Annotated in this window: 57 protein-coding genes and 1 tRNA gene (2 of these 58 cut by a window edge); 33 read left to right on the forward strand and 25 right to left on the reverse strand. The window is 65.6% G+C overall.

The annotated features are described in order from the left end of the window. The 4 genes from Q0894_RS07855 to Q0894_RS07870 form a co-directional block, all read left to right on the forward strand. Window positions 1-112, forward strand: partial view of a YihY/virulence factor BrkB family protein gene (locus Q0894_RS07855; protein WP_299233370.1) — the 3' portion only. Its footprint begins 899 nt before the window's first position; the window shows 112 of its 1011 coding nt (coding positions 900-1011); its start codon lies beyond the left edge, outside the window; the stop codon is at window positions 110-112. A gap of 125 nt (window positions 113-237) precedes the next feature. Next, the gene (locus Q0894_RS07860; RefSeq protein WP_299233372.1) at window positions 238-1938 is read left to right on the forward strand and encodes a VRR-NUC domain-containing protein; all 1701 of its coding nucleotides are present in this window, start codon (window positions 238-240) and stop codon (window positions 1936-1938) included. After that, complete coding sequence (locus Q0894_RS07865; RefSeq protein ID WP_299233374.1) at window positions 1935-4259, forward strand: ATP-dependent DNA helicase; 2325 nt, start codon at window positions 1935-1937, stop codon at window positions 4257-4259. Before Q0894_RS07860 ends, Q0894_RS07865 begins: the two co-directional genes overlap by 4 nt. A 109-nt stretch (window positions 4260-4368) precedes the next feature. Next, a complete protein-coding gene (locus tag Q0894_RS07870; RefSeq protein WP_132041989.1) occupies window positions 4369-4548 on the forward strand; it encodes a PLDc N-terminal domain-containing protein in 180 nt (59 codons plus the stop codon). A 60-nt stretch (window positions 4549-4608) separates the two neighbouring features. Here the strand turns inward: Q0894_RS07870 and Q0894_RS07875 are convergent, their stop codons facing one another. Continuing rightward, window positions 4609-4824: a DUF3565 domain-containing protein gene (locus tag Q0894_RS07875; RefSeq protein ID WP_299233379.1), complete on the reverse strand. Its 216-nt coding sequence runs from the start codon at window positions 4822-4824 to the stop codon at window positions 4609-4611. A 391-nt stretch (window positions 4825-5215) separates the two neighbouring features. On the opposite strand from Q0894_RS07875, the gene Q0894_RS07880 reads away from it, so the two are divergent. Further along, entirely contained in the window at window positions 5216-5929 is a 714-nt protein-coding gene (locus Q0894_RS07880; protein ID WP_299233382.1) for a winged helix-turn-helix domain-containing protein, read from the forward strand. A gap of 3 nt (window positions 5930-5932) precedes the next feature. Further along, complete coding sequence (locus tag Q0894_RS07885; RefSeq protein WP_299233385.1) at window positions 5933-7546, forward strand: ATP-binding protein; 1614 nt, start codon at window positions 5933-5935, stop codon at window positions 7544-7546. A 2-nt stretch (window positions 7547-7548) separates the two neighbouring features. On the opposite strand, the gene Q0894_RS07890 is transcribed toward Q0894_RS07885, so the two are convergent. Further along, a complete protein-coding gene (locus Q0894_RS07890; RefSeq protein WP_299233388.1) occupies window positions 7549-8463 on the reverse strand; it encodes a LysR family transcriptional regulator in 915 nt (304 codons plus the stop codon). A 180-nt stretch (window positions 8464-8643) separates the two neighbouring features. On the opposite strand from Q0894_RS07890, the gene Q0894_RS07895 reads away from it, so the two are divergent. Further along, window positions 8644-9342, forward strand: a complete 699-nt coding sequence (locus Q0894_RS07895) for a C-type lysozyme, inhibitor (RefSeq protein ID WP_299233391.1) — start codon at window positions 8644-8646, stop codon at window positions 9340-9342. 190 nt (window positions 9343-9532) lie between these two features. Next, window positions 9533-10141, forward strand: a complete 609-nt coding sequence (locus Q0894_RS07900; RefSeq protein ID WP_299233394.1) for an NAD(P)H-dependent oxidoreductase — start codon at window positions 9533-9535, stop codon at window positions 10139-10141. Between the two features lie 113 nt (window positions 10142-10254). Here Q0894_RS07900 and Q0894_RS07905 read toward each other — a convergent pair whose 3' ends face one another. Next, entirely contained in the window at window positions 10255-10791 is a 537-nt protein-coding gene (locus Q0894_RS07905; protein ID WP_299233397.1) for a DNA-3-methyladenine glycosylase I, read from the reverse strand. Between the two features lie 98 nt (window positions 10792-10889). Between Q0894_RS07905 and Q0894_RS07910 the strand changes: the two genes are divergently transcribed. Beyond that, on the forward strand, window positions 10890-11330 hold the full coding sequence (locus tag Q0894_RS07910; RefSeq protein ID WP_299233400.1) for a VOC family protein: 441 nt from the start codon (window positions 10890-10892) through the stop codon (window positions 11328-11330). After that, the gene (locus tag Q0894_RS07915) at window positions 11324-11815 is read left to right on the forward strand and encodes an META domain-containing protein (RefSeq protein WP_299233403.1); all 492 of its coding nucleotides are present in this window, start codon (window positions 11324-11326) and stop codon (window positions 11813-11815) included. The genes Q0894_RS07910 and Q0894_RS07915 overlap by 7 nt, the downstream gene beginning before the upstream one ends. A gap of 128 nt (window positions 11816-11943) precedes the next feature. Here Q0894_RS07915 and secF read toward each other — a convergent pair whose 3' ends face one another. The 5 genes from secF to queA form a co-directional block, all read right to left on the reverse strand. After that, window positions 11944-12867 (reverse strand): protein translocase subunit SecF, encoded by a 924-nt coding sequence (gene secF / locus Q0894_RS07920; RefSeq protein WP_299233406.1) that lies wholly within the window; start codon window positions 12865-12867, stop codon window positions 11944-11946. A 9-nt stretch (window positions 12868-12876) separates the two neighbouring features. After that, window positions 12877-14727 (reverse strand): protein translocase subunit SecD, encoded by a 1851-nt coding sequence (gene secD / locus Q0894_RS07925; protein ID WP_299233409.1) that lies wholly within the window; start codon window positions 14725-14727, stop codon window positions 12877-12879. 131 nt (window positions 14728-14858) lie between these two features. Further along, on the reverse strand, window positions 14859-15191 hold the full coding sequence (yajC, locus tag Q0894_RS07930) for a preprotein translocase subunit YajC (RefSeq protein WP_132042000.1): 333 nt from the start codon (window positions 15189-15191) through the stop codon (window positions 14859-14861). A 99-nt stretch (window positions 15192-15290) separates the two neighbouring features. Further along, on the reverse strand, window positions 15291-16409 hold the full coding sequence (gene tgt / locus Q0894_RS07935) for a tRNA guanosine(34) transglycosylase Tgt (RefSeq protein WP_299233760.1): 1119 nt from the start codon (window positions 16407-16409) through the stop codon (window positions 15291-15293). A gap of 145 nt (window positions 16410-16554) precedes the next feature. After that, a complete protein-coding gene (gene queA, locus Q0894_RS07940) occupies window positions 16555-17595 on the reverse strand; it encodes a tRNA preQ1(34) S-adenosylmethionine ribosyltransferase-isomerase QueA (protein ID WP_299233413.1) in 1041 nt (346 codons plus the stop codon). Window positions 17596-17708: 113 nt separating this feature from the next. Here queA and Q0894_RS07945 point away from each other — a divergent pair. Beyond that, window positions 17709-17795 (forward strand) — tRNA-Leu (locus Q0894_RS07945). A gap of 221 nt (window positions 17796-18016) precedes the next feature. On the opposite strand, the gene Q0894_RS07950 is transcribed toward Q0894_RS07945, so the two are convergent. Genes Q0894_RS07950 through Q0894_RS07960 form a run of 3 tightly spaced genes read right to left on the reverse strand, consistent with a single transcriptional unit; the run spans window position 18017 to window position 19599 of the window. Then, entirely contained in the window at window positions 18017-18841 is an 825-nt protein-coding gene (locus Q0894_RS07950; RefSeq protein WP_299233416.1) for a DUF1206 domain-containing protein, read from the reverse strand. Between the two features lie 25 nt (window positions 18842-18866). Then, window positions 18867-19460, reverse strand: coding sequence for an exopolysaccharide biosynthesis protein (locus Q0894_RS07955; protein WP_299233419.1), 594 nt, complete (start codon window positions 19458-19460; stop codon window positions 18867-18869). Next, window positions 19450-19599, reverse strand: a complete 150-nt coding sequence (locus Q0894_RS07960; RefSeq protein WP_299233422.1) for a hypothetical protein — start codon at window positions 19597-19599, stop codon at window positions 19450-19452. The genes Q0894_RS07955 and Q0894_RS07960 overlap by 11 nt, the downstream gene beginning before the upstream one ends. Before the next feature lie 236 nt (window positions 19600-19835). Here Q0894_RS07960 and rnk point away from each other — a divergent pair, with 236 nt between their 5' ends. Continuing rightward, complete coding sequence (rnk, locus tag Q0894_RS07965; protein ID WP_299233425.1) at window positions 19836-20249, forward strand: nucleoside diphosphate kinase regulator; 414 nt, start codon at window positions 19836-19838, stop codon at window positions 20247-20249. Window positions 20250-20259: 10 nt separating this feature from the next. Continuing rightward, window positions 20260-20880: a LysE family translocator gene (locus Q0894_RS07970; protein ID WP_299233428.1), complete on the forward strand. Its 621-nt coding sequence runs from the start codon at window positions 20260-20262 to the stop codon at window positions 20878-20880. Window positions 20881-20901: 21 nt separating this feature from the next. Here Q0894_RS07970 and Q0894_RS07975 read toward each other — a convergent pair whose 3' ends face one another. Next, window positions 20902-22578, reverse strand: coding sequence for an acyl-CoA dehydrogenase family protein (locus tag Q0894_RS07975; RefSeq protein WP_299233431.1), 1677 nt, complete (start codon window positions 22576-22578; stop codon window positions 20902-20904). 114 nt (window positions 22579-22692) lie between these two features. Between Q0894_RS07975 and Q0894_RS07980 the strand changes: the two genes are divergently transcribed. From Q0894_RS07980 to Q0894_RS08000, 5 genes are read left to right on the forward strand one after another with little or no spacing between them, the layout of a single operon-like run. Beyond that, entirely contained in the window at window positions 22693-23229 is a 537-nt protein-coding gene (locus Q0894_RS07980) for an NUDIX domain-containing protein (protein WP_299233434.1), read from the forward strand. Then, window positions 23226-24152, forward strand: coding sequence for a MoxR family ATPase (locus tag Q0894_RS07985; RefSeq protein WP_299233462.1), 927 nt, complete (start codon window positions 23226-23228; stop codon window positions 24150-24152). Before Q0894_RS07980 ends, Q0894_RS07985 begins: the two co-directional genes overlap by 4 nt. A 41-nt stretch (window positions 24153-24193) precedes the next feature. Continuing rightward, window positions 24194-25126, forward strand: coding sequence for a DUF58 domain-containing protein (locus Q0894_RS07990; RefSeq protein ID WP_299233464.1), 933 nt, complete (start codon window positions 24194-24196; stop codon window positions 25124-25126). Beyond that, a complete protein-coding gene (locus Q0894_RS07995; RefSeq protein ID WP_299233467.1) occupies window positions 25123-27228 on the forward strand; it encodes a DUF3488 and transglutaminase-like domain-containing protein in 2106 nt (701 codons plus the stop codon). The genes Q0894_RS07990 and Q0894_RS07995 overlap by 4 nt, the downstream gene beginning before the upstream one ends. 54 nt (window positions 27229-27282) lie before the next feature. Beyond that, entirely contained in the window at window positions 27283-27768 is a 486-nt protein-coding gene (locus Q0894_RS08000) for a glutathione peroxidase (protein WP_299233470.1), read from the forward strand. 51 nt (window positions 27769-27819) lie between these two features. On the opposite strand, the gene Q0894_RS08005 is transcribed toward Q0894_RS08000, so the two are convergent. Further along, a complete protein-coding gene (locus Q0894_RS08005) occupies window positions 27820-28209 on the reverse strand; it encodes a hypothetical protein (protein ID WP_161423109.1) in 390 nt (129 codons plus the stop codon). Window positions 28210-28382: 173 nt separating this feature from the next. Here Q0894_RS08005 and fabV point away from each other — a divergent pair, with 173 nt between their 5' ends. The 4 genes from fabV (at window position 28383) to Q0894_RS08025 (ending at window position 31828) form a co-directional block, all read left to right on the forward strand. Beyond that, complete coding sequence (gene fabV, locus Q0894_RS08010; RefSeq protein WP_299233477.1) at window positions 28383-29609, forward strand: enoyl-ACP reductase FabV; 1227 nt, start codon at window positions 28383-28385, stop codon at window positions 29607-29609. Window positions 29610-29661: 52 nt separating this feature from the next. Then, window positions 29662-29871 carry a hypothetical protein gene (locus Q0894_RS08015; RefSeq protein WP_299233480.1) on the forward strand — a complete coding sequence of 70 codons (210 nt, stop codon included), beginning with the start codon at window positions 29662-29664 and terminating at the stop codon, window positions 29869-29871. A gap of 74 nt (window positions 29872-29945) precedes the next feature. Further along, window positions 29946-30929 carry a GlxA family transcriptional regulator gene (locus Q0894_RS08020; RefSeq protein WP_299233483.1) on the forward strand — a complete coding sequence of 328 codons (984 nt, stop codon included), beginning with the start codon at window positions 29946-29948 and terminating at the stop codon, window positions 30927-30929. Then, on the forward strand, window positions 30926-31828 hold the full coding sequence (locus Q0894_RS08025; RefSeq protein ID WP_299233484.1) for a DMT family transporter: 903 nt from the start codon (window positions 30926-30928) through the stop codon (window positions 31826-31828). The genes Q0894_RS08020 and Q0894_RS08025 overlap by 4 nt, the downstream gene beginning before the upstream one ends. A gap of 9 nt (window positions 31829-31837) precedes the next feature. On the opposite strand, the gene Q0894_RS08030 is transcribed toward Q0894_RS08025, so the two are convergent. Then, window positions 31838-32455, reverse strand: a complete 618-nt coding sequence (locus tag Q0894_RS08030; protein WP_299233487.1) for a class I SAM-dependent methyltransferase — start codon at window positions 32453-32455, stop codon at window positions 31838-31840. A gap of 167 nt (window positions 32456-32622) precedes the next feature. Between Q0894_RS08030 and Q0894_RS08035 the strand changes: the two genes are divergently transcribed. The 7 genes from Q0894_RS08035 to Q0894_RS08065 all read left to right on the forward strand — a co-directional run bounded on the left by Q0894_RS08035 (window position 32623) and on the right by Q0894_RS08065 (window position 40868). Continuing rightward, a complete protein-coding gene (locus tag Q0894_RS08035) occupies window positions 32623-33837 on the forward strand; it encodes an aspartate aminotransferase family protein (protein WP_299233490.1) in 1215 nt (404 codons plus the stop codon). A 20-nt stretch (window positions 33838-33857) separates the two neighbouring features. After that, window positions 33858-34946: an arginine N-succinyltransferase gene (locus tag Q0894_RS08040; RefSeq protein ID WP_299233493.1), complete on the forward strand. Its 1089-nt coding sequence runs from the start codon at window positions 33858-33860 to the stop codon at window positions 34944-34946. Then, a complete protein-coding gene (gene astA / locus Q0894_RS08045) occupies window positions 34946-35995 on the forward strand; it encodes an arginine N-succinyltransferase (protein ID WP_299233495.1) in 1050 nt (349 codons plus the stop codon). Before Q0894_RS08040 ends, astA begins: the two co-directional genes overlap by 1 nt. Next, on the forward strand, window positions 35992-37461 hold the full coding sequence (gene astD / locus Q0894_RS08050; protein WP_299233498.1) for a succinylglutamate-semialdehyde dehydrogenase: 1470 nt from the start codon (window positions 35992-35994) through the stop codon (window positions 37459-37461). Before astA ends, astD begins: the two co-directional genes overlap by 4 nt. Then, entirely contained in the window at window positions 37458-38846 is a 1389-nt protein-coding gene (astB, locus tag Q0894_RS08055; protein ID WP_299233501.1) for an N-succinylarginine dihydrolase, read from the forward strand. Before astD ends, astB begins: the two co-directional genes overlap by 4 nt. After that, entirely contained in the window at window positions 38843-40042 is a 1200-nt protein-coding gene (zapE, locus tag Q0894_RS08060; RefSeq protein ID WP_299233503.1) for a cell division protein ZapE, read from the forward strand. The genes astB and zapE overlap by 4 nt, the downstream gene beginning before the upstream one ends. A gap of 73 nt (window positions 40043-40115) precedes the next feature. Beyond that, window positions 40116-40868 (forward strand): trimeric intracellular cation channel family protein, encoded by a 753-nt coding sequence (locus Q0894_RS08065; protein ID WP_299233506.1) that lies wholly within the window; start codon window positions 40116-40118, stop codon window positions 40866-40868. 131 nt (window positions 40869-40999) lie between these two features. Here Q0894_RS08065 and Q0894_RS08070 read toward each other — a convergent pair whose 3' ends face one another. The 5 genes from Q0894_RS08070 to nhaD all read right to left on the reverse strand — a co-directional run bounded on the left by Q0894_RS08070 (window position 41000) and on the right by nhaD (window position 48058). Further along, a complete protein-coding gene (locus Q0894_RS08070; protein WP_299233509.1) occupies window positions 41000-41752 on the reverse strand; it encodes a PEP-CTERM/exosortase system-associated acyltransferase in 753 nt (250 codons plus the stop codon). Window positions 41753-41824: 72 nt separating this feature from the next. Next, a complete protein-coding gene (locus Q0894_RS08075) occupies window positions 41825-44641 on the reverse strand; it encodes an EAL domain-containing protein (RefSeq protein WP_366130984.1) in 2817 nt (938 codons plus the stop codon). 98 nt (window positions 44642-44739) lie between these two features. Further along, complete coding sequence (locus Q0894_RS08080) at window positions 44740-45957, reverse strand: hypothetical protein (protein ID WP_299233514.1); 1218 nt, start codon at window positions 45955-45957, stop codon at window positions 44740-44742. Then, on the reverse strand, window positions 45926-46357 hold the full coding sequence (locus Q0894_RS08085) for a hypothetical protein (RefSeq protein WP_299233516.1): 432 nt from the start codon (window positions 46355-46357) through the stop codon (window positions 45926-45928). The genes Q0894_RS08080 and Q0894_RS08085 overlap by 32 nt, the downstream gene beginning before the upstream one ends. 222 nt (window positions 46358-46579) lie before the next feature. Continuing rightward, window positions 46580-48058, reverse strand: coding sequence for a sodium:proton antiporter NhaD (gene nhaD / locus Q0894_RS08090; protein WP_299233518.1), 1479 nt, complete (start codon window positions 48056-48058; stop codon window positions 46580-46582). Window positions 48059-48278: 220 nt separating this feature from the next. On the opposite strand from nhaD, the gene Q0894_RS08095 reads away from it, so the two are divergent. After that, a complete protein-coding gene (locus tag Q0894_RS08095) occupies window positions 48279-48986 on the forward strand; it encodes a DUF3581 family protein (RefSeq protein ID WP_299233521.1) in 708 nt (235 codons plus the stop codon). A 13-nt stretch (window positions 48987-48999) separates the two neighbouring features. On the opposite strand, the gene arfB is transcribed toward Q0894_RS08095, so the two are convergent. Genes arfB through Q0894_RS08110 form a run of 3 tightly spaced genes read right to left on the reverse strand, consistent with a single transcriptional unit; the run spans window position 49000 to window position 50566 of the window. After that, window positions 49000-49413 (reverse strand): alternative ribosome rescue aminoacyl-tRNA hydrolase ArfB, encoded by a 414-nt coding sequence (gene arfB / locus Q0894_RS08100; protein WP_299233524.1) that lies wholly within the window; start codon window positions 49411-49413, stop codon window positions 49000-49002. A gap of 16 nt (window positions 49414-49429) precedes the next feature. Then, a complete protein-coding gene (locus Q0894_RS08105; RefSeq protein ID WP_299233527.1) occupies window positions 49430-49642 on the reverse strand; it encodes a DUF3820 family protein in 213 nt (70 codons plus the stop codon). 36 nt (window positions 49643-49678) lie between these two features. After that, window positions 49679-50566, reverse strand: a complete 888-nt coding sequence (locus Q0894_RS08110; protein WP_299233530.1) for a CbiX/SirB N-terminal domain-containing protein — start codon at window positions 50564-50566, stop codon at window positions 49679-49681. 191 nt (window positions 50567-50757) lie between these two features. Here Q0894_RS08110 and nfsA point away from each other — a divergent pair, with 191 nt between their 5' ends. The 3 genes from nfsA (at window position 50758) to Q0894_RS08125 (ending at window position 52516) form a co-directional block, all read left to right on the forward strand. Beyond that, a complete protein-coding gene (gene nfsA / locus Q0894_RS08115; RefSeq protein ID WP_299233533.1) occupies window positions 50758-51489 on the forward strand; it encodes an oxygen-insensitive NADPH nitroreductase in 732 nt (243 codons plus the stop codon). 5 nt (window positions 51490-51494) lie between these two features. Further along, window positions 51495-52067, forward strand: coding sequence for a nucleoside deaminase (locus tag Q0894_RS08120; RefSeq protein ID WP_132042030.1), 573 nt, complete (start codon window positions 51495-51497; stop codon window positions 52065-52067). 101 nt (window positions 52068-52168) lie between these two features. Beyond that, window positions 52169-52516 carry a hypothetical protein gene (locus Q0894_RS08125; RefSeq protein ID WP_299233536.1) on the forward strand — a complete coding sequence of 116 codons (348 nt, stop codon included), beginning with the start codon at window positions 52169-52171 and terminating at the stop codon, window positions 52514-52516. 73 nt (window positions 52517-52589) lie between these two features. Here the strand turns inward: Q0894_RS08125 and Q0894_RS08130 are convergent, their stop codons facing one another. The 3 genes from Q0894_RS08130 to Q0894_RS08140 all read right to left on the reverse strand — a co-directional run. Further along, the gene (locus Q0894_RS08130; protein WP_299233539.1) at window positions 52590-53291 is read right to left on the reverse strand and encodes a glutathione S-transferase N-terminal domain-containing protein; all 702 of its coding nucleotides are present in this window, start codon (window positions 53289-53291) and stop codon (window positions 52590-52592) included. A gap of 272 nt (window positions 53292-53563) precedes the next feature. Then, window positions 53564-54910, reverse strand: coding sequence for a glycerophosphodiester phosphodiesterase family protein (locus Q0894_RS08135; protein WP_299233541.1), 1347 nt, complete (start codon window positions 54908-54910; stop codon window positions 53564-53566). 210 nt (window positions 54911-55120) lie between these two features. After that, on the reverse strand, window positions 55121-55240 hold the end of the coding sequence (locus Q0894_RS08140; RefSeq protein ID WP_299233544.1) for a hypothetical protein. The gene runs 213 nt beyond the window's last position; the window shows 120 of its 333 coding nt (coding positions 214-333); its start codon lies beyond the right edge, outside the window; its stop codon occupies window positions 55121-55123.

Consider the following 55240-nt stretch of genomic DNA (forward strand, 5'->3'; position numbering starts at 1 on the left):
CCTCGGAGAACGCGACGCCTATGCTGCCGACACCGTGGGCCATGGGGGTCCATGGCGTGGGGTCAGTCCTGGGGAGTGCAAGAAGGCCTCCGACCCGGATGATTCCTTGTGACGCTGCCCCGCCACCGATATTGCTGCCTTGGGCTGTCGCAGGTGACAGTAGCGCTCAAGACTTTTCCGGCGACTGGCCGTCGTTGGAGGGGTGAGTCTGCCCCTTTCGGCTGATATCATGGATATATGAACAGTAATCAAGCCGTAGCCGCCCCCCTCGAAGACCCGCTGTACTACCTGGCAAACTTCGAGCATGTGCTGGCCTGGGTGGCCGAGCGCCACGGCGACCTGCTCAGCGACGTTGAACACACCTTCTTGGCTCTGTTTTCCGGTCTGCCGCTTGGTTCACGGGCGCTGCTGGTACGCATGGTCATGCGCAAGGGCGAGCACTTTCGCCCCTCGCGACTGGCCTATCCCGAGATCGATGCCGAGATCGGCGATACCGAGTCGGCGCTGGCGCCGCTGGTGGCTGCTGGGCTGGTGGAAGAGGCGCCGGTGCTCGATGTGGCGACGCTCTTCACCCAGCTGCGACTCACCGAGCTGCGCCAGGCCCTGGCGGCAGAGATCGCCGAGGCGGGCCTGCCTGCGACCGTGGGCAAGGGAGACCTGCGCGAGGCGCTGCTGGCGCGAGAGCTGATGCCGCGACCGCTGAGCGCCTGGTGGCCGGAGGCCCCCGAGCGGGTGGTGCGGGTGCGCATCATGGCGACCTGTGATCGTCTGCGGTTGATGTTCTTCGGCAACCTGCGCCAGGACTGGTCGGAGTTCGTGCTTGCCGAGCTCGGGCATCAGCGCTTCGAATCGGTGGCATTCGGTGCCGACTCCCGGGCCTTTCACCGGCGTGACGAGGTCGATGCCTATCTGGCACTGCATGATCTGCGGCGGCGGCTGGAGGAGGGCGAGGTGCCTGCGGATCTGGCCGAGGCGCTGCCTGCCAGACCCGATAACCCCTGGCTGGCGTCGCGACATGCGCGGCTGTGCCTCGCGCTGGGGCGTCGGGCGGAGCGTGACGGGATGGCCGAACTGGCATTGACGCTCTACCGCCGAGCCGGCTGGCCGGCACCCGAGGCCAGTGGGGAGGGGCGGATTCGCTACCTGCGCCTGGCCGAGCGTCAGGGGCGCTGGCGTCAGGCGCTGATCCTGGCCGAGCCGCTGGCGCGTGTCACCCGCGACGATGTGGAGGCCCAGGCCCTGGGCCGGCTGCTGACGCGGCTGCGCCGCCGCCTGAGTCTGGTGCCGGAGACGCCTGCCCCCGAACCCGCCCCCGAGCGCTTCACGCTGCGCCTGCCAGGCCCCGGCCGGGTCGAGCAGACGGTAAGGGAGCATCTGCATCGCGAGGCGGCGCCGGTCCATTATGTGGAGAACACCCTGCTGACCGGCCTGTTCGGCCTGCTGTGCTGGGAGGCGCTCTTCACGCCGTTGCCCGGTGCCTTCTTTCACCCCTTCCAGTCCGGCCCCGCGGATCTCTATCGAGACGACTTCGTGACCCGCCGCCGTGACCATTTCAAGGCGTGTCTTGCACGGCTGGAGGATGGTCGATATCGCCGGACGATACTGGCTACCTGGCGCGACAAGCAGGGGCTCGCCAACCCCTTCGTGCACTGGGAAGCGCTCGATGAGGCGCTGCTCATCCAGGCACTGGCCTGTATTCCCCCCGCCCACCTGCGTATCTGCTTCGACCATCTGCTGAGCAACCTGAGAGCCAACCGGGCGGGCCTGCCGGATCTGATTCAGCTGTTTCTCGAGGCCTCGCCGGGTGAGCCTCGCTACCGCCTGATCGAGGTCAAGGGCCCGGGCGATCGGCTGCAGGACAACCAGCGGCGTTGGATGACCCTCTTCCATCGCCATGAGATCCCGGCAGCGGTGTGCCATCTGGAGTGGGAGAGATGAATGGCCCGCAGCCGCTGCGCGTCGGGGTGCGCACCCTGTGCGACGTCACCGCCCGGGAGGGCGACCTCGACCATCGCTTCACTCCCTCCCCCAGTGCCCGGGAGGGGATCGAGGGGCATCGTGAAATCGCCAGGCGTCGGGGCGCGGATTACCTCACGGAAGTGACACTGGCCGGCGAGGTGGCAGGGCTCATGGTGCGCGGGCGCGCCGATGGTTACGACCCGGAAGCCAATCGTCTGGAGGAGATCAAGACCCATCGCGGTGATATCGCGCGACTGGCAAGCAATCAGCGCGCCCTGCATCGTGCCCAGCTGCGTAGCTACGGCGCCCTGCTATGCGCCGAGCGACACCTTGAGTCGGTAGAGCTGACACTGGTTTACCTGGAGGTGGGCAGTGGGCGCGAGACGCGGGTCAGCGAGCATGCGACCGCCGCCGCATTGTGGCAGGAGCTGGTTGAGCGCTGCCGAGGCTATTTCGCCTGGGCCGAACGGGAAGCGCAGTATCGCCGCGATCGTGACGCTGCGTTGTGCGAGCTCAGCTTTCCCTTCGCCGACTTCCGCCCCGGGCAGCGGCATCTGGCCGAGGAGTGCTACAAGGCCGCCGCCACCGGTCGGGTGCTGATGGCTCAGGCACCTACCGGTATCGGCAAGACGCTGGGTACGCTCTTCCCGCTGCTCAAGGCGATGCCACGGCACGGATTGGACCGGCTCGCCTACCTGACCATGAAGACGCCGGGGCGACGCCTGGCTCTCGAGGCGCTGACACGGCTGGGCGCCCACCCGAAGCAGGACGGCCTGGCACTACGCGTGCTGGAGCTGACCGCCCGGGAGAAGGCCTGTGAGTATCCGGGGCGCGCCTGTCATGGCGAGGCCTGTCCGCTGGCTGCCGGCTTCTATGACCGTTTGCCGGCGGCACGCGAGGCGGCGGCAGAGCGCCGCTGGCTCGACCGCGAGTCATTGCGTGAGCTGGCCGTCGAGCATGGGGTCTGTCCCTACTATCTTGGACAGGAGATGGCACGCTGGAGCGATGTGGTCGTCGGCGATGTCAATCATTGGTTCGATGATCATGCGCTGTTACACGGACTGGCGCGTGAGCAGGGCTGGCGCGTCGGGGTGCTGGTGGACGAGGCCCACAACATGATAGCCCGGGCGCGAGGCATGTACAGCGTGGCCCTCACTCAGCGCGACCTCGGAAGACTCAAGCGCAGCGCCCCGGAGCGACTCAAGGCCCCGCTGGGGAGACTGCAGCGGCAGTGGCAGGTTCTGGTGCGCGAGGCGGGGCTCGGAGAAGGCGCTGGGCCTGGGCGACCCGCCGTACGGCATCTGGCGACCCTGCCGCCCTCGCTGCTGGGTAGCCTCCAGGCGCTGGCCACCGCGCTCGCCGAGGCCCTGGGGGAGCATCCGGAACTGGGTGCAGAGTGGCAGGAGCTGCTGTTCGAGTCCCTGGCTTTCCTGCGCCTGGCCGAACGCCTTGGCGATCACACGCTGTGTGAGCTGACTCGCGAGGGGCGGGGACGGGCGCGGCTGGCACTGCACAACCTGATTCCGGCGGATTTCCTCGCGCCGCGCTTCGCCGCGGCGCACTGTGTGGTGCTGTTCTCGGCGACCCTGGGGCCGGCCGATTACCAGCGTGATCTGTTAGGGCTGCCGAAGGGGAGTGTCTGGCGAGAGGTTCCATCTCCGTTTGCCGCCAACCAGCTGGAGGTCTCGATTCGCGCCGATATCTCGACGCGGCTGCGCGACCGCGAAGCCTCGCTTGACCCCATCGTGGCCGAGATCGCCGCGCAGCATGCGCGGCGCCCCGGCCACTATCTGGCCTTCTTCAGCAGCTTCGCTTATCTGGAGGCGGTCTTTGCCCATTTTGTCGCCTGTCATCCCCAGATCCCCGCCTGGGCTCAGGAGCCTCGCATGAGCGAGGCGGCACGCGATACCTTCCTGTCACGCTTCACCGACGATGGGCGTGGCGTCGGGTTCGCGGTACTGGGAGGTGCCTTCGGTGAGGGCATCGACCTGCCCGGTGAGCGGCTGGTGGGGGCCTTTGTCGCGACCCTGGGTCTCCCGCCGGCGGATCCCATCAATGAGGCACTCAGAACGCGGCTGCAGGCGCGCTACGGGCGTGGCGACGAGTATGCCTACCGAGTCCCGGGGATGGTCAAGGTGGTGCAGGCGGCGGGGCGGGTGATTCGCGACCCCGAGGATAGTGGCACGGTGGTGCTGATGGATGATCGCTTCGCTCGCAACGAGGTGCGCCAGTACCTGCCTCGCTGGTGGGGAGAGGCGCTTGTCAGGACGGCCGGGCCGACAGGACATGCTCCGACCTGATGCCGGGGCAGGAAAAACTTAACAAGGGGTTACTGTACCCCCCGCCGGGGCTGTGCTAACTCTTAGAGGTGTCAATTCACATCAATGGAAGTGACAAGGAGGTACTGGCATGGGTATCGAAGTAACCGGTCTATTGGGTCTTGTCTGGCTGATCATCGTGATCTGGGCCATCGTCAAGGTGGCCAAGAGTGCGGCCAGTGGTCTGGCCAAGGTGATCTGGATCATCGTGCTGCTGGTCTTCCCGCTGGTGGGATTGATCGTCTGGTTCCTGTTTGGCCCCAAGGGATAGCCATGCCAGGAACGCAGTGACTTTTCGGGCCGCCTTCGGGCGGCCCGATATTTTTCTGGCTCAGGCGGGTGGCGGGTTGTCTCGTGGTTCATTGCGGTCGCACTTGACGCATTCGAGCGGCAGGCCGAGACGCGAGCGTCGGCCCGCCGCGGTGATGACCCAGGGGCGCTCCACCCATGGCGGCTGGTGGCGCACATGCTGGTTGTGGCCACAGGCCAGCTCTGCCACCCAGTGGTCTTCCGCGTCGCGATGGTAGCCGATGATAGGCTGTTGCATGGCGTCAGTGCGGCTTCGGTGGCGCCTTGTAGTGCCCCGGCACCGTGACGCGCTCGCCGCTCGGCAGGGTGCGCACATGGGTGGGAACGTAGATCCGCTTGATGACACTCTTGCTCATGCCGGACTCCCTGAGTCGAGTCTTGTGCTATCGAGACCCTTCAGTGTGTGCTCCAGGACCATGGCAGGCAATACCTCTCTGGGGCTATATCTCTCCAGCGCTATACCTCGCTGGGGCCATATTTCTCAGGGACTATTCTCAGGAACTATGCCGCAAGGCCCGTGTTGCTGCATTCATGCAGGCGTGAGTTGTAATTTCAGGTATCCTTTGACTAAAGGCGGCTGGACACTTTGGCAAGGCTGCTACACAGCAATCAATGGAGCGGACACGAGAATGGTTGATAGCCTGCAGCCCAGGGAGCAGGATCATGTGCTGATCGTCGAGGATGATGAGCGCCTGGCGAGTCTGACCCGCGACTATCTGGAGGCCAACGGCTTTCGCGTGACACTGGAAGCCGATGGCGCCCGTGGGGTCGACAGCATTCTTTCCCTGCAGCCGGACCTGGTGATTCTCGATCTGATGCTGCCCGGTGAGGACGGCCTGTCGATCTGCCGGCGTGTGCGCGACGACTATCCCGGGCCGATCCTGATGCTCACCGCCCGCACCGATGACATGGATCAGGTGCTCGGGCTGGAGATGGGGGCCGATGACTATGTCGCCAAGCCGGTGCAGCCAAGGGTCCTGCTGGCGCGCATGCGTGCCCTGTTACGACGCTCCGAGCCCGTCGAGGAGAGCGGTGAAACGCGCCTTGCCTTCGGCGACCTGGATATCGACAACGCGACCCGCGAGGCGTGGCTGGCGGGCGAGCGGATCGAGCTGACCAGCGCCGAGTTTGACCTGCTGTGGCTGCTGGCCAGCAACGCGGGCAAGGTGCTGACCCGCGAGGAGATATTCTCTCAGCTGCGCGGCATCAAGTATGACGGCCAGGACCGTTCCATCGATGTGCGCGTCTCGCGCATTCGCCCCAAGATCGGCGATGATCCCAATCAGCCGCACCGCATCAAGACCGTGCGCAGCAAGGGCTACCTGTTCGTCAAGGATGCCTGAACCATGCGCCGTGTCCTGGCCGACAGCACCTTCCTGCGTGTCTACCTGCTGCTGGCGCTGGCGCTGCTGCTGACCTTCGGTCTCGGCCTGCTGGGTGTGGCGCTGGTTGACCAGGTACGCCGGGAGGCCCACCGTGAGCAGCTGGCCGAGGCGCCGATGCGTCTGCTGACCGAACGACTCTCGAGGCTGCCACCCGCGGCTCACCAGGCCTGGCTCGAGGCGCAAGGCAGGCGCCTGGACATGCAGGCCAGTATCGGGCCGCTGGAGGAGGCCTCGCTGGGCTATTTCTCACGGCGTCGCCTGGCCGATGGCAAGGTGCTGGTGCAGCCGCGTGACGATCAGGGCTGGCGGCTGTTTTCGCTGCTGCCCGGGGGGAAGCGCCTGCTGCGTATCGATCTCGTCAACCTGAGCGAGCATCAGCTGCGTGGCCTGACCGAGCTGCTGGGTCAATGGCTGTCGGAGATGCCCCCCTCTGCACGCCATTCGAGTCTCGAGGACCTGACCCGCGGTAGCCTGTCGGTGTCTCTGGAGGAGGCGCCTCCTCAAGGGCTGGATGACTACCAGCTGCGCCGACTAACCGCCGGTGAGGTGGTGATCGAGCTGCTGCCTGGGCGCTGGTCGGTCGCGATCTATCTGGCGCTTCAGGATCTCAGTGGTGATGCCAGCTGGCTGGTGGTCGGCCCGGTCCAGGCCTTCGAACCGATGCCTGGGTCGCTTCAGCTCCTGCTGGTGCTGATCATGCTGGCCGTGCTGGGCGTGACCATCTATCTGATCGTGCGCGGCGTCGAAGCGCGCATGGTGCGGCTGGAGCTGGCCGCGTCGCGTATCGCGGCCGGACGACTGGATACCCGGGTCAAGGTGGAGAGTGCCGATTTCATCGGGCGTCTCGGCATGGCGCTCAACGGCATGGCGGCGCAGGTGCAGTCGCTGCTGCGCGCCCAGCAGGACATGATTCGTGCGGTATCCCACGAGTTGCGTACCCCGGTGGCCCGCATTCGCTTCGCCGTTCAGATGGTCGAGGACATGACCGAGGACCCGGCGGTGCGTCGGCAGCTTCAGGGGGCCGATGGGGATATCCAGGAGCTCGATGACCTGATCGACGAGATCCTCACCTATGCCCGGCTGGGCAGCGAGGCCATCAATGGGCGCCAGATGAGTGCCGTGTCGGTGGAGTGTCGCGAGATGGCCGAACGGGTCATCGAGGCGCTGGCCCTTCTGCATGAGGGGCTGACGCTCGAGCTTGCCGAGGGCCCCAGCATGGAGGTGCTGGCCGAGCCGCGCTACCTTCAGCGCGCCCTGCAGAACCTGGTGGCCAACGCCTGCCGTCATGCACGCTCCCGGGTGGTGATCCGGTTGCAGCGAGAGCCTGCCCTGGTCAGGATCGATGTGGAGGATGATGGTCCCGGCGTGCCGCTGGCCGAGCGCCAGTCGATCTTCAAGCCCTTCTCGCGTCTCGACGACAGCCGCACGCGCAGCGCCGGTGGCTATGGCCTGGGGCTCTCCATCGTGCACAAGGTGATGAGCTGGCACGGTGGCAGCGTCGGTGTGGACGACAGTCCCGCGCTTGGGGGGGCACGCTTCACCCTGCTGCTGCCCCAGCGCCTCGAGGCCGAGTAGCCTCAGGCCGGCTTGATGCCGTCGAGTACCGCGAAGGAGGTCTCCCGAGCGGTACGCAGGAAGTCCTCCATCCATGGCGCCTGGCGGGTCTCCTCGCGAATCGCCGCGAAGAGAGTACTCCACACGCCCTTCTCGCCGAGTGCCACGGCCTTCACGTAATCGCGCTCCAGGTACTCGGTCAGTGCCCAGTTGGGCAGTGCACAGACACCGCGGCCGCTGGCCACCAGCTGCATCATCATGATGGTCAGCTCGGCGGTGCGTATCTCCCTGGGCTGTATGCCTGCCGGGTCGAGGAACTGGGTGAAGACGTCCAGGCGCGAGTGCTCCACCGGGTAGGTGATCAGGGTCTCTTCGCCGAGGGCCTCGGGGGTGACGAAGCCCTTGCCGGCCAGAGGGTGTTGACGGGCCACTGCCAGCAGTCCCTCGTAGCGAAACAGCGGCTCGTAATGCACTCCGGGGAGGGGCTGGGGATCGGCGGTGATCACCAGGTCGAGCTGCTCACGGGCCAGGGCCGGGAGTGGGTCGAAGTGGTGTCCGCCGGGGATATCGATCTCCACTTCCGGCCAGTGATCCCGGAAGTGGTCGATGGTAGGCATCAACCACTGAAAACAGCTATGGCACTCGATGGCCATATGCAGGCGCCCCTGCTCGTTGCCGGCGAGTCGTGCCAGGTCGCGCTCGGCCATGCGCACCTGGGGCAGCACCTGCTCGGCCAGGGTCAGCAGTCGCTGCCCGGCCCTGGTGAACTCCACGGGACGCGTCTTGCGCACGAACAGCGGGCTGCCCAGGCGCTCCTCCAGATCCTTGATCTGGTGAGAGAGGGCCGACTGGGTCAGGTGCACCCGTTCCGCCGCCTCCACCAGGGAGCCGGCGTCGCGCAGGGCGATCAATGTGCGGAGGTGTCGCAGCTCGAGCATGGGTGAGTCACTTTCATTTAAAAGACTTGGAAGCTTAGTTTGATTCACCACTAATGGCCAGCCAGAATCCGCCATATGCTTCATGCAGATCGTCCCAGCCGTGACCATTGGAGGTTCGGGGACGTGGGGGCTGTTATGCTTGGCTCCGTCATGAAACCCTGATTCCCGCGAGGAGATGCCGTGTCCCGCCTTCACGTATTCGCCGCCCTGGGCCTGTCACTGCTGCTGACAGGTTGTGCCACCGCCCCGGCGCCGATCACCACCCATGAGCATGCACCGCTGTTGCCCTCGACCCTCTTTCCCGGCGATGCCGAGGCCTTTACCGCCTGGCGGTGTTCGCCGGACCAGGGAGTGGTAACCGCCGCCGCCGCCGAGGACGAGTTGAGAGTGTGGTCGACCCATGGCGCCTGGCGGCTCACGCCTGCCGTGGTCGCCGGTGGGGAGCGCTACGAGCAGGGGGAGTTGAGCTTCTGGCGCACGGCCGATGGTGCCGTCGTCGAGTCGCCGCGTGGGCGGCTGATGTGCCAGGCGAGCATGCGCCGCCTGGCGCTGACTCGCGAACAGCGCCCCGGAGTGATGTTCCATGCCCGCGGCAATGAACCGGGCTGGATGGCAACCCTTGCCCACGACCGACCCGAAGTGCTCCTCAGCCTCGATTACGGCAGTCGTGAGCAACGCCTTCCCTACCGTGTCATCCAGATGGATAACGAAGCGGGGAGGGTGGTCCTGGCCAGCGGTCGTGGTGATACCCCCTTCGAACTGCGAATCGAGGCGCGGGCCTGCTTCGATGATATGAGCGGCGAGCCCTTCCCGGCTCGTGTCACCCTGAGCGTGGAGGGCGAGCAGTATCGAGGCTGTGGTCAGGGTATTGCACCCTGAGCGAGGAGAACCCTGGGGGCGAGGCTTGTCTGTTCCGGCCAGACCACTGGCCGGCTGGACGAGGGTGCCCCCGACAAGAGCCTTTTGTTCGTTTATTTCGAACCTATCGCGCGTTTTTATGCGCTTTTTGTTTCGCTTCGTTCATCTATCATGGTGGTCATTCACTTTCATCTGATCCAGGGAGACCTCCATGACCAATCGTGTCCTGATGCTTACCGCCTCCATTCTCGCCGAAAATGGTCAGTCGAAGGCCCTCGCCGACCACTTTATCGCCAGGACCGAGGCGTGTGATGGAGTGGAGGTCACCCATCGCGACCTGGTGGCCGAGGAGCTGCCGCATCTGGGGTTGGCCGAGCTGGGTAGCTGGCAGGTCCCCGCGGAAGAGCGCAGCGATGAACAGCGTGAGCTTGTCGCTCGCTCCGACGCCCTGATCGCCGAGCTTCACGACCACGACGTGATCGTCCTGGCGGTACCGATGTACAACCTTGGCATCCCCAGCCAGCTCAAGGCGTGGTTCGATCGCGTGATGCGCGCCGGGGTAACCTTCCGCTACACCGAGAATGGCCCTCAGGGTCTGGTGGAGGGCAAGCGGGCGGTGATTCTGGCGGCGCGGGGCGGTCAGTATGCTGGCACCGAGAAGGATACCCAGACACCGCACCTCAAGCTTATGCTGGGCATGATGGGCATCACCGAGGTGGACAGCGTGTTTGCCGAGGGGCTCAACATGGGTGGGAATCATCGCGAGAACGCGCTCAAGGAGGCGCGTCAGGCCATCGATGGCCTGGTGGAGCGCCTGTAACTCCAGTTGCCGGCCCTTGAGCTGGAACACTCGCACACAACACAGCGGGGCGGCCATCGGGCCGCCCCGCTGTGTGTCGGCTGTTCGTCGGTGACGTGGGTAAACGGACCGGCTCAGGTGCGGGTCCAGGGTGGGGCGGCTGCGAGGATGCGCGCCTGCACTGGGCAGTCATCACGGTGGGCGCCGGGCAGGTAGCCGGTACTCATCAGGAATTCGCCAGTGATCTCCGGACCGGTGAACTTGAAGGTACGCTTGAAGAGCCTGACCCACTCGCCGTGACTCAGTGGGTGGTGGTGATCGAGCCAGCCACGAAAGTCGCCGTGGCGAGCCTGCAGGGTCTGGATAACGCCGGCGTTGTGGATGACCGCCTCGATCTTGAGGCGGTTGCGGATGATGCCCACATCATCGAGCAGCCCCCGGCGTTCCGTCTCCCCGTAGCTCGCCACCCTGTCGATGGCGAAGCCATCGAAGGCGAGCCGGAAGGCCTCGCGCTTCTTCAGTACGGTGAGCCAGGAGAGCCCGGCCTGGTTGATCTCCAGCGCCAGGCGCTCGAAGAGGGCATCATCGTCGCCTACTGGGAAGCCGTACTCGTGGTCGTGGTAGGGGCCGTGGAAAGGGTGCCCTGGGGCCAGGTCACAGTAGTCGCTCATGGATGGGCTCCCCTCTCTGGGTAATCCATCGAGTCATTACACCTCCCTCCTGTTGAGGTTTACACTGGGTGCTTACGCTACACGACAAGGAGTCTCACATGCAGTACCTGCATACCACGGTGCGCGTCAGCGACCTCGATGCGTCGCTGCGTTTCTATTGTGACCTGCTGGGCCTCAAGGAGGTGCGTCGCAAGGAGAACGACAAGGGGCGCTTCACCCTGGTCTTCCTGGCCGCCCCCGAGGATGAGGCCCGCTCGGCGGAGCTCAAGGCGCCGGAGCTGGAGCTGACCTACAACTGGGACCCCGAGGAGTACGATGGTGGGCGCAACTTCGGCCACCTTGCCTACCGTGTGGATGATATCTACGCGCTCTGCGAGAAGCTGCAGGAGGCCGGCGTGACCATCAATCGCCCGCCCCGAGATGGCCATATGGCATTCGTGCGAAGCCCCGACGGCATATCGGTGGAGCTGTTGCAGAAGGGCGAGGCACTGCCGCCCCGCGAGCCCTGGGCATCCATGGAGAACACCGGCACATGGTAACCGTGACGCGCATGACTCGGGCGCGCATGACCCGGGCGCGTATGATCCGGGCAGTGGCATCACTGACGGCGCTTTCTTCGCTGGTCCTGCTGGCCGGCTGTAGCAGTCATGCACCGGCGCCTGGCGAGCCGGTCGATGGTGAGCTGAGCGGCCCGGTGGTGGAGCAGCGCTGGAATCTGCTGCTGGTGGGCACCAGCGAGCGGCTGTCGATGCCCGAGCCCCCCTGGTTCGAGATCGGCCGTGACGGTCGCCTGGTCGGCAGCGACGGCTGCAACGAGATGCATGGCCAGGTGCGTCTCGGGGATAGCCAACGCATCGAGGTCACCGAACTTGCCACCACCCGTCGTGGCTGCCCCCAGCTGGATGACGCCGCACGGGTCACCACGATGCTGGAGAGCGCCTACCGCTACCTGATCGATCACGATCGCCTGGTGTTCTTCGGTCCCGACCAGAGGGTGCTGGGGGGCTGGCGAGAGGCCAACTGAGACGGTCCCGGGTCCTGTGTTTCGGCCTATGGGAAACGGAAAAGAGAAGCGTAAAAGAGAAGCGCCCCGCCGAGCTGAAGTTCAACTGCTTGGCGGGGCGCTTGCGTTGCGGCTTGTCGGCATGTTGCCTACGGCAGCTCTTCGGCCTCCGGGTCCTCCTTCTGTGCCGGGATCAGATCCTCGCGATTCAGCTTGATCGCGATCAGCAGTGCCGAGGCTACATAGATGGAGGAGAAGGTGCCGATTACCACGCCGATGATCAAGGCGATGGCGAAGCCCTCGATCATGTCGCCACCCAGCAGCAGCAGGGCGACCAGCACCAGCAGGGTAGTACCTGAAGTGGCGAGGGTGCGCGACAGGGTCTGGTTGAGCGAGTCGTTGAAGATCGCCGGCATGTCGTCGATACGTGACTTGCGGATGTTCTCGCGGATGCGGTCATAGACCACGATGGTGTCGTTGAGCGAGTAACCGATCACCGCCAGCACGGCGGCCAGCACGGTGAGGTCGAACTCGATCTGGAACAGCGAGAAGGCACCCACCACGATGATCACGTCATGCATCAGGGCCAGCAGTGCGCCGATCGCGAACTTGTACTGGAAGCGGAAGGCCACGTAGAGCATCACGATGCCCAGCGCCACCAGTAACCCTAGACCGGACTGGTCGCGCAGCTGGTCGCCCACCTGGGCGCCGACGAACTCGGCGCGTACCAGGCTGACCTCCTCGCCACCATGGCGCAGCAACTCCACCACACGATCGCCGACGTCGGCATCGAAGGCCTGCTGCAGACGAATCAGTACCTCGTTGGCGGCGCCGAAGGTCTGCACCGAGACATCGCGGAACTCGGCGGCTTCAAGGGTCTGACGCACCGCATCCAGCGAGGGCGCCACGGCGTAGCGTACCTCCACCAGGGTGCCACCGGTGAAGTCCAGGCCCAGGCTGAGCTGCTGGAACAGCAGTGAGACGAGCGATGCCAGGATCAGCAGAGCGGAGACCCCAAAGGCGATCTTCCGCTTGCTCATGAAGTCAATCTGTCGATTGGCCAGGCTTTTCATGATCACCTCTTATATCCAGAGCTTCTTGACCGGCTTGCCGCCATAGACGAGATTCACCATGGCGCGGGTCACCATCAGGGCGGTGAACAGCGAGGTGAGAATGCCCAGCGACAGGGTCACGGCGAAGCCCTTGACCGGTCCGGTACCGATCGAGAACAGAATCACCGCCACCAGCAGGGTGGTGATGTTGGCGTCGACGATGGAGGTGAAGGCGCGCTCGTAACCGGCGTGTATCGCCTGCTGTACCGAGAGTCCCGTGCGCAGCTCCTCGCGTATTCGCTCGAAGATCAGCACGTTGGCGTCCACGGCCATGCCCAGCGTCAGTACGATGCCGGCGATGCCGGGCAGGGTCAGGGTGGCGCCGAGCATCGACATCGCCGCCACCAGCAGGGTCAGGTTGAGTGCCAGGGCCAGGTTGGCGAAGATGCCGAATACCTTGTAGCGGATCAGCATGAACAGCACCACCAGCAGCAGGCCGATCTGCACCGACATCACCCCGCGTTTGATGTTCTCTGCACCCAGGCTGGGACCGATGGTGCGCTCCTGCACGAAGTAGATCGGTGCAGCCAGCGAGCCCGAACGCAGCAGCAGGGAGAGCTCCGCCGCCTCGGTGGGAGAATCGAGTCCGGTGATGCGGAAGCTGTTGCCCAGGGCGCTCTGGATGGTGGCCAGGCTGATGATGCCGCGTTCGGTGTAGGGGTCACGGACCACCGTCTTCTCGCCATCGATCACCTTCACGCTGTCGCGGGTCTTGTGCTCGATGTAGACCACCGCCATGTTGCGACCGATATTGGTGCGGGTGGCGCGGTTCATCAGGGTGCCGCCGGTGCCGTCCAGGTTGATGTTGACCTGGGGACGACCGTTCTCGTCGAAGCTGCGGTTGGCATTGGAGACCTGGTCACCGGTGATGATCACGTCGCGCATCAGATCGGCGCTGCGTGACGGGGCATTGCGGAACGTCAGGGTCTCGATCTCGCTGTCCGGCGTATCGGGGCGCGCCTCGAGGCGGAACTCAAGATTGGCGGTGGCGCCGACGATGCGCTTGGCCTCCGCCGTATCCTGAACGCCGGGCAGCTCGACCACGATGCGATCTGGCCCCTGGCGCTGCACCAGCGGCTCTGCCACCCCCAGCTCGTTCACCCGGTTGCGCAGGGTGGTCAAGTTCTGGTTGATGGCATAGTCCTGAATCGCGTTGACCGCCTGGTCGGTCAGGGTCATGGCCAGGGCGGCACCGCGGCCATCACCGAGATTCTCGTACTGGAAGTCGGGGAACTCGCGGCTGATCAGGTTGCGAGCGGTGTTGCGATCCTCGGCATCGGTGAAGGTCAGCGTCAGGGTTCGCCCATCGATCCGGGTATCACGATAACGAATGCGCTCGTCACGCAGCTGCTCGCGCATGGCGCTGGCGTTGACCTCCAGGCGCTGAGCCACGGCGGCCGCCATGTCCACTTCCAGCAGGAAGTGCACGCCACCGCGCAGGTCGAGACCCAGTGTCATGGGGGAGGCGGAGAGCGACTGCAGCCATGCGGGGGTCGATTCGGCCAGGTTGAGGGCTACCACATACTCTTCGCCGAGCATGGCGGCCACGCGATCGCGGGCGGCGAGCTGGGCGTCGGGGTTGCCCAGGCGCAGCAGGGTGCTGGTCGGACTGCTTTCGACGTCCTTGATCTCGATGCCGGCATCGGCCAGGGATGACTGAATGCGCTCGAGCTGGCGCTCATCGACGGTGGCATCACCGCGCTCGCTGCTGATCTGGATTGCCGGATCTTCAGGGAAGAGGTTGGGTAACGTGTAGACCAGGCCGACGAGCAGGACGATGAGTATCAGCAGATACTTCCACAGGGGATAACGGTTGAGCATGCGAGCCCTGTCCTAGGTTGCTGACGAAGGGGGAGCTGACGCGATCACTCTACGGCAGCCACCGGCATGGCCGGCGGCGGTCGAAGATCGGCGCCGGCGTGTCGAGATGCCGGCGCCGGGCAGGAGACGGGTCAGATGGACTTGATGGTGCCCTTGGGCAGCACGGCGGCAACGGCGTTCTTCTGCACGTTGACCTGGGTGCCCTCGGCAATCTCCATGGTCAGGAACTCGCTGTCGTCGCTGACCTTGGTGATGCGGCCGAGCATGCCGCCACCGATGACGATCTCGTCACCCTTGGCGAGGCCGGCGATAAGCTGCTTGTGCTGCTTGGCACGCTTGGCCTGGGGGCGCCACAGCAGGAAGTAGAAGATGGCAACGAAGCCGACCAGCATGACGATCTGGGCGATGCCGCCACCGGCGGGGGCATCCTGGGCGTAGGCCGGGGCGATGAAGAAATCCAGCATTGATTAGGGTCTCCTGATTGGGGTAGATAAGGGGGACTGTCTCGCTCGGGAGGCAGTGACAATCGGTACCGGGCCCTGAAGAACCGGTACCGGTTGCCGTCAATTCGGGGCGGGAGGCACCGGCAGGCCGCGCCGGGCATAGAAGCCTTCCACGAAGTTCGCCAATGTACCCGCTTCAATGGCACCGCGCAAACCGGCCATCAGTCGCTGGTAGTGGCGCAGGTTATGGATGGTATTGAGCATTGAACCGAGCATTTCACCGCAGCGATCCAGATGGTGCAGATAGGCACGGGAGAAGTGCTGACAGGTATAGCAGTCGCACTCTTCATCCAGCGGGCCGGTGTCGTGGCGGTGGCGGGCGTTGCGGATCTTTACGGTGCCCGTGGCGGTGAACAGATGGCCATTGCGGGCGTTGCGGGTCGGCATCACGCAGTCAAACATGTCGACGCCCCGGCGCACGCCTTCCACCAGGTCCTCGGGCTTTCCCACCCCCATCAGATAGCGGGGCTTGTCCTCGGGCATCCAGCCGGGCAGGTAGTCGAGTACCTTGATCATCTCCTCCTTGGGTTCGCCCACCGAGAGCCCACCGATGGCCAGGCCATCGAAGCCGATCTTCATCAGCCCCTCGAGGGAGCGTTCGCGGAGTTCGGGATACATGCCGCCCTGGACGATGCCGAACAGCGCAGAAGGGGAGGTGCCATGGGCATCGCGTGAGCGTTCTGCCCAGCGCAGCGAGCGCTCCATGGAGAGCCGTGCTTCCTTCTCGGTAGCCGGGTAGGGGGTGCACTCATCGAAGATCATCACCACATCGGAGCCCAACGAGCGCTGCACCGCCATGGACTCCTCGGGGCCCATGAAGACCTTGGCGCCATCCACCGGCGAGCGGAAGTGGACGCCCTGCTCGGTGATCTTGCGCATGGCGCCCAGGGAGAAGACCTGGAAGCCGCCGGAGTCGGTAAGGATCGGCTTGTGCCACTGGGCAAAGTCGTGCAAGTCGCCGTGGCCCTCGATCACCTCCATGCCGGGGCGAAGCCAGAGGTGGAAGGTATTGCCGAGGATGATCTCGGCGCCGATCTCCTCGACCGACTGGGGCGTCATCCCCTTGACGGTGCCATAGGTGCCCACCGGCATGAAGGCGGGGGTCTCGACGCTGCCTCGGGGAAAGGTGAGGCGGCCGCGGCGCGCCCGGCCATCGCTGGCCAGGCGCTCGAAGGTCATGAAGCATTCGTCTCGCATGGAAAATCTCAACGCTGGGACAAGGCGCCCTGTGCAATGTCAGGCAAGGCAAACGCTGTCGAGGAACACGGAGTTTACTGGTGTAAATGAGTGCTTCAAGACAGCGTTTAACGCAGCATGGCCGAACTCAGGGGGTCTTGCGGGTCAGGAACATGGCATCGCCATAGCTAAAGAAGGCGTAGCGCTCGGTGACCGCCTCGCGGTAGGCGGCGAGGGTGGTGTCGTAGCCGGCGAAGGAGGCCACCAGCATCAGCAGAGTGGACTCCGGCAGGTGGAAGTTGGTGATCAGGGCATCGACGCAGCGCCATTCGTAGCCCGGATAGATAAAGATATCGGTCTCGCCGCGATAGGGGGCGATCTCGCCATCCGTGCTCTTGGCGCAGGCACTCTCCAGGCAGCGTACGCTGGTGGTGCCCACGGCGATGACGCGGCGGCCGGACGCGCGGGCGGCCTCTACCTTGGCGCAGGTCTCCTCGCTCACCTCCAGCCACTCGCTGTGCATCTGGTGTTCGCGGATATCATCGACGCGTACCGGCTGGAAGGTGCCGGCCCCGACGTGAAGGGTGACGAAGGCGCGCTCGATACCCTTTTCGGCCAGCCGCTCGAGCAGGGGCTCGTCGAAGTGCAGCCCCGCGGTGGGAGCGGCGACTGCGCCATCGCGTCGTGCATAGACGGTCTGGTAGCGCTCGCGGTCGCTGCGCTCGTCGTCGCGGTCGATATAGGGCGGCAGCGGCATATGGCCATGGCGCTCGAGAAGCTCGATCAGCGGCGTCTCGCCGAGGAAGCGCAGCTCGAACAGGGCGTCGCGGCGGCCCTCCACCACGGCCCGGACGTCGCCCTCGAAGACCAGCTCGGTGCCGGGCTTGGGTGACTTGCTGGAGCGCAGGTGGGCCAAGCCGCGGTGAGCGTCCAGGGGGCGCTCGAGCAGCATCTCCACCCTGCCTCCGCTGGCCTTGTGACCATGTAGCCGCGCCGGGATCACCCGGGTGTCGTTGAATACCAGCAGATCGCCCGGTTCGAGAATCTCGAGCAGATCCGGGAAGCGGCGGTGGGATAGCTCCCCGCTCGGGCCATCCACGCACAGCAGCCGGCAGTCGGTACGCTGCTCGGAGGGGTAGCGGGCGATAAGCTCGTCGGGAAGCTCGAAATGGAAGTCGGCGCGCTGCATGCGGTTCGGGGTCCGGTGGTGTCTGGCAAGCCGCCTAGGATACCGGCTTGGTCGCTTGAAGTCAGGTCCGCGATTGACCTGCGGCCGGGTGCACGTATAATGCATCGCGCGTTGCCGGCGTGGCGGAATTGGTAGACGCAGGGGATTCAAAATCCCCCGGGTGCAAGCCCTTGTCGGTTCGAGTCCGACCGCCGGTACCATAATGGAACAGCCGCTTACGAGCGGCTGTTCGCGTTTCTGACCCTCCTCTTTCACCTTGCCTCGCCCTCGTGCAGCGTCCTCCTCTGCGCCGGCACGGCCATTGGGGCTGCGCCGACTCGGCCATTGGGGCTGCGCCGACTCGGCCATTGGGGCTGCGCCGACTCGGCCATTGGGTGCTGAGTAGCGTTCACACCCACTCCCCGAGCCGGGCGTGCATGAATCAGTCGACACTGGTATCCCGAAAGGCGGCGTTGATCAGGCAGTAGAGGCCGTAGCTGAACAGGCCGAGGGCCACCACGCCGAGCAGCCAGGGGCCGAAGGGGCGGGCAGCCAGCGCCGTTAGCGCGCCCCCGAGACCCTGGGCCTGACTGGGGTCGGTCTGCCAGGCCGACAGGCACAGGAACAGGCCGATGATCATGAAGACCACACCCCGTGCCAGGAGGCCCCAGCGGGTAATGCCCTCGAAGAAGCGGCGTTGGCCGGTCGACATCTGGCGATGATGCCAGTTGTCGAGGTAGCTTCGAGTGATGGCTCGCCATAGCTGGCGCAGGCCCACTCCCAGGAATACCAGGCCGACACAGAAGACCAGAATGACGCCTCCCTGGTGACTCATCAGCAGGGCCGTACGGTCCTGGGCGGCGGCTTCACCCGATGACATCGCCGCATTGAGCAGCAGGTCGATGCAGTACACCCCGAGGCTGGCGTGGGTCAGGCTGCTGATCGTGAAACCCAGGCGCGTGACGATACCCTTGGGTCCGCGGCCAGCGTCCTCGCTGTCCAGCAGGGCCTGCAGCAGCCGCCAGAGCGCATAGGCGAACAGTCCGGCGCCGAGCAGTCCCACCAGGGTGTCCCCGAATGGGCGCTGTATCAGTTGGTTGATGGACTCCTTGGTGCCCGCATGCTCACCTCCCAGGCCGGCTGCGGCCATCACGGCCAGGCCCCCGATCAACAGGTAGACGACCCCCTTGGCGATATAGCCGATGCGCGCCGCCACGGAGAGGCTCCGCTTGAGATGCTTCTTGGGGTGAGAGCTGGGAGGTGTCATGGGGACTCCGTATCGCAGGTGTGAATCAGGCCAGGCTGAGGACGACCACGGCCAGGGTACCACCGGTGAGCAGGTAGCCCGCCAGGGCGAAGAGGCCATCGTCGGCGAGCAGGGCCAGGCCGAACAGGGTCAGCGCGAGGCCGGCGCCGTTGGCACTGAAGGGGATGAACTCCATGGGCGGCATGGCCAGCGCAATCACCAGGCAGACCACGGCCACGACAACATGGGCCGGGGGGCGGGTCAACGCGGTCAGGCGCTGATGCAGAAGCCGATCCGTCCAGCTGGCGGGGCGTTCCAGCCAGCCCAGCAGGCGATGAAAGCGCTCGCGCGAGATGCGGCGCTCCAGCAGCCACTGCGGTAGCCAGATGCGCCGCCGCCCCAGCAGGAGTTGACCGCCCGCCAGCAACACCAGGCTCGCCATCAGTGTCGGCATGCCCGGGATATCGCCGACCAGGGGAGCCAGCGTTATCAGGCCGGCGAGCAGCAGGAAGGGGGCGAAACTGCGACGCCCGACCGTCTCCAGAATGGCACCAAGGCTGATGCTGCCTTCATGCTGGCCGGCCTGACTGACCCGCGACAGCAGGCCGCTCAGACTGGTGGGCCCGCGCTCAGCGCCCACGGCGGGTCACCAGCAGCAGGATTCCCAGCAGGATCAGTGCCGGGCCGACGAAACCGGCCGGGCTGGCGACTTGCCAGCCCACGATGGGAAGCAGGATGCCCAGGCCGATCATCAGCCAGGCGAACGGTCGAACCGACATGACATGTTCCATACTGAAATGGATCTCCAGTCTAGTCGCTCGTCAGGCAGGCTGCAGCCCGCCATGCGAAGTAGGCTGCGCGCGAATGGACCGGATGATGCAAGGACTGTTGCGGCGTCGCGGGATGTCGTATGGTGGAGCTTTGCAGTCCTTCGCCCACTCTCGGGTGAAGGACTGTCTTTGTTGGTTTCTTGGATAAGCGTTCAATGATCGTTTATCAGCGTGCAGGAGGTGTCATGCTGTCTCGTCCCCCCATTACCATCAATCGGCTCGATGCCGATCGTCTGCAGCGCCTGATCGATGAGGCCAGCGACAAGGACCGCTTCGTGGCCGATGCTCTCGAGGAAGAGCTCGAGCGTGGCGAGGTGGTGGATCCCGAGGAAATTCCAGAGGATGTGGTCAGCATGAACAGCCGCGTCCAGTTCACCGACATGAAGCGTGGTCGCCAGATGACGCGCACCCTGGTCTACCCCCATTCGATGGGTGAGGTGGAAGATGCCATCTCGGTGATGGCGCCGGTAGGTGCCGGCCTGATCGGCCAGCGAGTCGGTGACACCATCGACTGGCCGCTGCCCGACGGTGGTCAGGTGCACCTGCGGATAGATGCCGTCCTGTGGCAGCCCGAGCGCGAGAAGCAGTACCACCGCTGAGGTCGCCGCGATGCCTTTCTCCCTATGGCTCTCTCTGGCGGCGGTATGTGCCATGGGAGCCATGTCGCCGGGCCCCAGCCTGGCCATGGTCCTGCGCCATACCCTGGGCGGTGGCCGAGCCCCGGGCGTGGTGGCAGGGCTTTCGCATGCCCTGGGCGTCGGCTTCTATGCACTGCTCACCGTGTGGGGGCTGGGCGCGCTGATCGTGCGTCAGCCGATGCTGTTCCAGATCATTGGCTGGGGTGGGGCGGCATATCTGGCCTGGCTGGGCATACGAGCGCTGCGAGCCGGACGCAATGGCCCGCTGGAGGCGGGGGTGGTGGCGACCACGCGCCGCCAGGCGGCTCGCGATGGTGTGCTGGTGGCGCTGGGCAACCCCAAGCTGATCCTGTTCTTCATCGCCCTGCTCAGTCAGTTCATCAGCCCGGGCATGAGCCTGATGGCTCAGGGGGTGATCGTGTTCACCGCCATGCTGATCGATGGCGGCTGGTACGTGCTGGTGGCCCTGGGGCTCTCGCACTCCCGGGTACTGCCCTGGCTTCAGGCACGAGCCCACTGGATCAATCGCGCCACCGGCGTCATGCTTCTGGCGCTGGCGGCGCGGGTCGTCGCCGGAGCGCTGCCGGGCTGAACTCCTAGCCTGGCTGAACGCCTAGCCGGGCAGGCGTGCCAGTATCTCCGCGATTGGAGCTCCCATGGGCAACACGCCATAGGCGGGGCTCGCCTCGCTGCCCAGCCGCGTTCGGCAGAAGGTCTCGCCGACCGCATTCGGGGCATGGCGCAGCAGCAATGCCCCCTGCAGGCACTGAGCCAGGCGCTGGACGAGCCAGCGCGCCCGTGGTTCCCGATCCGGCGGCGAGGCGTCGAGCAGTCGCTCCAGATCAATCAGGGCGGCGTCCAGCTCGCTCTGTTGTCCCCGCGCCGGGGCCAGCTCCTGCCATAGCGCCTCCACCACCTCGGGGTGGCGTGCAAGCGCCCGGAGCACGTCCAGGCAGATGACGTTGCCCGAGCCCTCCCAGATCGAGTTGACCGGTGCCTCGCGATAGAGGCGCGCCAGCGGTGCCTCGTCCACATAGCCGATGCCACCCAGGCACTCCATGGCCTCGGCGATGAGCCCGGGCCCCCGCTTGTTGTGCCAGTACTTGGCCAGTGCCGGCATCAGCCGGGCCAGGGCACGTTCGCTGGCGTCACCCCGGGCCATGCCGTCGAAGGCGCGGGCGGTACGCAGCGAAAGGGCGACACCGGCCTCCACCTCCAGCGCCATGTCGGCGATCACCATCCGCATCAGCGGCTGATCGGCCAGCACCCGGCCGAAGACGTGGCGGCCCTGGGCGTGGAGCCAGGCCTCGACCAGGGCCTGGCGCATCATGCCCACCGGGGCGGTGGCGGCATCCAGGCGGGTCTGCTGTACCATCTCGAGGAGGGTGGCGATGCCGCGATCGGGTGCCCCGATGGGCTCGGCCCAGGCGCCGTGGTACTCGATCTCAGCCGAGGCATTGGCACGATTGCCGCACTTGTCCTTGAGTCGCTGAATCTCGATGGCGTTGCGTTCACCATCGGGGGTGAAGCGCGGTACCAGAAAGCAGCCCAGCCCCGCTCCGGTCTGGGCCAGCGTCAGGAAGGCGTCGGACATGGGGGCGCTGCAGAACCACTTGTGGCCGGTCAGTCGCCAGCCGCCCTCGGCGGGCTCACCCTGAGGAGTGGCGCTGGGCTGGGCATGAGTTGAATTGCTTCTGACATCGCTGCCGCCCTGCTTCTCGGTCATGGCCATGCCGAAGGTCAGCCCCTGTTTCTGGCTCGCCGGCAGGGCACGAGAATCATAGTGGTTGGCCAGCAGCCCCGGTGCCCAGCGGGCCGCCACGCCGGGCGAGTGGCGCAGCACCGGCATGGCGGCATGGGTCATGGTTACCGGGCAGCAGAACCCCGGCTCGGCCTGAGTCATCAGATAGAGGGCGGCGACATGGGCCTGGTGGCCGCCACGGCCCTCCTGCTGCCAGGCCACGGCGTGCCAGCCGCCCTCGATGGCCAGGCCCATCAGCTGGTGATAGGCCGGGTGGTAGACCACCTCATCGAGCCGCCGCCCATGGCGGTCGAAGAGCCTCAGCTCGGGGGGGTGACGGTTGGCCTGCTCACCCAGGTCACGAACGCGCTCGCTGCCGATCTCGCGCCCCAGCGGGGCCAGATGCTCGGCGACCCAGGGCGGCGCCTCCCGGGCCAGGGCCTCACGTAGAGGAAGGTCATCGATCAGCAGGTCGCGGTCGCCGCTTGGAGGCGGTTGGTTGGCTACCTCGTGGGTAGTCAGGTGAATACGGGGGGCGTGATCGGGCATGGCGGCTCTCCGCGTCGGCGGCCTAGCTTGAGCATGGAAGTCGCAGGGCGCGCGGTCAACGTGACGTCACGCCCGGGACTGGTTAGGCTGAAGGCATTTTTTGGGAGCACAGCCATGATCAATGATTCGCGTCTGCCGGCGCCGCATATCGCCCGCGAGCGCATCCAGCTGGTGGATTCCCGCAATCGCCCATGCGGCAGTGCCTGGCGCGCCGAGATGCGTCGTTTCCGCTTCTGGCACCGTGCCACCTATGTGGTGGTATGCAATGCTCGTGGCGAGCTCTGCGTCCAGCGCCGCACCCTGACCAAGGAGGTCTTCCCCGGCGGGCTCGACCTGGCCGCCGGTGGCGTGGTGGGGGCCGGGGAGGCGGTTCATCTGGCGGCCCGTCGCGAGCTCGAGGAGGAGCTGGGCATCCACGGTGCGACGCTGATGCCGGCGGGGGACTTCGTGCATGCCCGGGACGGCAACCATATCTTCGGGAGTCTCTACCTGGTCGAACATGATGGGCCCCTGGCTCTCCAGGCGGAGGAGGTGGCCGAGGCGTTCTGGCTGCCGCCCGCCGAGGCCCTGGCCCTGGAAGGCATTACCCCGGATACCCGACAGGCCGTTGAGGTTCTGCGTGACGCGGGGCTGCTGGAGGGCGCTGCATGAATCGGCCCGTGAACCTCACCGACCTGGACGCCGTGACGGCAGCCCTCGAAAGGGTGGTGCTGGGCAAGTCTCGCGAGGTGCGCCTGGCGCTCTGTTGCCTGCTGTGTCGTGGACATCTGCTGATCGAGGACCTGCCGGGCCTGGGCAAGACTACCCTGGCACAGGCCCTGGCAAGGGTGACCGGACTGGGCATGCAGCGCCTGCAGTTCACCAGTGACCTGCTGCCTGCCGATGTGCTCGGTGTCTCGGTGTTCGATCCGCGTGAGGCGCGTTTCACCTTCCATCCCGGGCCAATCTTCCACGGCGTGGTGCTGGCCGATGAGATCAACCGCGCCACCCCCAAGACCCAGAGCGCTCTGCTCGAGGCCATGGAGGAGGGCAGGGTGACCGTGGAGGGGGAGACCCGCTCGCTGCCGGACCCCTTCTTCGTCATTGCCACCCAGAACCCCCAGGAGCAGGCGGGTACCTTCGCGCTGCCCGAGTCTCAGCTCGACCGCTTCCTGATGCGTCTCTCGTTGGGGTACCCCGACGCCCGGGCAGAGCGCGAGATCCTGAGCGGTCGTGCGGGTCGCGAGCATCTGGCCGAGCTGCCGGCACTGCTGGACGCCGAACGGCTCCGCGCCTGGCAGGCGAAGCTGGCCGATATCCATGTGGCCGAGCCGCTGCTCGACTATGTGCAGGCGCTGGTTGCCGCCAGCCGCGACCATCCCGAGCTGGCCTGGGGGCTCTCGACTCGCGGCGCCCTGGCGCTGCTTCAGGCGGCGCGAGGGTGGGCATTGCTCGAGGGGCGTGACCACGTGCTGCCCGAGGATGTGCAGGCGGTATGGGGGCCGGTGGTGGGACATCGCCTGAGCAGCGGTCGGCGGGAGGAGGGCGAGGTCCTGGCCAACCATCTGTTGGGCCGCGTGGCGGTGATGGGGTAGTCGTGCTCACCCGGTCAGCGGGGCGGCGCTGGTGGCGACGCATGGCGATCGCTCCGGGCATGGCGCTGCCCCAGCGTCGCCTCTTTCTGCTCCCCACTCGCTTCGGGGTGGGCTGGGCGGTGCTGGTCCTGCTGTTGCTGTTGCTTGGTATCAATTACCAGAACAGCCTCGCCTACGCTCTCTCCTTCTGGCTGTTTGCCGTGGCGAGCGTGGCGCTGCTGCGCACCTGGCGCAATCTGCTCGGCGTGCGTGCCACCCTGCGCCTGCCCGCCGAGACGTTCGCCGGCGACGAGGTACGCCTCGGTGTGGTGTTGGAGGGAGGACGCCCGCGCCATGCCATCGAGGTGCATGTCGCAAATGGGCATACCACAAAGGGACGTTCCAGAGAGCAGAGTGCCCCAGGGGGAAGTGCCACCCTGGATCTTGCCACGGGGCGTGGCGAAACCACCCTGCGTCTGCCGGCCTGCTCCCGAGGGGAACAGCGCATGCCGCTGCTGCGCCTGGAGAGCGCCTGGCCGCTGGGCCTGGTCCGCGCCGTCGCCTGGCTGGCGAGTGACGAGACGCTTCTGGTCTACCCGCGCCCCCTGGGCGAGGAGATTAATGAGCACCGCCAGGCCGGACCGGGGCTCGAGGCGGGCGATTTCGCCGGTCTGCGTCGTGCCGTGCCCGGTGACAGCCCGGCGCGGCTGGCCTGGAAGCAGTGGAGCCGCACCGGTGTGTTGACGGCAAAGGTATTCAGCACACCGCCACGCCAGCAGCTCTGGCTGGATTACGATGGCTGTCGTGGTGACCTCGAGACGCGCCTGTCGACCCTCTGTGCCCGGGTGCTGACCCATCACCAGGCCGGTGATCACTTCGGACTGCGCCTGCCGGGGGTGACCCTCGCTCAAGGCGAGGGGGCTTCCCAGCGACGCCAGGCGCTGGCGGCGCTGGCGCGCTTTCGTTCCGGCAGCAACCCGGGAGGCACACCATGAGTCGACGCGCGGCGGGGGCGGTGGTGCTGGCCGATGGTCACACCCTGAGTGCGTCCATGCTGCGCCGGCTGTTTGTCGGTCAGTGTCTGGTGCTGGCCCTGCATCTGACCTACATGCCCGTCTGGCTGGGCGGCCTCGGCGCCCTGGTAGCCGGTTACCGCTATCTTCAGCTGCGTCGTCGCCTGCCTCGTGCCGGGGTCGTGCTGCGCCTGGTCGGGGTCGCGGCCCTGGCCGGTGGCCTGTGGCTGCACTACGGCACTCTCGGCCGCATGGAGGCGATGATCGGCCTGCTGCTCGGGGTCTATCTGCTCAAGCTGCTCGAGACCCACAGCCGCCGTGACGCTCGAGTGGTCGTGCTGATCGGCATGGTTGCCACCACGGTGGCCTTCCTGCACAGCCAGGGCATCGCCATGGCCGCCGTGGCCCTGCTGGCGGTGGCCTGGCTGATCTACTCGTTGGTGTGGCTGGCCGGCGCTGCCAATGCGCGGCAGGCGTGGCACGAGAGCGCCTGGCTGCTGGGGCTGGCGGCGCCGCTGATGGTGCTGCTGTTCCTGGGCTTTCCGCGCTTCGGCCCGCTGTGGAACCTTCCCCAGGCCGACCGTGCCGCCACGGGGCTGACCGATGAGATCGCTCCTGGCGATATCGCCGACCTGTCGCGCAGCGACCGCCGTGCCTTCAGGGCGCGCTTCGAGGGGGACGAACCCGCTCCGGGTGAGCGCTACTGGCGGGTCTACACCCTCTCGGAGTTCGATGGTGAGCGTTGGCGACGGACCTCGCCGTCGCGCTTCGCTACGGCGTTGAAGCAGGGAGAGTCGCCTTGGGTGGCAGAAGGAGGGCGCTCCCCCTGGTCGTCGGTGACCGCGCCGCGCTTCGAGGCCGAGCTGCTGCTCGAGCCTGATAGACGCCCCTGGCGCCCCTCGCTGGGCACTCCTCAGGTCAGCGGGGAGCGACTGCGCTGGCTGGCCGACGGTACCGTGGAGGGGCTCACGCCGCTCGCCTCGCGTGGCCTGCTGCACCTTTCGAGCAGCGGCATGGCCCCGAGCTGGCTCGAGCCCCAGGGGATGCATCGGCACACCCGACTGCCCGCCGAGGGCAATCCACGCAGCCGTGAGCTGGCCCAGCGCCTGTGGCAGCAGGCTGGGGGTGAGCCTCGGGCCTTCCTGGCGGCCCTGATGTCGCGTTTCGGCGAGGCGCCGTTCCGCTACACCCTGTCCCCGCCGCGGCTGACCTCACGCGATCGGGTCGACGAGTTCCTGTTCGAGAGTCATGCCGGCTACTGCACCCATTACGCCTCGGCCATGGCGGTGCTGGCCCGCTCTGTCGGGTTGCCGGCACGCATTGTGGCGGGTTTCCTGGGCGGTGAGCGCCACCCGGACGGCCACTTCACGGTGCGCGACTACGACGCTCATGCGTGGGTCGAGGTGTGGTTGGACGGTAGCTGGCGGCGCCTGGATCCCACTGCCGCCATCGCACCTGAGCGTATCGAGCAGGGCGCGGCGGCGGTGGAGGGGGCTGGCGATGCCTATCTGGCCGACGCCCCCTTCTCGCCGCTCCGCCTGCGGGGCGTGGGTTGGGTGAATCGCCTGCGACTGGACTGGGAGCGTCTGGAGTACCGCTGGCAGCGTGGCGTGATCGGCTACCGCGACGAGGCGCGCAGCGCGGTGGTGGCCCGGGTGGTCGAACGGCTCCAGGCTCTCTGGAACGCCCTGCAGGACCAGTTCTCCAGCCGCGCCCCCCTGACGTGGCTGATGAGTCTGGTGCTGACAGGTGTGGGGCTCTGCGGATTGTTGGTCGGATTGCGGGCCGCCTGGCGAAGGCACCGCGAGGGGCGCGACGAGGCACTCAGGATTCGTCGGCTGCAGGCCTGGCTCACCCGGCGTGGCATGCCGCCCCACGGTGGAGAGTCGCCGGCCGCTCATCTACGTCGCCTGGCCGGCTCCGCCGAAGCGGCTGGCCCCGCTCTGCGCGACTGTGCTCACCAGTTCGAACGCTTGCGCTATGCACGTCTGGGGCCCGACGAGCGCCGCAGCCGCCGCCAGACCCTGGGGCGTCGTGTCGCCGAGGTGAAGCGGCACCTCGCCAGTCAGGAGCGCCCGGGGTAGCGCCGCCGTGGGCGGCATGGCATCGTGAAGGATATCGACTATCGGGGCCCGCGCATGACCATCCACGATCAACAGTGTCGCACCGCCCAGGGCGAGCCCTTCAACTTCGGCGCGCTGCGTGGCCAGGTGCTGCTTATCGTCAATGTCGCCAGTCGTTGCGGCTTCACGCCACAGCTGCGTGAGCTGGAGCGACTCTATCGCCGCTATCGCCAGCGTGGCTTCATGGTGATCGGCTTCCCCTGCAATCAATTTGGCCGCCAATCACCGGAGTCCGCGCAGGAGTTCTGCACCTTGAGTGCGCGCGACTACCAGGTCAGCTTTCCGCTGATGGAGAAGGTGAAGGTCAACGGCGGTGCTGCCGACCCGCTGTTTGTCGAGCTCAAGCGCCAGGCCCCGGGAGCGCTGGGCACCGCCATGATCAAGTGGAACTTCACCAAGTTCCTGGTGGGGCGTGATGGCCGGGTGATCCGTCGCTTCTCGCCCCGTGACGGGGAGGATGAGCTACGCATCGCCATCGAGCTGGCCCTGGATGAGGCCTGAGGGGGACTCGAGATCCGCTCGCTCCCGCCTGACGTTGCGAGAGCCTGGTCATCATGGGGGTGTCTCGCCGCGCTCTACCATCAGGCGGCCGATCAGTTCGTTCCAGCGATGCCGCGTCATCATGGTCGTCAGCCCCGAGAAGAGCGCCCAGCTCTTGCGTCGCCACCCCTTGAGCCGCAGATTGTGGGCCACCAGCTGCTTCATCAGTGCATATTCGTCGAAGCGCCGCCACTCGCCGACCACCGACATCTGGTGGCGCGCTAGTACCGGCGCGAGCTCGATGCGAAACACCCACTCCAGTTCGTTGACCGTAAGCCCGTGGCGTTCGATCACCTCGAGCATCTGCGCATAGTCGCGCTCGCCGGGTTCACGCTCCAGCCATAGCGGTGCCAGCGCCAGCCAAAGTTCACCGCGTTCGTCGACCAGGGTCTGGGCATCCATCGTTTGCTCCCGGGGTTTAGGCAAGGGTAACCAGCTTCAGGACGGCATCCTGCCCCAGCTACCGGTCGGGCTCAAGGGCGGACAGCGGTGGATGTGAACGGCTAGAATAGAGCGATTAGCACTTCATGACAGGGTGGCCGAGGCCGCCCACCACACAAACAGCGAGGTCTGACGTGATCATCAAGCCCAAGGTACGCGGTTTCATCTGCACCACTACCCACCCCGTCGGTTGCGAGAAGAACGTACTCGAGCAGATCGAGGCGACCCGGGCCCGCGGCCTGGACAAGGCCCTGGATGACGGAGAGCCGCGCCCGAAGAAGGTGCTGGTGATCGGCGCCTCCAGTGGTTACGGCCTGGCGGCCCGCGTCACCGCCGCCTTCGGTTACGGCGCCGATACCCTGGGAGTGTTCTTCGAGAAGCCCGGCAGCGAGAAGAAGCCGGGCACCGCCGGCTGGTACAACAGCGCCGCCTTCGACAAGTTCGCCAAGGCCGAAGGGCTCTACAGCAAGTCGATCAACGGCGATGCGTTCTCCCATGAGGCCCGCGAGAAGGCGATCGAGCTGATCCAGCAGGACCTGGGGCAGGTCGACCTGGTGGTCTACTCGCTGGCCTCACCGGTGCGCAAGCTGCCCGACTCGGGCGAGCTCAAGCGCTCCAGCCTCAAGCCGATCGGCGAGACCTATCGCGCCACCGCCATCGATACCAACAAGGACACCATCATCGAGGCCGAGGTCGAGCCCGCCACCGAGCAGGAGATCGAGGATACCCGAGCGGTGATGGGCGGTGAGGACTGGGAGCTGTGGATCGATGCCCTGGATCGTGCCGGCGTGCTGGCCCCCGGTGCCCGCAGCGTGGCCTTCAGCTATATCGGTACCGAGATCACCTGGCCGATCTACTGGCACGGTGCCCTGGGCAAGGCCAAGGAGGATCTGGATCGCGCCGCCGGCGAGATCAATCAGCGTCTTTCGGCCACCGGCGGTGGCGCCAATGTGGCGGTGCTCAAGTCGGTGGTGACCCAGGCCAGTGCGGCCATCCCGGTCATGCCGCTCTATATCGCCATGGTCTACAAGGTAATGAAGGAGAAGGGGCTGCACGAGGGCACCATCGATCAGCTCAACCGACTGTTCGGCGAGCGCCTCTACCTGGGCGAGGGGCAGGGCGGCAGCGCCGAGACCGATGAGGCCGGCCGTCTGCGCCTGGATGACTGGGAGCTGCGCGATGATGTTCAGCAGGCGTGCAAGGAGCTCTGGCCGCGCGTGACCACCGAGAACCTATTCGAGATTACCGACTATGCTGGGTACAAGCACGAGTTCCTGAAGCTGTTCGGCTTCGAGCGGGATGATGTCGACTATGATGCTGACGTGGATCCCGTGGCGGAATTCGATGTCGTAACCCTGTAAGGGCAGGGCGCCCCCCGGCGGCCTGCCTGATACTCGCAGACCCGGAGGGCGCATGGATACCCGTCAGAGCCAGACCCCCGAAGAGGAACTGCAGCACCTCAAGGAAGTGAACGAGCCCGAGGACTTCGCGCACCCCGAGCCCGATGAGACGCAGCCCGAGGCACGCGAGCCCTCCCGGGGCCTGCCCTGGCTGCTGCCACTGGTCATCGTGCTGGCGGTCGCCGTGCTGGGCTTCCTGCTGGTGATGGGCATGAGCGACTAGCCGAGGACCGGCAAGGCTGCCTAGAGGCGGGGCTTTGGCTACAATGGGCGATCCCGCTGTTCCGAGAGCCCCGCATGTCCAATATGCCAGCCACCTTCACCGCTTCACCCACGCGTCGGGTCGGAGTGGTGGTATTGCCGGGGTTCTCCCTGCTGGCCGAGGCCTGCGCCACCGAACCGCTGGCGGTGGCCAACCGGCTGGCCGACACTCCTCTCTATTCCCTCGTCACCCTGGGGCTGGATGATCGTCCGGTTCCCAGTGGCTCGCGTCAGGTGCTGACTCCCGATCGCGCCATCGCCGAGGATGACGCTCTTGACCTGCTGTTGGTCTGCGCTCCCTGGGGCGAGGCACCGGAGTCGACGCTGCTTGTCTGGCTACGGCGGCTGGCCGCCGAGGGGCGCAGCCTGGCGGGCATCGGTGGTGGTGCCGAGCTGCTGGCCAGTGCCGGCCTGCTCGACGGTTATCGGGCCACGGTGCCCTGGCCTCGGTTCGAGGCGGTAGCGGGCGCTCATCCGAGGGTCCGCCTCTCGCGTCAGCTGTTCGAGATCGACCGCGACCGGTTGACCTGCGGCGGCGGTACCGCGGCCATGGACATGATGATGACCCTGATAGCGACGCATCATGGCAGCGAGCTCGCCGAGCGGGTCTCGGCGCACTTCGTGCTGGAGCGAGTCCGCATGGCCGACGAGCCCCAGCCATCGGCGCCGCTGGCCGGCGCTCCTCAGAGCCTGGTCGATGCTGTGACCCTGATGGAAGCCAATATCGAGGAGCCCCTGACGACCCATGAGCTGGCCGAGCATCTGGGGGTCTCACGTCGCCAGCTGGAGCGCCTGTTCAAGAAACACCTGCAGGCGGTGCCGAGCCGCTACTACATGGGGCTTCGGCTGCAGCGGGCCCGGCGCCTGCTGCGCGAGAGCGACCGTCCGGCGGGCGAGATCGCCCTGCTGACCGGCTTCTCCTCGGCGGCACACTTCTCCACCACCTATCGCAATCACTTCGGCCTGACGCCGCGAGAGGAGCGTCTGGCCGATGTCGGCAAGACCTGGGAGGCGCGATGAGATCACTGAAGCCCCATCTCTTCCTGCTGATGGTTGTTGCCATCTTCTCCGGCAATATTCTAGTGGGCAAGGCGCTGTCGGCATTGCCGCCGTTCACTATCTCGCTATCTCGAGTGGCCATTGCGCTGGTGGTCATGCTACCGCTGGGATGGCATCAGGTCCGTCATGGCGGTCCGGTGTTCCGACGCTACTGGCGGCCCCTGTTGGGGCTCGCTCTTACCGGTGTAGCTTTCTTCAATGCCCTGATCTATGCGGCGCTGCAGTTCACTTCGGCGACCAATGTTGCCATTCTCGAGAGCCTGATACCGGTGGCGACCCTGCTGCTTAGTGTGCTGTTGCTGGGCGAGCGCTACCGGCTCCTGCAGTGGGCTGGCGTGGTGATCTCTCTGAGCGGAGCCATCGTGGTCATCACGGCGGGACAGGATGTCGATTTCGTGCCCGGCGGGCTCAACCCCGGAAACCTCATCATGCTGCTGGCGATACTTGTCTGGGTAGGCTATTCGCTGCTGGTCAAGGAGCACATGGCGCGTTTCCCGCGCTACGGGGGATTGCTGGTGATGCTGGTCATAGCCAATCTGGTGCTGGCGCCCATTGCTCTGCTGGAGGGGGCTTGGGAGGTGCTGCCGCGACTGACTGCAGCCGAGCTGGCAGGGCTCGGCTATCTCGGCATTTTTCCTTCGGTAGTGGCACTGCTGCTCTACAACAGCGCCCTGGCGGCCATCGGGCCGACTCGCGCCGCGGTTTATCTCAACCTGCTGCCGGTGTTTACCATGCTGGGCGCCTGGTGGTGGCTGGGCGAACATATCCTGACGGTCCAGGTGGTCGGTAGCCTGTTGGTGGTGGTCGGAGTCTGGTGCACGATCGCCCCGCCTCGCCGGTCGAGTCGAGCCGGCTCCTGAAACTGATCCTCAGGCCGGCCTGGCCAGCAGGGCGCGAACCAGCGAGCCCATCATCACCGGCGTATCCTGCTCGATAACGAAACCGCCTGCCTCGAGCAGCGGACGGGCCTGACGGGTAATGTCGGTGGCGATGGTTGAGGTCAGGGCGTTGAGAGCCCGGCGGCCCACGCCAGCGGGGCGATCATCGGCCTGAAACTTGTCCAGCACGCAGAGCTGGCCGTCCGGCCTCATCACCCGCCTTGCCTCGTCCAGACCACGCTGCGGGTCGGGCATCACCGCGAGTATGAGGTGCATCACCACCACATCGAAGTGGTCGTCCGGGTACTCCAGGCGCTCGGCATCCAGCACCCTGGTCTGGACGTCCATGTCCAGCGATTCGGCGCGGCGCGCGAGACGCCGCACCATGGCCGGTGCGAGATCGCTGGCGTGGAGTTCGACGTCCCGGGGCAGGAAGTAGAGGTCGAGCCCGGTGCCGGCACCCACCACCAGCACCCGCATGCCGCGCTGCCAGTGCACCTGGGAGAGGGCGATGCGGCGTGCACGGCGGAAGGCGCGCCGGGCCACGGCGTCGTATATGGGGGCATAGAGGCTATAGCGCCGCCGGTTCCAGGCAGTGGTATTGAACATGCGCGGCTCCTCGCAGGGGAACGTCTCCAGCCTAGTCCAACCAGCCGAAGTAAGGGGCTTTTTCACAAGTTGGCGTCCCAACGCTGAAAGCAGTGGATGGCGCGTCTCTCTATACTCGATGACTGGCGCATCCTGAATGCGCTTACCCGACTTCACAGGAGGATGTCATGAGCCAGACCCCGACCCGCGCCGACTTCGACCACTACATGGTGCCGAACTACTCCCCCCAGCAGGTGATTCCGGTGCGCGGCGAAGGCAGCCGACTGTGGGACCAGCAGGGCCGCGAGTATATCGACTTCGCCGGCGGTATCGCCGTCAACGGGCTTGGGCACTGCCACCCGGTACTGGTCGAGGCGCTCAAGGAGCAGGCCGACCGGCTCTGGCACCTCTCCAACGTCTATACCAACGAGCCAGCCCTCAAGCTGGCGCGTACCCTGGTGGAGCGCACCTTCGCCGACAAGGTGTTCCTGTGCTCCTCCGGGGGAGAGGCCAACGAGGCAGCGCTCAAGCTGGCCCGGCGCTGGGCCTTCGACCAGGCCGGTGAGCACAAGCACCGCATCGTCTCCTTCTCCCAATCCTTTCACGGGCGCACCTTCTTCACCGTCAGCGTGGGCGGCCAGCCCAAGTACGCCCAGGGGTTCGGCCCGGTGCCCGGCGGCATCATCCATGGCGAGTACAACAATCTCGACAGCGTACGTGGCCTGATCAACGACGATACCTGCGCGGTGATGGTGGAGCCGATGCAAGGCGAGGGTGGGGTGCTGCCCGGTCAGCGTGACTTCCTGCAGGGGCTGCGCGACCTGTGCGATGCCCACGATGCCCTGCTGATCTTCGACGAGGTACAGACCGGCGTGGGCCGTACCGGCTCGCTCTATGCTTACCAGCAGCTCGGCGTGACCCCGGATATCCTCACCAGCGCCAAGGCCCTGGGTGGCGGTTTCCCGGTTGGGGCCATGCTGGCCACCGACCGTGTCGCGCCGTCCTTCAGCATGGGTACCCATGGCTCCACCTATGGTGGCAACCCGCTGGCCTCGGCGGTGGCACTTGCGGCCATCGAATATATCGACACCCCCGAGGTGCTGGAGGGCGTGAGGCAGCGTCATGACCTCTTTCGTGAGCACCTGGAGGCGATCAATGCCAAGTATGGGGTGTTCCGCGAGGTGCGCGGCATGGGGCTGCTGGTCGGTGCCGAGATGAGCGAAGCGTGGCGTGACCGGGCCAAGGATATCCTGCCGCTGGCCATCGAGGAGGGCGTGATGGCCCTGGTCGCCGGGCCCAATGTGTTGCGCATGGCGCCCTCGCTGGTGATTCCCGAAGCCGATATCGCCGAGGGCATGGCACGCCTGGAGCGTGCCGTGGCACGCCTGGTCGACGCCTCGTGAGCGAGAGAGGAGACGCCACCATGCTCGTCGTGCGTCCTATCGCCGCGGCCGACCTGCCCGCCCTGGAGCGGCTGGCGGGGGGCGCCGTGCCGCGGCTTACCAACCTCCCGGTCCATCGCGACCGTCTCGAGGAGCGTATCGCGCGCTCGCGTCAGGCTTTTGCCAAGTCGGTGGAGTGCCCCGGTGACGAGCACTACACCTTCGTGCTCGAGGACCTGGTTCGTGGCGAGGTGGTGGGTACCGCCACCGTGCGGGCCCAGGCCGGCGCCCAGGATGCCTACTACACCTATCGCCAGGAGACGCTGATCCACGCCTCCCAGCAGCTCAATGTGCGTCGTGAGGTGCAGACCCTGGCGCTATCCCATGAGGTCTCGGAGTCGAGCCTGCTGTGTGCCTACTCGCTGGCGCCGCGCTACCGCGGTACCAGCGCCGAGAGCCTGTTGCGCCGAGCACGCCTGATGCTGATCGCTCAGTATCCCGAGCGCTTCGCCACACTGCTGGCCATGGCCTTCCCGGGCTACCTGGACGCGGATGGAGAGTCGCCCTTCTGGAACAGCGTGGGGCGCCACTTCTTCGTGCGGGACTATGAGGAGATCAATACCCTGGCCGGGGTTCGCTCGAAGAGTTTTATCGCCGAGGTGATGCCGCAGTTTCCGCTTTATCTGTCGCTGCTCACGCCCCAGGCGCGGGCCGCCATCGGCCGCGAGCATCCCGACCACGAGGTGGCCCTGGCGGAGATGCTGGGCGAGGGATTCCAGCGCTCCCGGCATGTCGATATCTTCGACGCCGGTCCGGTGATCAAGGCCGAGCGGGAGCGCCTGCAGAGCTTTCGGCGTGCCGCCTGGCATCCGGTGCGAATCCGTCCCGCCCACACCCTGCCAGACGCCGAGCCGGCCATGGTCGCCAACCAGCGTCTGGCCGACTTCCGCTGTGTGGTCGCGCGCTATGCGCTATCCCCCACCGGCCAACTGATGCTCTCGCCGGAGCATGCCGAGGTGCTGGGCGTGGAGGAGGGACGCGCGGTGCTGGCCGCACCGCTGAGCCTGCCCGGCGGCGAGGATCCGGCTACCGAGGCTCATGACCCGGGCTATGACGAGGGGGAGCTTTAATGCGTATTCGACCCATTGCCGAGGGTGATCTGGAGGAGCTCCAGGCGCTGGCCAGGGAGACCGGCGTCGGCTTCACGTCGCTGCCCGACAACCGCGACTTTCTGGCCGCCAAGATTGCCGCCACCACTGACACCTTCCTGGAGCGTACGCCCCCCGGACGTCGCAACTACTTCTTCGTGCTCGAGGATGAGGTCAGCGGTCAACTCGCCGGCTGCTGTGCCATCGAGGGCGAGGTGGGGCGCGAGACGCCCTTCTATCACTATCGTCTGGGCACCCTGGCCCACTCATCGGTGCAGCTCGACCTGCATCGCACCATCGACACCCTGTTCCTGTGTTCGGATCACACCGGCGACGCCGAGGTGGCCTCGCTGTTCCTGCGTCCCGCCTATCGCGGCGGCGACCGTCGCGCCGAGCGCAATGGCGCCCTGCTCTCCATGGTGCGCTGGCTGTTCATGGCGGAGTTCCGCGACCGCTTTCCCGACAAGGTGCTCGCGGAGATGCGCGGCGTCTTCGACGAGCAGGGCAAGAGCCCATTCTGGCACTGTCTGGGCAGCCACTTCTTCCCCATGGATTTCGATGAGGCCGACCGCCTGACCGGGCTGGGCCAGAAGAGCTTTATCGGTGAGCTGATGCCCAAGTACCCGATCTACACTCCCTTCCTCTCCGACGAGGCGCGGGACTGCATCGGCAAGGTTCACGAGCAGACCCGACCGGCCCTGGCCATGCTCAAGAAGGAGGGGCTGCGCTGGGAAGGTTATATCGACATCTTCGACGGGGGGCCTACCGTTGAGGCCTATCTCGATGACGTGCGCGGAGTGCGCCTGTCACGACGCTGTGTGGCGGAGATCGACCCTGGCCTGAGCGAGGCGGGTGAGCGTCCGCGCTGGCTGGCCGCGACGACCGAGATGGCCCACTTCCGTGCCGCCTGGGTGGGGCGCGGCCCCGATGCAGATGGCACCCTGCACCTTACCGCCGCCGAGGCGGCCCGCCTCGAGGTGGAGACGGGCGCGACTCTGCGAATCCTGGATACCGAGGAGGATGCATCATGAAGCCGACCCAGTCGCTGCTGATCGGTGAACGCTGGCGCGAAGGCGCCGCTGCGCCCTTTACCAAGCTTGACGGGGTAACGGGAGAACGATTGTGGCAGGGAGGAGGTGCTAGCGCAGAGGACGTTGCCGCCGCGGTGGAGGCGGCACGCGAGGCCTTCCCGGCCTGGGCCAGGACCCCCTTCGCCGAGCGTCAGGCGCTGGTGGAGCGTTTCCGGGAGGTGCTGGAGAGCCACCGCGAGGATCTCGCGGCGGCCATCGCCCACGAGACCGGCAAGCCGCTGTGGGAGGCGCGCACCGAGGTGGGTGCCATGATCGGCAAGGTGGCGATCTCGCTGCGTGCCTGTCAGGAGCGTACCGGTCAGCGCGAGCGTGACCTGGGAGAGGCGCGTGCCGTGCTGCGTCATCGGCCCCATGGGGTGATGGCGGTGTTCGGCCCCTATAACTTCCCGGGGCATCTGCCCAACGGCCATATGGTGCCGGCGCTGCTGGCCGGCAACAGTGTCGTGTTCAAGCCCAGCGAGCAGTCGCCGCTTACCGCCGACCTGACCCTGCAGTGCTGGCAGGAGGCGGGCCTGCCGGCCGGGGTGATCAACCTGGTGCAGGGCGGAGCGGAGACCGGCCAGGCACTGGCCGCACATCCCGGTATCGATGGCCTGCTGTTCACCGGCAGCGCCAAGGTGGGGGGGATCCTGCACCGTCAGTTCGCCGGCCAGCTGGACAAGATTCTGGCGCTGGAACTGGGCGGCAACAATCCGCTGGTGATCCGGGACGTGCCCGACCAGGATGCCGCGGTCCTGACCATTCTGCAGTCGGCCTTTCTCTCCGGCGGCCAGCGTTGCACCTGCGCGCGTCGCCTGATCGTACCCGAGGGGGAGGTGGGCGACCGCCTTGTCGAGGCCCTGGTGGATGCCATCTCACGGTTGCGGGTCGCCGCCCCCTTCAGCGAACCGGCCCCCTTCTACGGCGGCCTGGTCAGCGTGGCCGCCGCCGACGGCCTGCTGGCGGCCCAGGCGGCCCTGGAGGCGCAGGGTGGCACGGTGCTGGCGCGCATGGAGCGACTCGAGGAGGGCACCAGCCTGCTCAGTCCGGCGCTGATCGATGTGACCGGCCTGGAAGTGCCCGACGAGGAGCACTTCGGCCCGCTGCTGCGGGTGCACCGTTACCGTCACTGGGACGAGGCGCTTGAGTTGGCCAATGCCACTCGCTACGGGCTCTCCGCCGGACTGATCGGTGGAACGCCCGCCGACTGGGACGACTTCCTGCTGCGAATTCGGGCGGGCATCGTCAACTGGAACCGCCAGACCACCGGCGCCTCCGGCGATGCTCCCTTCGGCGGGGTGGGGGATAGCGGCAACCATCGGCCGAGTGCCTACTACGCGGCGGACTACTGTGCCTATCCGGTGGCCTCCATGGAGAGCGAAGACCTGCACCTGCCAGACCAGCTGCCCCCGGGAGTGAGCCTGTGAACGAGAACCTGAAACCAGAGCAGGGTCTCACGGATTACCGTGAGGTCAATTTCGACGGCCTGGTGGGGCCCACCCACAACTATGCCGGCCTGGCGCTGGGCAATGTGGCATCGATGCGCCATGGGGGCCTGGAGGCCAACCCCAGGGAGGGGGCCCTGCAGGGGCTGGCCAAGATGAAGGCGTTGATGGATGCCGGCTACCCCCAGGGAGTGCTGCCGCCCCAGCAGCGCCCGGACCTGGGCGCGTTGCGAACGCTGGGCTTTACCGGCAGTGATGAGCAGGTGCTGGCACGGGCCGCCGGCGAGGCGCCGCAGCTACTGCGCGCGGTATGTTCCGCCGCGAGCATGTGGACCGCCAACGCCGCCACCGTGACGCCCAGCCGGGATGCCCCCGATGGCCGCGTGCACTTTACCCCGGCCAACCTGCAGTCGAGTTTCCACCGCTATCTCGAGCCGGCCACCACCGGACGCGTGCTGGCGGCGATCTTCCGCGACCCGGCGCGCTTCGCCCACCATCCGGTGCTGCCCGCCACCCCGGCCTTCTCCGACGAGGGGGCGGCCAACCATACCCGCCTGGCCGGCGAGCATGGCGAGGCGGGGGTGCATCTCTACGTCTATGGCCGCACCGCCTTCGGCTGGGGCCATCAGGAGAACCCGGCGCCCCGGCGCTTTCCGGCGCGTCAGACCCTGGAGGCGAGTCAGGCGGTGGCGCGCCAGCATGGCCTCTCCGCGGCGCAGACGGTATTCGCCCAGCAGCACCCCGGGGCCATCGACGCCGGGGTCTTCCACAACGATGTGATCGCGGTGGGCAACGGCCCGGTGTTGCTCTACCACGAGATGGCCTTCCTGGACGAGGAGGGCACCCTGGAGGCGCTGCGCGAGCGCATGGACACGCCGCTGATTCCCCTGCGAATCCCCCGAGAGGCGGTGAGTCTCGAGGATGCGGTGGGGTCGTATCTCTTCAACTCCCAGCTGCTGTCCAATGCGGATGGCTCCATGACCCTGGTGGTACCCGGCGAGTGTCGAGAGAACGAGAGTGTCTGGCGTACCCTGCAGGACCATCTGCTGGCGGGGGCCAACCCCATCGGCGAGGTTGTGGTCAAGGACGTCAAGCAGAGCATGCGTAATGGTGGTGGCCCCGCCTGTCTGCGCCTGCGAGTGGTGCTGGCGGCCGAGGAGCGTGCCGCGCTCTCCGGTCGTGTGCTGCTCGATGACGGGCTGCATGCCGATCTGGTGGGCTGGGTGAAGCGTCACTACCGCGACCGCCTCACTCCCGAGGATCTCGCCGATCCGGCCCTGGCCAGGGAGACACTGACCGCACTCGACGAACTCAGCCAGCTGCTGGGTATCGGCAGCGTCTACCCCTTCCAGCTGGAGGGGGTGTGACGGAGTCGAGTCGTAATGAGGCGTTGGCTGATGAGACGCTGAGTGGTGAGATGTCCCGCCAGCCGCCCGTGACGAGCACGCCGTTGAGCGCCTATCGACATGCCCTGGCCCACCAGGGGTTCGTCAAGGACAGACCCCAGCGGGTCGCCGCCGAGGCCCTCGAGGCCTGTTTCGATGACGTGCATGCCGTGGCGCCACAAGCCCGGGTGGCGGGCGTCTACCTGTGGGGGCCAGTGGGGCGTGGCAAGACCTGGTTGATGGACGCCTTCCATCAGGGCCTGGGCGTGGCCGCGCGACGTCAGCACTTCCATCACTTCATGCGCTGGGTGCATCGTCGACAGTTCCAGCTCGGCGGCACCCCGGACCCTCTGGTTGCCCTTGCCCGGGAGCTGGCGGCCGAGGTCCGCGTGCTCTGTCTCGACGAGCTGTTCGTCAACGATATCGCCGACGCCATGCTGCTTGGCGGCCTCCTGACGGCACTCTTCGAGCAGGGTGTCGTGCTGGTCTGCACCTCCAATCAGGCGCCTCATCAGCTGTATGCCGACGGCTTCAATCGCGAGCGCTTCCTGCCCGCCATTGCCGCCATCGAGCGCCATATGCGTACCGTCGACCTCGGCGAGGGGCAGGATCATCGTTTGCATCCCGGGCGCCGCCATCAGCGCTACTGGGTCGTCGAGAGCGGAAGCCCCAGGGCGCTGCCCACTCTCTTCAACGAGCTGACTGCCGGCGAGCAGACGACCCAGGTCCCTATCGAACTGGGACATCGCACCATCGCGGTGCGTGGGCGCAGCGACTCGGTCGTCTGGTGCGGCTATACGGAGCTCTGCGAGCAACCCCTGGCGGCGCTGGACTTCATCGAACTGGTCGACCGCTTCGCGCATATCCTGCTCGATGACGTGCCCTGCCTGAGTGATGCGCCTCCGACAAGAGGCATCGCCAGGGGAACCGAGGATGGGGTCAGCCGTGTCGAGGCGGGAGATCGTGAGCTGCCACCGCTGACGCGTCGCGATGATGGTGTGCGACGTTTCATCGCCCTGGTCGACGAGTGCTATGACAGGCGCACGCCGCTCTATCTGGAGGCGGAAGTCGCCATGGAGGCGCTCTATCCCCAGGGACACCTGGCCTTTCCCTTTCGACGCACCCTGAGCCGGTTGCGGGAGATGCAGCTGGCTCGGTTCGACACGACAAGGCGCTGACTCCCTCAGCCCAGTGGGAAATGGTCTATGCTGTGCGGCCATTCAAGATGCAGCGAGAGGAGGAGAGCGGACATTGAACGGGTTGATCTACTGGCTGGACCTGGCGGGGGTCATCGTTTTTGCGTTGTCGGGGGTGGTACTCGCCTGCCGCAAGCGCATGGACCCTTTCGGCATGCTGGTGCTGGCTGCGGTGACCGGCATCGGTGGTGGCACGATGCGTGATCTCGTGCTCGGCGCACAACCGGTGTTCTGGGTTACCGACCCCACCTACCTGTGGGTCATCCTGATCACGGTGGGCCTCTCGATCATTGGGTTTCACTACATCCACCGCCTCTCACGAGGCTTCCTGCCGGTGGCCGATGCCTTCGGGCTGGCACTGTTCGTGGTGATCGGCGCCCACAAGGCGCTCCAGATGGGTACGACTGGCCTGGTCGCCGTGTTGATGGGCATGATGACCGGGGTGGCCGGCGGCATGATCCGCGATGTTCTGGCGCGCCGTGTGCCGATGGTGCTGCGTGAGGAGATCTATGCCACTGCGGCGATCGCCGGTGGCATCGCCTATGTCGGCCTGGATGCTCTTGGTGCTCCTGGCTTTCTGGCGATCTGCCTGTCGCTGTTGACGACCCTCGGCATCCGCCTGGCCGCCATTCACTGGCGGCTGGCGTTGCCGACCTTTGCCTGGGTGGTTATCCCGCGAGCCCCCGAGCCCTCTCTACCAGTCGCCGAAGGCGAGCCGCCGGCACCGCCTGCCGAGCCGCCGCGGCCCAAGGTGAGGGTGCGCATGATTCGTCCCGAGCAATCAAGGCGTCGGAAGAAGCGTTCATGAGACGGTGGGCATTCGGTTGGCGAGACAGCCTGATCCACTCGGCGTGAACCGGTCTTGTAACCGACGGGCTCGCTAACTATCCGGCGCCAGGTTGGCCGGAGTCGAGGCGGTCGGCACGGCTCCCCCGGAGGTCAGGGGCATGAGGTGGCCTTGTCTCGTGGTGCTTCCACCTGTGCCAGCTGTTGCGCGAACTGCGCCTGTATATAGCGATAAAGAGGGATCAGCCGCCTGTTCATGCCTGTCTCGGCCTGCTCTCGGCTAATGCAGTAGGCGCTTCTCTTGCCGTGGAGGTTGATCTCGCTGCCTACCTGACTGAAGTAAAACCCCGACATGGAAAGCAGGCGGTGCAGCCTTGGCTCCATCATGGCGTAGGCCAGGTGGGTGCCGGTCAATCGGCCAATGGCACATCCCGACAGGAAGAGAGCATTTGCCAGTAACGAGAAGGTTCGTCTGTCCATCAGACGAGGCTGACCAGAAGAGAACGCAGGCTCGGTGGCCTGTTTTCCCCTTGGGGTAGGCCTGAAATGAGGGGATATGGCCAGTCGCGAAATTTCATAGAAGCTCCCTCTGGCAGCCCTGTCAGGGTGAAGAGGGGAGTCATACAGACTTTCCGCCGCATAGGATTGCATGGGCAGCCTGTCGAGGGGGGCGGCGGCGTCGGGCTGGGGAGTCACGAGTCGGGTACAGGCGGCGGTCAGGCCTGTGGGACGATGATGAATCAGGCAGTGCAGTGCCCCTTTGTCGAAGATGTCATACTCTAGGCGGCGTACGGGATCCGTAGGATGGATGCCCTTGATCTCCTCGCAATACACGTCGTGACGCAGACGGAAAGCCAGTTCCCTTTCGGCTTCACTGCTGGCGACATGGAAGCTGAACTCCTCCATGAAGCGTGTCAGCAGTGGATTCATGTCCCTTGAGACTTCGTGGTCACACGCCGGGCTCTTCATTCAGGCTGCTTACTGTTGATGGGGAGTGTTCGAGCGAGGGTGAGTATCTGAGGCAATGTCGGTGTTCTCGTTGAGTGCAAAGACGGTGCAGGCTTTCATCGGGCTGCCGAGATAGTAGCCCTGACCATAGGAAATCCCATAGGAGCCCAGGATGGGAAGAAGGGCCTCCTGCTCGACGAATTCCGCCACCACCTGCTTGTCGAAGCCGTTGGCGATATCCGCGATGGCCTTGACGATAACACGACTCTCGTTGTCGTCCAGCAGTTGACGAATAAAGCTTCCGTCAATCTTGATATAGTCAACCGGCAGCTGGCTCAGGTAGTGGAAGTTGCTGAAGCCCACGCCAAAGTCATCCAGCGCGGTACGGCAACCCAGTTCGCGCAGCGACTGCAATACACCGCGAGCGGTGGCGAAGTCGGTGACCGCGGCCGTTTCGGTAACCTCGAGGATCAGCTGCTCCGGGGCAACACCACTGGTGATGATCTCCTCGGCAAGGTATTGCTTCAGACCTTCGTCGTGAAGCGAGGGGCCGGACAGGTTGATGGCCAGGCTGACCTCCTTGTCATCCAGCCGGGCCAGCACGTCAAGGGCCTGGTGGATGACCCATCGATCGATCTGAAGAATCTGACCGCTGTGCTCGGCCACCGAGATGAAGGCGCCGGGGGAGATCAGTTTGCCATTGTCATCCTGCATCCTGATCAACACCTCGTAGTGGCGGATGTCGCGATCCCGCAGGCGCACGATAGGCTGGACCATCAGTGTAAAGGCGTTCTCTTCCAGGGCGCGGTGGATGCGCTCCTCCCAGTAGACACGCTCCTTGAGTTCACCGCGGGCATCCTCGAGCGTCGATAGCAGATGCCAGCGCTGACTGCTCGACTCCTTGGCCTTGTACATCGCCATGTCGGCACTGGCCAGCAGGTCGGTCGCGTTGTCGCCATGCGTCGGGAAGAGGGCAATACCCGTGCTTGCCGCGATCCGGTGGCGTCGCTCGCCCAGCTCGAGCGTCACGGTGGCGAGGAGCTGATTGATCTGCTGAGCGATACGGGTCGCCAGGGTTCTGTCGGCACCACCCACCAACAGGGCAAACTCGTCGCCGCCGAGGCGTGCCAGGGTGCCTCGATGGCCCAGCTCCTCTTGCAGTACAGCGGCAACCTGGCGCAGAAGCTGGTCGCCGGCCTGGTGGCCGCTGAGCTCATTGACATCCTTGAACTGGTCAAGGTCCAGAAGCAGCAGGGCACCCGGATGGCCCTGTCTTATCGCCTTGTCGAGGGCTTCCTTGAGGTAGCGGCGATTGTAGAGCCCGGTCAGAGGGTCGCGCTCGGCCAGCCAGGTCAGCCTGGCCTCGGCCATCTTGCGTTCGGTGATGTCGAGTCCGACGGAGATCTTGCCTGCTGGCTCCCCGGCAATGCCGGGCAAGGGGGCGTGATACCAGGCGATGGTATGTTGGTGTCCACTGCTGGTAAGCAGCAGGCGCTCTTCCTGGCCCTTGCCATCGATACCGACAAGCGGTTGACTCCGGGCGCCGAAGACATCGTCGAAGAGGCGCTTGAGCAGCAGCTTGTCGCTTACTCCCATGACCGATAGTGCATAGTCGTTGACCAGGGTGATACGGTCGTCGGCATCCAGCGTGATGATAAAGACTCGAGCGGTATCGAGCAGACTGCCGATGAAGTCACGCTCCTTGGCGAGCTCCTCCACACGTGCCGCCAGCTCGTCGCCGCGGATGCCGACCTCCTCTTCGAGATCCTCCAGCTGGTTGGCCAGATGCAGGGTCGCGCCTTCGAGAATGTCGATCTCGTCCGGGAATCGGCTGTCAGGGCGAGGGATGGACCTCCTGGCGCTGGCGAACTCTCCCTGGGCCAGGCTCGGTAGGATGCCCGAGATGCGGCGCAACCGTGCCATGGGGCTGAGCAGGATGGCCAGCAGCAGCAGTTCGGCGGCCAGCCAGCCGCCGAGGCCGATGGTCGCCAGGATGCGGGTGTCCTGGCGGATGGCTCCGACCTGTTCGGTGATGTCGTTGGTGAAGAGGATATAGCCGGCACCCTGCTGGTCGCCGTCTCCGCCCATCTGCACGGCACTCACCTCGATCTCGCGACCTGAATGACGAAAGCGGTAGGGGCGGTCAGTAAGGCTCTCGAGGTCTGTCTCGCGGGAGGCTCGACGCAGAGCCGGCAGGCTCTCCTCCTGCCCGGTCAGGGCGATCAGCTGTCCCTGCCAGTCAGGCAGCCGGCGCGCTTCGGGGAGCTCGCCATCCTGCGCCCCTTCGACCAGCAGCAGACCGACATCGCCCTGAGTGATCTGGTGGGCCTGACGCATGACGTCGGCCAGGGAGCGTGACAGGACCACCACCCCGACGCTTCTGCCTTCGACCAGCACCGGTACCGCCGCATACTGTCGGCAATCGCTGCTGCAGCGCAGGGAGGTCAGGGGCATGTCGGTATCGATGACCCGCTGGGCCCAGCGCTTTACCGGTCGTTCATGCGATGACTGAGCGGAGCCCCAGCTGGCCGTCTGTGCGCCCCTGGCGTCGAAGAGGAGAATCTCGTCGATCCCCGACTCCAGCTGGAGGGTCGGCCATTGGGGCTCCAGGGTCTCCGGTAGAGTCTCACCCCCGTGATCGGGGAGGGCATCGCCGAGCCCCTGAGTAGCGGCCACCAGTGAGGCGAGCTGGCGAACGCTCTCTTCGGAACGTCGAAGGGCCTGATCCATTTCACTGGCCTGACGAAGAGCGTTCTTCAGCCTGCTCTGCTCGAACTGTCGCGTCAGGTTGGCGTGGCCAATCCAGGAAAACGCCAGTACCAGGCCCAGTACCAGCAGACTACTCAAGGCGATGACTCGCCAGGTCAGGCTGAGGCGTTGACGGCGTGCTGGGGGTTGGTTCGCTGATCTCATTCTGCCGAGGCGTCCTGATTGGGTTCAGGCGCCTAGAAGCGCAGGGAGAGCTGGAAGAGCAGCATGTTCCAGCGCCGGGTGGTGGCGGATGGGTCCGGGTTGTCCTGCACGGGCAGCCACCCTGTGCCATCCACATGGTGGTACTCGGCGGCCAGCATCAGACGATGGCTCGCGTTCCACTGCAGCCCCAGGGTGATGTCATCGGCAAACTGGCTATGGGCAGGGCCGGCGCCACTCTCTTGGTAGCTTCGGCCGGAGCGATCGTCACGATTGCTGGTCAGGCTGTCATAGCGAACCAGCCACTGCCAGTCGTCATGGAAACGGCGAACATACTGTACATACCAGCTTTCACCGGTCACATCGAAGTTCAGGAAGGGCCTGGCGAAGCCCTCGAGTGTCGATTGGCGAATCGCATACTCCCCGGTAAGGCTCCAGTGTTCCGCATTGTATTGCAGCGAGAGGATCCAGGGCTGGAAATGAAAGTCGCCGTTATTCAGCCCGGAGGTTCGTGGCTCGAACCTGGCCTTGGCGCTTGCCGCACTGAGTGCGGCGATGACCCTGCCACCATCATGTTCGTACTTGATCTGGGCGATGGTGGAATTGCGCGGCTCAAGGTCGCCTGGCGTGTCCTCCAGTCGCATCGTGCGGCGCAGGTCGTCCTCGGCCTGGGGCTTGCCAACGCCTACCTGTGTACGCAGCGTGCCGCGGGGAAGGCTCTCTTCGTGGTAGAGCGTGATGCCGTCACCGGAGAGGGCCAGCGAGCGCGTCCTGTCGAAGTAGATGGACTGGGGCAGCAGGATGCTCGGCCGGGTAAAGGCGACATCACGCGTCTGGTTGTAAAAGCCGAATGGGTTCTTGCTGCGTCCCAGCTGAACGCCGAAGGTTCTCTGTTGGTTGGAGACCACCTGATAGTCGAGAACCCCGTAGTCCAGCACCGGTCTGGCATCGCTGCCATCGCCTCCGGCCCGCCGGCTGAGCACCTGGGCGGCGAGCAGCAGATCCTGATGGGGACGAAGCGAGACATTGGCCCCGATCTCGGTATATTTCAGGCTTCCGCCGTCCTCGCTGCTGGGGCCAAAGACATTGTTGTCATCGGTGATCACCAATGCCTGGCTGAGGAAGCCATGCATCTGCAGGGTATCCAGCACGCCATCGCTGGCCAGTGCCTGTCCCGAAAGGCTTGTCAGAGCCGTCACCAGCAGAGGCGCGAGGTGTCTTTCAATCCATTGAAATGACTTGGACACGTTCATCCAGGTACTCCCTTTCCAGATAGCCTATTGCGCCGGGGGTGGTAGCGATACGCTCGAGCATCTCGGCCTGGTGTCTCACGCGGCCCGGCGCCTGGCCGGTGCCGGAGAAGACCATGCGGTCCCATGCCAGCTGCAGTTGATGGGGATAGACGGTCAGGCGCTCCTTGACGAAGCGCTCATGGACCGGGTGGTTGTTGGGCAGCACGAAGACCCGTACCGCCTGGCCATCCGGCCAGGTGCGCTGGCGCATGGCGAAGATGCCTCGAGTGGCATCCCGTGTGAGATGCTGGGTGGTGACATCGAGATGGGCGACCAGCAGGACCGTCTGCTCGCTGGCAACGGTTCTTCCTCCCGCCAGGGCAACCAGACAGAGCAGCAGGACAGTCTTCAGCCACGCCATGTATCGCCCTCGGGGTGAGAGGCATCGCGAAACGGCAGCGAGGCGAGGTGGTTGAGGAGTGTCATCTGCAAGGAGTCTCTTGTCGCGTCATGGGGCGGTTATGGCGCTTGATGCCTTGGTAATCCCGGGCAGGCTGCGACTCATAAGCTACATGACGCGAAGGGGATGTAAAGCAGACGCTTCAACGTGGCTGCCCGGCGGCGGAGCCGCCGGGCAGCGGGCTTAGCCGTAGATCTGGAAGCTTCCGGCATTGATCCACAGGTGGACGGCAATGCTGGCGACATAGCCCAGTGCAATCACCGGGGCCCAGCGCAGATGGCCCATGAAGGTGTAGTTGCCACGGGCCTGACCCATCAGCGCCACGCCGGCCGCCGATCCGATGGAGAGCAGGCTGCCGCCGACACCGGCGGTGAGAGTGATCAGCAGCCAGTGGCCGTGGGACATCTCCGGCTCCATGGTCAGCACCGCGAACATCACCGGGATGTTGTCGACCACCGCCGAGATCACGCCCAGGGCGATGTTGGCCCAGGTGGCATCCCAGCCGGTGTAGAGCGCCTCGGAGAGCATGCTCAGATAACCCATGTAGCCAAGGCCGCCCACACACATCACCACGCCGTAGAAGAACAGCAGGGTGTCCCACTCGGCACGGGCGACGCGGTTGAAGACATCGAAGGGCACCACGCTACCCAGCTGGGCGAGCTTCTTGTCGTCGCCGCGGCGGGCGTAGCGGGTGCGCTTCTTCTCCAGCGAGCGGGGCAGGGTGCGACGCAGGAAGTAACCGAAGAACTGCAGGTAGCCAAGCCCCGTCATCATGCCCAGGACCGGCGGCAGATGCAGGAAGGTGTGACAGGCCACCGCGGTGGCCACAGTGAACAGGAACAGCAGCACGATGCGGCGTGCACCACGCTTGAGCCAGACCTCCTCCTCGAGGCTGTCCGGCTTGCGATTCTTGATGAACAGGGTCATCACCACCGCCGGGATCAGGAAGTTGACCAGCGAGGGGGCCAGCAGGACGAAGAACTCCTGGAACTGGATCATGCCGGCCTGCCATACCATCAGGGTAGTGATATCGCCGAAGGGGCTGAAGGCTCCGCCGGCGTTGGCCGCCACCACGATGTTGACGCAGGCCAGGTTGATAAAGCGCTTGTCACCCTCGGCGACCTTGGTTACCACGGCACACATCAGCAGCGCGGTGGTCAGGTTGTCGGCGATGGGCGAGATCACGAAGGCCAGGCCGCCGGTGATCCAGAACAGCTGACGGTAGGTGAAGCCCTTGCGTACCATCCAGCTGCGTAGCACGTCGAAGGCGCGGCGCTCATCCAGGGCGTTGATATAGGTCATCGCCACCAGCAGGAAGAGCATCAGCTCGGTGAACTCGAGCAGGGTCTCGCGGAAGGCGTGCTCGGCCTCTGTGGGCATGCCGGCCTGCACATAGACCCAGCCGATCAGCGCCCAGATGATACCGGCGGCGACCAGTACCGGCTTGGACTTGCGCATGTGCAGCTTCTCCTCGCCCATGACGAGCGCATAGGCGAGGACGAAGATGCTCACGGCGACAATGCCGACCACGGAGCTGGTGAGATCCAGCTCGCCGGTCACCGCGAAGGCGGCGGGGCTGAACAGTAGACAGACAAGCACGAGACAACCCGACCACCAGGCGGTTTGCCGGGGCCGTAGGGTGGGGTATCCGTAGGATGACATGGCGTTGGGTTCCGAAAACGAGGTTCGTGGGAAGGGTGAGAAAGCGCGCCCATTCTAACACCTGTAGTGCAGCGCAATATAGGCGCAAAGCCTTACCACCAAAGGAGTAGCGGTGCGGTCAGATGACCTCGGTCTCCCCCCGAGGCCGTTTTATGGCATCATCTGCCCTCCGGCAGCCGCCGGCCGCTTTCGGATCGCCAACGACGCAGGCAAGTCACGCATGTTTCTCGATGAATTTCATACGCTGGCAGGGGACCGCATCACCATCTCGGCGGAGCAGGCCAGCCGATTCGCCAAGGGAGTCGCCGGCGACTACAACCCCATTCATAACCCCGAGGCACGCCGCTTCTGCGTCCCCGGAGACCTGCTGTTCGCGCTGGTACTTGCGCGCTTCGGCCTCTCCCAGCGCATGGAGTTTCGTTTCCTCAATATGGTCGGCGATGGCACACCGCTCGGCTTCCAGGAGGGGGAGGATGGGCTGATTCGTGTCTGCGATGACGCCGGCAAGTGTTATCTGGAGGTCTCGCGCGGCGGGGCGACTACCCACGATGAGGCGGTAGTGGAGGCCTTCACCCGTTGCTATGTGTCGTTCTCGGGCAAGAACTTCCCTCACTACCTCAAGCCACTGATGGAAGCAAAAGGCGTGATGTTCAATCCGCGCCGGCCGCTGGTGATCTACGACAGCATGGGCTTCTGCCTGGAGCGCCTCGAGGGCATGGCACCATCACTCGAGCTGCTCGACTCCTCGCTGGAGGTCAATGGCAAGCGTGGCGACACCCTGCTCGAATTCAGCATCCAGTCGGGAGACGAGCAGGTGGGCACGGGTTCCAAGAAGCTGGTGGTCAGTGGCCTGTGTGACTACGACGCCGAGGCCATGGACGAGATCGTCGCCGAATTCTATCGTCTCAAGGCCGCCTACGAAGCCTGAGCGGGCGGTAACATCACACCTTCACCTTGCCCCGCAGGGCCTTGGTCTTGCCCTTGCGGGTCTTGCTGTCCACCCGGCGACGCTGTGAACCGCGGGTCGGGCGGGTGGGCTTGCGCACCTTGTGCTGCTTCACCGCCTCACGGATCAGTTCGCGCAGCCGAGCCAGGGCATCCTCGCGGTTCTGCTCCTGAGTGCGAAAGCGCTGGGCCTTGATGACCACCACACCCTCCTGGCTGATGCGCTGGTCGCCGAGCGCCAGCAGCCGCTTCTTGTAGAAGGCAGGCAGGCTGGAGCGCTGGATATCGAAGCGTAGGTGGATCGCCGTGGCCACCTTGTTGACATTCTGACCGCCGGCGCCCTGGGAGCGAATCGCATTCAGCTCGACTTCCCAGTCGCCAAGCTCCACGCTGTTGGAAATTTTAAGCATCAGGAGCCTCTACTGGTCAGGTGCCGCGCAGCGGCTCGAGCAAGCCGCCCAGGCCGTTGTGATCGATCTCGTGCATCAGCGCAAGCAGGCGCCCAAGCTCGCTGTCCGGGAAGCCCTCTCGGGCAAACCATGCCAGGTAGGGCCCCGGCAGGTCGGCGAGCAGCCAGCCCTGGTACTTGCCGAAGGGCATGCGCAGCCTGACCAGGGTCAGCAGGTCCTCGGGGTTCACGTTGTCTCCTCGTCGATGGTGGGGTTGGCGGCCATGCTACCGGGGTCGGGTCGCCTTGCCCATGGCCGGCAGCTCTACCAGCAGCCCATCTCCCAAGAGCCCCTGGGCCACGCGGCTGGCGAGGATCTCGAGGATGCCAGCATGCTCACCCACCAGGCGTGTGGTGGCCACGTGCAGACCGGGAGAGGTGGCCATGGCCTGGTCGCAGATCTCGGCGATATCGCCCCCCTCGCCGGCATGGCGCCCCGGGGAGAGAAACAGCATGGCCAGAATCACCTCATGCCCGGCGAGCGCCTTCGAGGCCAGCAGGTCGGCCAGCAGCGGCTCATTGAAGCGATACTCATCGCCATCCCGGCGCTCCATGGAGGCGTAGGTCACGCAGCCGACCTCGTCGGCCAGCACCACGCCGAGCTGCCCGGCCACATAGTTGCGTACCGCGGCGACCTCGGGAACCGGGCTGCCGTGGTCGACCAGTACCACCTTCGGTGGCTGCCTTTCGCTCATCTTACGGGGCGCCATGACCTCACGCACATTATCGGCCAGCAGCCGGGCCAGGCGCAGATCGAGTCCCGAGAGGGTGTCCACCAGCGGCGCCGTTACCTTGATGCCGAGGTTCGGGTACCTTTCCTGTACTTGTGCCAGGCGCTCCGGCAGATAGCGGGTCAGTGCCTGGCTGGGGCCGAAGAAGAAGGGCACGATCACCAGTTCGGTTACCCCCTCCGCCGCCAGGCGCTCGGCCAGCGGCCCCAGCGTCACCGCCGGCTCCCCCTCCAGCTGCTCGGCCGGGACCTTGTGGGAGTGCAGCAGCGAGGCGGCTTCCACCGACTCCCCGGTTGCCCTGGCCAGGGCGCTGGCCAGGCGGCGCAGATTGAGTGTGGCCTGGGGGCGCAGTGAGCCGTTGTCGACGAGCAGGATGCGTGGCATGGGAAGCCTCGGTGTGATGGCGCAAGAGGCTTCACCCTAGCCGTTGCCGATGGTGCTGGAAAGCATGCTGGAGCGAGACGGTACAAGAGGAGACTGCATCATGGAACAATGAGTCCGTTCAGCAGCACCACGCGATGGCACATCAAGAGAGTGAGTACATCAACAGAAAGGCACATCAACCCAGAGGTCCCATGAATCCTACTATCGAGTTGCTCAAGTCCCACCGCTCCATCCGCAAGTTCACCGACCAGCCGGTCTCCCGGGAGCTGCTGGAGGAGCTGGTGAGTGCCGGCCAGGCCGCGGCCACCTCCAGTCATGTGCAGGCCTATAGCATCATTCATGTGAAGAAGCCCGAGAATCGCGAGGCGATCGCCGAACTGGCCGGTGGTCAGCGCTATGTGGCTACCTGCGGGGCCTTCCTGGTGTTCTGTGCCGACATGAAGCGTCCCACCGAGGCGGCCGAGCGCACCGGGGCGCGGGTGGTGCGCGGCATGACCGAGCAGCTGCTGGTGGCCAGCGTGGACACCGCGCTGATGGCCCAGAACATGGCCGTGGCCGCCGAGTCGGAAGGGCTGGGTATCTGCTATATCGGCGGCATTCGCAACAATCCTCAGCAGATCAGCGACCTATTGGGTCTGCCCGAGCATGTCTATCCGGTGTTCGGCATGTGCCTCGGCTACCCGGCCCACGACCCCGACGTGAAGCCGCGCCTGCCGGTGAAGGCAATCCTCAAGGAGGATAGCTACCAGGACGACAGCGAGCTGGTAGCGGCCTACGACGATGCCATGCACGCGTATTACCAGTCGCGAAGGGGCGGTCCCAAGGACTCCACCTGGTCACAGAACCTCACTCCGCTGTTCGATACCAAGCTGCGTCCCCATATGCGTGACTTCCTGGTCAAGCGCGGCTTCGAGATGAGGTGACCACCATGCAAACGCTGCTTGATACCCGCACGGAAGTGACCCAGGCGGCGCTGGCCGCCATCGCCCATATGCCCACCGCCAGCCTGCCGGCGCTGATGGATGAGGATTTCGCCCGCCGCCTCACCGATGCCGACTTCATGCGTATTGCCGTGCTGCTGGCGCAGAAGAGCTTCGATGAGGGGGGCTGCCCCATCGGGGCGCTGATCATCGACAACGCCACCCGGCGCATCGTCGGCAAGGGTCACAATACCCTGGTGCAGGAGAATCACCCCTACCACCATGGCGAGACCTCCGCCATCCGCGATGCCGGGCGGATCGATTTCAGCCAAACCACGCTCTTCACCTCGCTGAGCCCTTGCGAGATCTGTGCCACGCTGGTCAGCATGCGCGGCTTCAGCCGGGTCGTGGTGGGTGATGTCACCAACGCCTCGGGCACCGAGCCGCTGCTCCAGAGCCGGGGTGTGCGGGTCGATATCCTCGAGGATTCACAAGGCATCGAGCTCTACGCGCGCTTCCGCGCCGAACGCCCCGAGCTCGATATCGAGGACTGGAAGGGGGTTGGTGCAGTCCGCTGCTGAAAACGACGATGGCCATGAGGAAACAGGCCGTGCCTGAGGTCTGGTACGGCTCATCCTGGGCCACATTTCCAGCTATCCGTTCACTCGAGGAGGACCAAGGTATGGAGATACGGGACGCTACCGATCTCGCTCCACGTCTGAGGGCGTTGCTCGAGCGCCTGCCCGCCGAGCAGCTGCCGATTACCTACCAGCAGGCCGCCGAAGCGCTGGGTCTTTCACCGCCGCGCACCATCCAGCGCGTCGCCCTGGCCCTGGAGGCACTGATGCGCGAAGACGTGGCCGCGGGCCGCCCGCTGATCGCCGTCCTGGTGGTCAGCCGCCGCGGTGACCTGCCCCGGCAGGGATTCTTCGAGCAGGCCGTCGAGCTCGGCCGTTTTCCGACGGGCTCGGCCGAGCACGTCGAGGCCTATCGCCGGGAGCGGGAGAAGGCACTGAAGGGCAGGGGATGAGGGCGCCGCATATCGGCGCCAGGAGGAAGGCAGCGGCTACTTGAAGCGCGAGCGCGCGTCGAAGGGGGCGCCATTACTCTGCTGGAATCGTCAGCCCACGTTGCACGGCGGGGCGCGCCAGGAAGGCGGCCAGCACGCGATTGACCTGCGGGAAGTCGTCGAGCCCAACGAGCTCCCCCGCCTCGTAGAAGCCGCCAAGGTTGCGCACCCAGGGCCAGACCGCGATGTCGGCGATCGAGAAGGCCTCGCCCAGCAACCAGTCACGCCCCGCCAGCTGCCGGTCCAGCACGCCCAGCAGGCGCCGGGACTCGCCTACATAGCGATCCCGCGGACGCTTGTCCTCGATCTCCCGACCGGCGAACTTGTGGAAGAAGCCCACCTGGCCGAACATCGGGCCAATGCCGCCCATCTGAAACATCAGCCACTGCAGGGCCTGATAGCGATCATGGGGTAACTCGGGCAAGAGTTGCCCGGCCTTGTCGGCGAGATAGATCAGGATCGCACCCGATTCGAACAGCGTCAGCGGCTTGCCCTCCGGGCCGTCGGGATCGAGGATGGCCGGGATCTTGCCGTTGGGGTTCAGCGATAGGAACTCGGGGGAGCGTTGATCATCGCCGTCGAAGCTGACCCGGTGCGCCTCGTAGGGCAGGCCGGTCTCCTCCAGCATGATCGATACCTTGACCCCATTGGGCGTGGGCAGCGAGTAGAGCTGCAGGCGCTCGGGGTGCCGGGCCGGCCACTTGCGGGTGATGGGGAAGGCAGCCAGGTCGGTCATGAGGGAAATCCTTGTGGAAACAACGAAAGGCGGTGAGCGCCTTTTCCATCTTGCGTCATAGGGTTCATGGTCGCGCTTAGGCCCCAAGCGTTACCCCAGTGAGACGACAAGCCCGGCCACGTTTGCCAACACCAACCAATACTACGCCCAGGGCTCGGAAGAAGACATGCGTCCCGACAGGTAGCGGTGGACGCGCTCCCCGAGCAGATGGCCCGGGATTTTGATGGGTGGAAGGCGAGCGGTGTGACGTCATGTCGATCCTCTTGGGGGCGTCAGGAAGCGGGCTCGGGATTGAGGCAGTTGTCGTAGAGGGTCACGGTCGCCGGCCAATCCGAGAACAGGCCCAGGATGCCCACATCCTTGGCCAGCACGTCCAGCACCAGCAGCTTGTCGCCCTCGTTGTCGACCACCGCATCGACGCTCTGGTGGTACCACTCACCGTCCTCGCTGAGGGGGCCGGAACGCTCGAAGCTCCAGGCGATCAGCTCGAGTCCGGCCGCCTTGGCGCGCTCGGCATAGACCGAGGGCACGATGCGTTCCTCGTTCTCGCCGGCCTCGGGACGCGCCTCGAGCAGCATCCACATCGGCGGCGCCAGGATCTTCACGCCCTGCTCGGCGAGCGCCTCCATGCTCGGCGACCAGCTCTCCGGGTCGCGATGATCGAAGGACTCGTCGTCGTAACGGTCGTCCAGATAGACCGCCTGAGCGGCGAACTCGGGGGCGCTGTCGACCCAGTAACGCACATCGTCCAGGTTGAACGACTGCGGGAAGACGTCCTCGGCCGGCACGCCGGCGTCCGTGTACTCATCGATCATTTTCTGGGCGTAGTCGGCCTGACTCATGCCATCGAAGGGCATCGCGACGTTCGGTGCCTTGAGCTCCGGCGTCATGCGCACGCCGAGCGAGCGGAACAGCTCGATGCTCTCGGTATGGGTCATCAGGGTACCGCGGGTGGCGTAGAGGTCGGTGCGCCAGCCAGGCGTGCCGTCGAGATACGCCGCCAGGGAGTCGGCCTCTGTGTTCACGCCGTCCATGCGGCCCTCGAGACTCTGGAACTCGGCCAGGGTGATATCGCTGGTGCAACACTGGACCGCCTCGGCGTTGGTCAGTGCGCCGGTCTCGGGATCGAAGGCCGGCGGCACGCTGCACTGATCGGCCAGGTCGGTCTCGAGTATGTTGGTCGTGGCGTGCAGGTCACACTGGGAGTGGCGGCACACCAGCGCCTTGTCCTCGGTGAAGGTGACGTCACACTCCACGATGCCGGCACCCATCTGGGCCGCGGCGATGTAGGATTCCCGGGTATGCTCGGGGAACTGCATGGCTGCCCCTCGATGGCCGATCGAGAAGTCCCGGCGCTGCCAACGATTGGTGTCGGCGGCGCAGCGCAGCAGGGTCTCCTTGAGGTGGCGTTCGCGCTGGGTGCTCTCGTCCATGTCCTGGATCAGGAACAGCGGACGGGGTCCCAGGGTAATGTTCTGGGCCGCTTCCACGGCGGTGATCTTCTGTGGGCTGGTGGCCAGCGCGGACGCCGAGGCCAGGAAAACGACGATGCCAATGGCAAGTGCTAGGCCTGTGCGTGGCAGCGCGACGGTCCTGTTCTTGGGGTAAGTCCTTTTCATGATGTGCCTCGTGAGTCGCTTGAGTGGTGGAGTGACTCGCTCAGCGTAGCAGAGCCCACGACCGGGGCTGCGTTCCCAGTGGAACCGGGATATGTGGAGACATGACGACCCCACGGGATATGCTCGATGGCCATGATGGTCGCCCCGACAGGCCGTCATGACCCTTGTGCCAGAACGATGCACACTCGGCATGCCGCCGGGCGGTTCAATTCATTCTCGGGCTGGTGACGCCTCCGGCTTTATCCCTATACGGATCAGGCGCAGCGTGAGCTCGTCACTAAGATTCTCCACCGAGTGGGGGGCTTCCGGCGTCTTCCACATCGTCAACGG

The sequence above is a fragment of the uncultured Halomonas sp. genome (genome assembly GCF_947501415.1).
Classification (GTDB): domain Bacteria; phylum Pseudomonadota; class Gammaproteobacteria; order Pseudomonadales; family Halomonadaceae; genus Halomonas.

Excerpts from the sequence above, each read along its gene's own strand:
- Q0894_RS07860 (WP_299233372.1), top strand. The coding sequence starts at position 238 with ATGAACAGTAATCAAGCCGTAGCCGCCCCCCTCGAAGACCCGCTGTAC.
- Q0894_RS07865 (WP_299233374.1), top strand. The coding sequence starts at position 1,935 with ATGAATGGCCCGCAGCCGCTGCGCGTCGGGGTGCGCACCCTGTGCGAC.
- Q0894_RS07870 (WP_132041989.1), top strand. The coding sequence starts at position 4,369 with ATGGGTATCGAAGTAACCGGTCTATTGGGTCTTGTCTGGCTGATCATC.
- Q0894_RS07875 (WP_299233379.1), bottom strand. The coding sequence starts at position 4,824 with ATGCAACAGCCTATCATCGGCTACCATCGCGACGCGGAAGACCACTGG.
- Q0894_RS07880 (WP_299233382.1), top strand. The coding sequence starts at position 5,216 with ATGGTTGATAGCCTGCAGCCCAGGGAGCAGGATCATGTGCTGATCGTC.
- Q0894_RS07885 (WP_299233385.1), top strand. The coding sequence starts at position 5,933 with ATGCGCCGTGTCCTGGCCGACAGCACCTTCCTGCGTGTCTACCTGCTG.
- Q0894_RS07890 (WP_299233388.1), bottom strand. The coding sequence starts at position 8,463 with ATGCTCGAGCTGCGACACCTCCGCACATTGATCGCCCTGCGCGACGCC.
- Q0894_RS07900 (WP_299233394.1), top strand. The coding sequence starts at position 9,533 with ATGACCAATCGTGTCCTGATGCTTACCGCCTCCATTCTCGCCGAAAAT.
- Q0894_RS07905 (WP_299233397.1), bottom strand. The coding sequence starts at position 10,791 with ATGAGCGACTACTGTGACCTGGCCCCAGGGCACCCTTTCCACGGCCCC.
- Q0894_RS07910 (WP_299233400.1), top strand. The coding sequence starts at position 10,890 with ATGCAGTACCTGCATACCACGGTGCGCGTCAGCGACCTCGATGCGTCG.
- Q0894_RS07915 (WP_299233403.1), top strand. The coding sequence starts at position 11,324 with ATGGTAACCGTGACGCGCATGACTCGGGCGCGCATGACCCGGGCGCGT.
- secF (WP_299233406.1), bottom strand. The coding sequence starts at position 12,867 with ATGAAAAGCCTGGCCAATCGACAGATTGACTTCATGAGCAAGCGGAAG.
- secD (WP_299233409.1), bottom strand. The coding sequence starts at position 14,727 with ATGCTCAACCGTTATCCCCTGTGGAAGTATCTGCTGATACTCATCGTC.
- yajC (WP_132042000.1), bottom strand. The coding sequence starts at position 15,191 with ATGCTGGATTTCTTCATCGCCCCGGCCTACGCCCAGGATGCCCCCGCC.
- tgt (WP_299233760.1), bottom strand. The coding sequence starts at position 16,409 with ATGACCTTCGAGCGCCTGGCCAGCGATGGCCGGGCGCGCCGCGGCCGC.
- queA (WP_299233413.1), bottom strand. The coding sequence starts at position 17,595 with ATGCAGCGCGCCGACTTCCATTTCGAGCTTCCCGACGAGCTTATCGCC.
- Q0894_RS07950 (WP_299233416.1), bottom strand. The coding sequence starts at position 18,841 with ATGACACCTCCCAGCTCTCACCCCAAGAAGCATCTCAAGCGGAGCCTC.
- Q0894_RS07960 (WP_299233422.1), bottom strand. The coding sequence starts at position 19,599 with ATGTCGGTTCGACCGTTCGCCTGGCTGATGATCGGCCTGGGCATCCTG.
- rnk (WP_299233425.1), top strand. The coding sequence starts at position 19,836 with ATGCTGTCTCGTCCCCCCATTACCATCAATCGGCTCGATGCCGATCGT.
- Q0894_RS07970 (WP_299233428.1), top strand. The coding sequence starts at position 20,260 with ATGCCTTTCTCCCTATGGCTCTCTCTGGCGGCGGTATGTGCCATGGGA.
- Q0894_RS07975 (WP_299233431.1), bottom strand. The coding sequence starts at position 22,578 with ATGCCCGATCACGCCCCCCGTATTCACCTGACTACCCACGAGGTAGCC.
- Q0894_RS07980 (WP_299233434.1), top strand. The coding sequence starts at position 22,693 with ATGATCAATGATTCGCGTCTGCCGGCGCCGCATATCGCCCGCGAGCGC.
- Q0894_RS07985 (WP_299233462.1), top strand. The coding sequence starts at position 23,226 with ATGAATCGGCCCGTGAACCTCACCGACCTGGACGCCGTGACGGCAGCC.
- Q0894_RS07990 (WP_299233464.1), top strand. The coding sequence starts at position 24,194 with ATGGCGATCGCTCCGGGCATGGCGCTGCCCCAGCGTCGCCTCTTTCTG.
- Q0894_RS07995 (WP_299233467.1), top strand. The coding sequence starts at position 25,123 with ATGAGTCGACGCGCGGCGGGGGCGGTGGTGCTGGCCGATGGTCACACC.
- Q0894_RS08000 (WP_299233470.1), top strand. The coding sequence starts at position 27,283 with ATGACCATCCACGATCAACAGTGTCGCACCGCCCAGGGCGAGCCCTTC.
- Q0894_RS08005 (WP_161423109.1), bottom strand. The coding sequence starts at position 28,209 with ATGGATGCCCAGACCCTGGTCGACGAACGCGGTGAACTTTGGCTGGCG.
- Q0894_RS08015 (WP_299233480.1), top strand. The coding sequence starts at position 29,662 with ATGGATACCCGTCAGAGCCAGACCCCCGAAGAGGAACTGCAGCACCTC.
- Q0894_RS08020 (WP_299233483.1), top strand. The coding sequence starts at position 29,946 with ATGTCCAATATGCCAGCCACCTTCACCGCTTCACCCACGCGTCGGGTC.
- Q0894_RS08025 (WP_299233484.1), top strand. The coding sequence starts at position 30,926 with ATGAGATCACTGAAGCCCCATCTCTTCCTGCTGATGGTTGTTGCCATC.
- Q0894_RS08030 (WP_299233487.1), bottom strand. The coding sequence starts at position 32,455 with ATGTTCAATACCACTGCCTGGAACCGGCGGCGCTATAGCCTCTATGCC.
- Q0894_RS08035 (WP_299233490.1), top strand. The coding sequence starts at position 32,623 with ATGAGCCAGACCCCGACCCGCGCCGACTTCGACCACTACATGGTGCCG.
- Q0894_RS08040 (WP_299233493.1), top strand. The coding sequence starts at position 33,858 with ATGCTCGTCGTGCGTCCTATCGCCGCGGCCGACCTGCCCGCCCTGGAG.
- astA (WP_299233495.1), top strand. The coding sequence starts at position 34,946 with ATGCGTATTCGACCCATTGCCGAGGGTGATCTGGAGGAGCTCCAGGCG.
- astD (WP_299233498.1), top strand. The coding sequence starts at position 35,992 with ATGAAGCCGACCCAGTCGCTGCTGATCGGTGAACGCTGGCGCGAAGGC.
- Q0894_RS08070 (WP_299233509.1), bottom strand. The coding sequence starts at position 41,752 with ATGGAGGAGTTCAGCTTCCATGTCGCCAGCAGTGAAGCCGAAAGGGAA.
- Q0894_RS08080 (WP_299233514.1), bottom strand. The coding sequence starts at position 45,957 with ATGAACGTGTCCAAGTCATTTCAATGGATTGAAAGACACCTCGCGCCT.
- Q0894_RS08085 (WP_299233516.1), bottom strand. The coding sequence starts at position 46,357 with ATGGCGTGGCTGAAGACTGTCCTGCTGCTCTGTCTGGTTGCCCTGGCG.
- nhaD (WP_299233518.1), bottom strand. The coding sequence starts at position 48,058 with ATGTCATCCTACGGATACCCCACCCTACGGCCCCGGCAAACCGCCTGG.
- Q0894_RS08095 (WP_299233521.1), top strand. The coding sequence starts at position 48,279 with ATGTTTCTCGATGAATTTCATACGCTGGCAGGGGACCGCATCACCATC.
- arfB (WP_299233524.1), bottom strand. The coding sequence starts at position 49,413 with ATGCTTAAAATTTCCAACAGCGTGGAGCTTGGCGACTGGGAAGTCGAG.
- Q0894_RS08110 (WP_299233530.1), bottom strand. The coding sequence starts at position 50,566 with ATGCCACGCATCCTGCTCGTCGACAACGGCTCACTGCGCCCCCAGGCC.
- nfsA (WP_299233533.1), top strand. The coding sequence starts at position 50,758 with ATGAATCCTACTATCGAGTTGCTCAAGTCCCACCGCTCCATCCGCAAG.
- Q0894_RS08120 (WP_132042030.1), top strand. The coding sequence starts at position 51,495 with ATGCAAACGCTGCTTGATACCCGCACGGAAGTGACCCAGGCGGCGCTG.
- Q0894_RS08125 (WP_299233536.1), top strand. The coding sequence starts at position 52,169 with ATGGAGATACGGGACGCTACCGATCTCGCTCCACGTCTGAGGGCGTTG.
- Q0894_RS08130 (WP_299233539.1), bottom strand. The coding sequence starts at position 53,291 with ATGACCGACCTGGCTGCCTTCCCCATCACCCGCAAGTGGCCGGCCCGG.
- Q0894_RS08135 (WP_299233541.1), bottom strand. The coding sequence starts at position 54,910 with ATGAAAAGGACTTACCCCAAGAACAGGACCGTCGCGCTGCCACGCACA.